A 49,435-nucleotide genomic window follows, 5' to 3' on the forward strand; every position below is an offset into this window, starting at 1 on the left:
GGAAGACCTATACCCGGTTATTCGTTGTCAAAAGACGGACAACCTGTCAGTGACGAACAAATCAAAGAATGGCTATCCGAGCTGATTGCCGATGAAGAATCTGCTTATGGATATCGAAAGCTTACCGTCTGCCTACGGCGAGACCACCAACTGGTCATCAACAAGAAAAAGGTTTACCGCTTGCTGAAAGAAGAAGAACTCCTGCAACCACAACGACAAAAGAAAAGGAAACATCCTCGAAAGTTGGCAAACAACCGAGAGATTACCGCTCCGAATCAATTGTGGGAGATGGACGTAAAATACGGATTTATCGTAGGAGAACAGCGTTTCTTTTTCCTGATGAGTCTCATTGATGTCTATGATCGAGCGATCGTGGACTACCATTTCGGACTGACCTGCGAAGGAAAACATGCTGCTCAGATTCTCCAACGTGCTTTGTGGAAACGGCAGCAATTCAATTGTGATGATCGCCCTGTTATCCGTACGGATAACGGTCCACAGTTTATTAGCCATGCCTTTGAAGAAGCCTGTCAGCATTTCCAAACGGTGCATGAGCGAATTCCTCCAAAGACACCCAATAAAAACGCTCACATTGAGTCATTTCACAGTGTTTTGGAGAAAGAATGTTTGCAGCGGAATGAATTTCAGAGCTATCAAGAAGCCTATGAAATCGTGACAAACTATCTGCTCTTTTATAATCAGCGACGGATTCATGGAAGCTTGTACGATTTATCACCTGTAGAATTTGGTAAAGCCTTTGCCTTGCAACTCATTACACCATTTGTTGTGAAAGTGTAGTATGGCAAAGGATTGCAGAATGATCCCTACTTCAACCTAGCTGACAAGCAGGAAGGAAAACGTCTGGGGTCAAGTGATCTCCTTGACGCTAGGCGTTTTCCTTCCTAGACTCCTAGGTGGTTGAAGGAGGGAAGAAGCATATGAAAATGCGAAAATAAGGGAGAAAGACTCAATTTTTAAGGGGTTAAACCGATTGATCCATCGGTCTAAAGCCGAGGCGGTGAGGTCATATTCCTCCACAATCGCCGCTCTGGGTTTCCCATTTTCATAGAGCTGCACCATTTGTTTTTTGAATTCGGATGCAAACGTACGTCGTTGTTGTTTGGGCTTTGTAGAGATCCGCTCCTTAGTTTAATAGGTTTATTCTACAAGCCCTTATTTTTTCTGTCCAACTTAGTGTAACCGATCCAAGAAGCAACTTTATTTTGTAAAGGCATGCCATATACTCACAAATATCCAGTATATACACTATAGTTTAATCGTTTTACGACATAAACAAGAAAGATCAGCCTTTAGGCTGACCTTTCTTGTTTAAAAAATGAATTCACAGGCATTTTCTATTCGATTAGCACAGAACTTGTTCCATAACCTTCATTCATTTAATCAGTAATTTTTTTAAGCTCAAAAATAGTTGCCTCTGATAACAAGATAAGCCTATCGTTATTAACAACCAAAAAACTTAAGCCTGCAGGTATTCTAAGTTCTGTAGAAGGGTCACTTATACCTACTGCTTTTACTACATCATTTTCATTTAAGTCTGGGATATCTATTTTATATAATCTATAAAAAGAGAGAGAGTTATAGCATGTCGCTGTAATCTCATATAATGGATTTTTTAGTTCATATTGATATTTCTTATAGTTTTTAAGTCCTTTTGATGAAAAAAAGTCTTTTTTGATTATAATTTCATCTCCAATAAATTTTTGCCCTGTTGGATATTCAGAAGCATCATTCCATGAATTTGCAAATCCTAAAAGCTTCTCAACTTTCCACGTTCCATAGAAATATTTTTCAGTTTCACTATCCAAATTTATACGTTCTACAGTACAATATTCAGTGGTATTTTTTGGAATAATAGACTCATCCGTTTCAGGTTTAGGCTCACTAGAAGTATTTGGATTTGATGTCATTTCAACATTTCCACAAGCCGATGCTAGCATCGACATTATCATGATACAAACCAATAATATTTTTTTCATATTTCACACTCCTGTTTATTTTTTGATTGTGTCACAATCTCTTCAGACATCATATGGCTCTTTACTGCGTATCATTTTTTTGCGGTGATAGCAGGATTCAATATGTCAAAACACTGCCGTACGCACTTCATTTGCGTATTTTGAAAAGCTTACCATTAAGCCATTATTGTTGGCTTTGCCCAAAAGCTCTCCATTGGAGCGTTATCCCAACAGTTCCCTTTCTGGCCCATGGAACACCGATAGCGAAACATCCTTTGATAATCGTTTGAGCACTATCGGCTCACGACGTTTATTATATTCACCTGTTATGACGTTTTGGCATACAAAAAAGTTCTGGGGATTTTTTCCTGAATATTTTCGGGTTCTCAAGCTCCGTCTCTGCTATTCCTTCGCATTAATTCGCTTCTGCTTACGCAAGCATACAAAAAAGGCCCTCGCATTAGCGAAGGCTATGTGTTTCAACCAGATTTTTTAGCATTTTTAATATGTTTGCAGAGCAATTGCTGACTTCCGGCTATAAATGCCAATAGACTCCCCGACACAACGAGCAAAAGCAAAGCTACAACCATACCATTAAGTTCTTTAGTTGATGTAAATATTTTCTCTTGCAGCGGTTAACCGCTTGCTGGGATACGTAAAAATACAACAACCACTACAAGTTTTTTGGAGAAAAAAGCAAACGCATGTTCTGTTTTACCAGACTTTGGCGATGCAAACTTCTCTTTTTTGTCCTTTAGCAGAAAGTTTTGTGTGCTAGAATTCGCTCATTCAATGCTCGTGCTACGTATTACGGCCAATATAAAAAAGCCTTTACATAGGGGCGAAGGCTTAGGGCAAGGATTTACATTTGAGGTGGAACCCGGCTGTCTTTTGCTGTGACAAGCCGGGCTTTTACCTGTGCATCTGTTAAGAAAAGCTCTACTGCTAGACAAGCGGCTGGTTGTCTGTCTCTGCCAAGCGATGGCGGACGGCGTAGGAGGCGAGCTGTACCCTGTTTTCCAGTTGCAGCTTGTCCAAAATATTGCGGATGTGGTTTTTGACCGTATTTTCCCGGATCGACAAGGCTTTGGCGATCTGCAGGTTCGTCTTCCCGTGCGCCACGTATTTCGCGATTTCCTGCTCTCGGTTGGTCAGCAGAGAGGGGGGAGGCTCGTCGCTCGTGGACGTGTCCATGAAAGGATAGAGCATTTTTCCGGCAAGCTTGCGCGAGTGGCGGGATTCACCGGAGATCAGCTCCTGCAAATACGATATCCAGTCCTCGTGGTTGGTGTTTTTCAGCAAGTAGCCTTGGGCGCCGTATTGGATTGCCGTAAACAGGTCGACAATGTCGTCGGAGACACTCAGCATGACGATTTTGATAAACGGGTATTGCGCTTTGATGATTCGGGACGCTTCTAGTCCGTTGCACTGCGGCATGGAAATATCCATCAGGACGAGATCAGGCTGATGCAAGCGGCAAAGCTGGATTGCATGCTGGCCATCTCTTGCTTCGTCCACCAGTTCGAATATGCGATGCTCCGCGAGCACGCTTTTAATCGCCTCGCGCGCGTGCGGATGATCGTCTGCGATCAACACCCGAAAAGGCATCATGGGCGATCCTTCTTTCTGTGCGTTTTTGCGCCAATGGCGGATGTTGCGGAAGGGGCACAGCCTTCTGCAAAGAATTGTAGAGGTGGCGACAACGATTGAGAATGACTCAACCTGACTATTCTGTTGCCTTTTTTTGAAGGATGTGTGAAAAGTGTCAACGATTTGGCGAGGAACGAGGGGGCGCGTGCTGCTAGCGTTGCTTGTCTTCTGCCTGCTCGCAATGGCGGCTCGCTTCGTCTACTTGCAGGCGGGCCTGCGCTGCCTTTTTCCGGCAGCTCGGCAAGCGAGGTCAAGACGCTCCTGAACGGCTACGACGGCAAGCTCATCAAGCTGGCGACTGTGGAGGGCGTCGACTGGTACGGCGCACCCTCCGGGCAAGGCGCGGGGGCAGAAGCGATGAAGCGGGAAGTGGCGGCGGCTGGCTGGCGCTTTGTTCAGCAGGAAGGCTCGGGGTACTTTTTTGTGCGGGGCGCGGAGAAGATCGTTATCACGTCAGAGATGTGGACGGGGCGGTACGTGTTGTTTCGGATTCCGGCCAACACGCTGTAAGTCGTGAGGAAGCTGGCTCTCATTATCAAGAGCCGGCTTCTTTTTGTTTGTTCATTTCTTCCAAGGAAATGGCGTTGCAGCTTTTCAAAAAGTCGAGGATGACGCGCGTTTCCTGCTCGGTGTAACGGTCGAGCAGCGCAATCGTCTTGTGCAGGATCGAATCGAACAAAGGCGAGATGTTGTCCGGGCCATGATCGGTTGGCTTGACGACCACTTTTCTGCGGTCTTTCGGGTCTTTGGCCCGCACCACATAGCCTGCCTGCTCCAGACGGTCGATGACGTTGGTGACCGCGCCTGTCGTCAGTCCGGTCAATTCGGCAAGCTGTCCGGCTGTGACCGGACCAGACCTGTACAAAAAGTCCAGGCATTTGTGATCGGTGGCATTCAGGCCCAATTTTTCCGAGATCATTTGATGGAACATGACAGCGCGGGAGCTGTTTGTGCGAATTTCCTGGAGCAGCTCTTGCTGGATGGGGGTAAGGCTGAGTGCAGGGTGCTGGCGATCATCGCTTGACATAACTGGACCTCCGGTGTACGCTTCGAATATATCTTAATCAATTAAGATATATAATCAGTTAAGATAACTGGTTGATTAAGCTTTTTTCTGGACACAAGTATAACACAAAAAGCAAAGCGATTTTCCCCATCCTATAACGGAAAGGATTTGAGCAAAAATGAATCAGCGGGAAAAAGACGTGCACGACCTTCGCGAGGTGTTTGTTGCGCTGGTTGATGCCTGGAATCGGGGAGATGCCGCGGCGTACGGGGATTGTTTTACCGAAGATGCGGACTACGTGACGTTCATGGGGCAGCATCTGAAGGGAAGGGCGCAAATCGCCGAGGTGCATGGGTGGCTGTTTCACGGGCCGTTGAAAGGTTCGAAATTGGAGTCGAGCGCTCTTGCTGAATGCAAGCCGCGGTTTCTTGCAGAAAACGTAGCTGTGGTGCACGCAACGGGCGAGGCCAGACTGGCGAATCCCGAACAGGACCCAAACGACAGAGACTCGATCAATACGAATGTGGTCGTCAAGCAACGTGGCGTGTGGAAAATTACGGCGTTTCACAATTGCCGGATTCAGGAGCTTCCGACAGGCCGGAGGTAGTGCGCTCCGCTTTCCACTGCGCATACTTTTCCGGCAAACAAACTGCGCACGGACGATAGCCCGCTGCCAGAGCCGTTTTTTCATCGGCAAAAAACACCCGCTGGGCCACATACCCGCCTTTGGCTATAGCCCGCAGAGCGGAGGGGCAATCGAGGCGTCCGTATATGTGGCGCCGCCGATATCCTCCCAGCGTACCGCGAGAGTAACTTTGGTTAGGGCGGCGGTCGGGCCCGAGAAGGGTGTAGGTTTTCAGGCCGTTCTGTTGGTGGCTTGCGCCGGGCTTTTCGCTGGCATGCATGCGGCTTCCTCCTGTTTTGGATTGTCATTTCGCCCTCAACAAAAGGAAGCCGCGCAGCCAGGTTGATGCTTTTTCGAGCAGGAGTATTTAGGAGAATTTCGGGATCGCGAACCAGGCGGTCAGGCGGTGGTTGAGCTGCTCTTCAGACAGCTCCGGGAACAGCCGTGCTTCCACTGCCATGTCGTACAGGCGCTCCATCGGCTCGCGGCTGTCCGCTTTTTTGGCTTTCGCGTCGTTTTTCAACAGCTCCCAGATGCCGACGACGTATTCGCGTCTGGTCACATCCTGTTTGCGGAAAAAGTAGTCCAGGCGCTCTACGTGGTCCATGAACTCGTCCCCGAACCGTTTTTCCACCTCGCCGCGCAGCAGCGCGATTTCTGCTTCGTACATCGGACGTTCTTTGCCTTTTTCTTTTCCGATCCACGGCGTTTCCAGCACGAGCGGCAAGTGGCGGATTTTCTCGTGGTTCACGATGTAGCTCATGGCGTCGAAGCCGATCAGTCCGGCACCGATGGGCGCGTGGCGGTCTTTTTGCGCTCCGCGGAAGTTTTTGCTGTCGTTTAGGTGGACGACGGTGAGGCGATCCAGCCCGATAATCCGGTCAAACTGCTCCAGGACGCCGTCAAAATCGTGGACGATATCATAGCCCGCATCGTGAATATGGCAAGTGTCCATGCAGACGGCGAGCTTGCTGTTGTCTTCCACTTTTTCGATGATCGCGGCGATTTCCTCGAAGCTGCGCCCGATCTCCGTTCCTTTGCCCGCCATCGTTTCCAGCGCGATTTTTACGTCGGTGTCTTTGACCCCGGCGAGCACTTCGTTCAAGCCTTCTGCGATTCGCGCAATGCCGTACTCCGCGTCCTTGTCCGTATAGGCGCCCGGGTGGAGCACGATGTTTTTGACGCCGATGTAGTCTGTCCGGCGAATTTCTTCCTGCAGGAAGCGGACGGCCAGCTCGAAGGTGTCTTCCTTGTAGGACCCCAGGTTGATGATGTACGGGGCATGGACGACGATTTCCTCGACGCCATTTTTGGCCATGACTTCCTTGCCCTCGGTGATGTATTGGTCTTCAATCGGTTTGCGCCGCGTGTTTTGCGGTGCTCCCGTGTAGATCATGAACGTGCTAGAGCCGTAGGAAGCGGCTTCCTCGGCGGCATTGAGCAGTCCTTTTCCGGAGAATGAGACGTGCGAGCCTATTTTCAGCATTCAGGTGGAACCTCCTTTGGTTAGTAAAGAAAACGCCATAAATAAAAGGTAGCGTATGACTCCCAGCTCGTCCAATGGCGGGACAGCGCAACGATTTCGGCTTTGGTCGGCTTTCTGTCCGTACCTTGTACGTATTTGATGGCATTGTGCAAGCCGACATCGTCAATGGGAAAAGCAGACGGCATCCTCAGACAGCGCATGAGGACGTAGTTGGCTGTCCACGGACCGATCCCGCGAATGTTGACCAGTGTTTTCTCTGCGTTTTGATAATCTCCTCCGTCCCATAATAGCTCCTTCGACAGTTTCCCTTCAACGATGAGTTGTGCTGCGCCGATCAAGTACTCGCACTTTTTGGCAGTCATCCGCAGCACAGCGAGGTCTTGCACGGTCCGCTCTGCAATGGTTTTTGGAGCAGGAAACACCCAGTATGTTTTGCCTTCGCACACGACGGGCCGTCCGAAATTTTCCACGAGCCGCCGCTTTAATTTGTAGGCGTATGTCAGGTTGATCTGCTGTCCGAGAATCCCCAGCTCATCGCTTCAAACAGGTCGGGGATGCCCATGTTGCGCAGTCCGTAAAACGAATCGACTGCCCTTTCAGCAGGGCGTCTTTTTGCGCCATGTCGTAAAAGGGAGCCAGATTCGTCCCCAGATCGAACCAGTCGTAGACGTACTCCGCGACCCGCGCGCGCACGTCTGCTGTGGGAGTGACGTCGCCGAGAAAGCGAATGTGCAGGTGCGTATCTTCCTCTGCGCGAATTTCTACGACAGGCGTCTGGCCTGCGATCGGGATTGCTTTGTATAGGCGATCGTTTTCAATCTGATACAGGCACTCGTCTTTGGCGCGCGACAAATAATGCGGGTTTTGCGTAAAGGAAAAAGGTGTTGGCACGTGCAAGATGAATTCCTCTCTATTATCGACCCAAGCCCCGGCGGGTAGACCACGGCTCGGCAATTGTGCGGCTGTCTTTCTGCTTTTTTCCGTCATTAAAAAAGCCTCCCTTGTCAGTCTGGCGGCAACCTTCTTAGTTGTATAACAGGAAAGCTGGGCTGTCATTTCGTTATCTTGCTATTTTATTGGAATAGCCGTGCGGATGAGTCCGGCGGAGGATATACTGACGGTGGAGGTGGGCGAAATGGAGCTGGGTGTCACCGAAGAGAGATGGAAAGCGATCATCACCAACGATGCATCCTATGACGACCAGTTTTTTTACGCAGTGAAAACGACCGGAATTTTTTGTCGGCCATCGTGCAAGTCGAAGCCGCCAAGATGGGGCAATGTCCGGATTTTTCAGCAGGCGAGCGAGGCGATTCGCGAAGAGTTTCGTCCGTGCAAAAGGTGCAAGCCTACGGGACAGCGTTTGCCCGATCGGGAATGGGTCGCGCAAATCACCAACTATATCGACGCTCACTACAGCGAAAAGCTGACGTTGGCCCACCTGGCAGACATGTGTCACGGCAGTCCCTATCATTTGCATCGGACATTCAAGCGGATCAAGGAAATGACCCCTGTGGAATACATTCAGCAAAAACGGATCGACAAGGCGAAGGAACTGCTGGCGCACTCTGGCAAGCCGATTGCCGCGATTTCTGCGGAGGTAGGCGTGCCGAATACGCCGTATTTTATCACGCTGTTCAAAAAAACAACGGGACAGACGCCGAGCGAATACCGCCAAAACCAACTGCACGGGAACCAATAATCAGCGGTAGGCTGCGAACAAGATGTGATATCTTGGAGAGAGAAGATCGTGCTGGCACGATCAGGCTGTTCGCAGTCTACTCAGTATGGAGAAAAAGGGGACCTGCCAACATGGGCGATCAAAAAACGCTGCTGCAAGCTTTCAATCAAACGACCTATCAAGTCGCAGGGCACAGCAAGAGGGACATCCGTCAATTGCAGCGCATTTTTCAAGAGGTGGACGGCGATCTGGCTGCGGATGTGTACGGATCGGGAGAAGTCATCGACAACTTTCAAAACAAGATGGCGAAATATTTGGGCAAAGAATCGGCCGTCTTTTTCCCGAGCGGCACGATGGCCCAGCAAATCGCCATGCGCATCTGGTGCGACGCGAAAGGAATCCGCAAAGTGGCCTACCACCCGTTCTGCCATCTGGAGATTCACGAGGAGGACGGGCTGCGGAAGCTGCATCAGATCGAGCCTGTGCTGCTTGCCGACAAAGACCGGGTGATCTCGCTTGCGGACGTTCTGGGCATGAACGAAGAGATCGCCTGCCTGCTGCTGGAACTGCCCCAGCGCGAGATCGGCGGACAGTTGCCGCCGTATGAAGAGCTGGAAGCGATCTCCCACTACTGTCGGGAAAAAGGCATTCGCCTGCACATGGATGGGGCGAGGCTTTTGGAAACGTTGCCGTACTACCAGAAAACAGCCGCCGAGGTCTGCGCCTTGTTCGACAGTGTCTACATTTCCGTCTACAAAGGGATCGGCGGCATTGCCGGAGCGATTTTGGCAGGGGACGCCGCTTTCACGAAGGAAGCGATTGTCTGGAAAAGACGGCATGGCGGCGATTTAATCAGCCTGTATCCGTACATCATTCCGGCTGACGTCTGCTTCGAGGCGAGAAAGGACAAGTTCGCCGAGTATTACGAGCAGGCCAAGGAGCTTGCCGGATTGTACAACCAGTGCCACGGCATTTCCACGCGGCCGACTGTGCCGGTATCCAACATGTTTCACGTTCACATCAGCTTGCCCAAGGAGCGGTTGGAGCCTATCCTGCTCGCCGTGTGCGAGGAGACGGGAGTGGGGCTCTCGCATTATGTTCGGGAGGTAGACGAGGCTACCAGCTACTATGAGGTCAGCCTCGGCGACCGCTATGCGACGATCCCGAAGGAAAAGCTGCAAAACGTCTTTCAGGTGCTCGATCAGAAGGTGAGAGAGGCTTTGCAGGCGTAGCAGGGAGCGTTCATGAGCGAGCGAGGAATTTTTGGCAGTTGTACACGATGACAGGTAGGCAAGCGGCTTGAGTGGGGTACACTAGCGGAATAAACTTGAAAAAAAGCAGGAGGGCCACTATGCGAATCAGCTTGGCGAGTATTTTTGTAGACGATCAGAACAAGGCGCACAAGTTTTACACGGACGTCCTCGGGTTCGTGACCAAAATGGACATTCCAATGGGCGGGGTCAAATGGTTGACGGTGGTGTCTCCGGAAGACCCGGATGGTGTGCAACTCGTTTTGGAGCCAAACACGAATCCTGCGGCTTTGGCCTACCAAAAAGCCATTTTTGAGCAAAACATCCCGGCGACGGCGTTTGAAGTGAGCGACGTTCACAAGGAGTACGAGCGGCTGACCAAGCTCGGCGTCGTCTTTACGAAGGCGCCGACGGAAGCCGGAGACGTGACCTTGGCTGTATTGGACGATACGTGCGGCAATCTGATCCAAATTTATCAAATGTCATGAGCAGGGCAGAGCGCCGATAAGGAAAAGGAACGGCCATTTTCCAAAAACTGAAACATTTGCACGTTGCTCCCGTATGAAAAAAGAAAGGGTTTGCAGGGGAGGGGTAGCCGTGTTTCAGGAATTGAACGGCCAGGTTGCACAAGTCAAAGCCCAACTGCGCCAAAAGCTTCATGCGGAGCACAACGTGAAGCTTTTGCAGGAGCAGTACAAAGAAGCCGTGCAAAAACGCGAGTTGCTGCACAAGCAATTGCAGCGGGAGCAGCGCGACGTGGATAAATTGACCGGCATGTCCTTTGGCGCGTTTTTTTACAGCCTGATTGGAAAAAAAGAAGAGAAGCTGTCCAAGGAAACGGAAGAGCTTTTGCAAGCGAAAATGAAGTACGAGGAAGCGGCCGATACCGTAAAAGAGCTGGAAGAGGAGCTTGCAGAGGTAGAGCGCAGGCTGCAGCAGATGTCGGATCTGGAAGCGCGGCTCGTCGCTCTGCTCGTCGAGAAGGAGCGGCTGATTCGCAAGCAGCGGCCTGAGCTGGCGATGCAGCTACGTGTACATACCGAGCGGGAAGCCGAACTGGGAGCGCACGAAAAAGAGCTGCAAGAGGCGATCAGCGCGGGGAGTGCCGCGATTTTGCAGCTCCGCAAGGCGATCGACAAGCTCGACTCCGCCAGCTCCTGGGGGACGTGGGACATGTTCGGCGGCGGTGCGATTTCCACCGCGATGAAGCACAACCGGATCAACGAAGCCCGCGAGTCGATCCACCAGGCGCAAAAAAGCTTGCGGCGATTCGAGCGGGAGCTGCAAGACGTGCAGCGCCAGAGCCACATTCGCATCGAGATTGGCGAAATGCTGACCTTCGCAGACTTTTTCTTCGACAACATCATTACCGACTGGATCGTCCAGGATCGCATCTCGACGTCGCTGCGCCAGGCGAAGGAAAAGCGGTCGAAGGTGGAAAGTCTGTTGAACGACCTCCAGCGGGAACTGAAGGCGGTGGAAGCCGAGATAGCCGAGCTTCGGCAAAAATCGCTTGCTTTAATTGAAAATGCGTGAGGCAAAAAGCAAAAGCCTGATCGTCCCCAACCAGACTGGATGCGATCAGGCTTTTTGCTATTGCTGTCGCTATTCGCGGCTGCCCGCCTCCACCCCGAAGCGTGAAAACAACTGCCAGATCAGCTCGCGCCTGCTGGATACCCCCGTTTTCACGAAAATCGACTTCAAATGATCCTGCACCGTATAAGCGGAGATGTGCAACGCGCGGGCCAGCTCCTTGGTGGACGAGCCGCGGAGAACAAGACGGCGAGGTGGACAGCGCCGTCCATGCCGTGCATCGGGCTTGCCTGAATCGTGACATACGGGCCGTCCGGCATGCGGATGCACACTTTGGCCATGGAGGCTTTGGGGGGCAGGCTCGTTCAACTGCGCCAACGCCCGGAAGCAGACGGCGCGCACTGGCCGGGGCAAAATGTGGCGATCGATCGACTCCCACCTGCGCAACAGCGAAAGCCACCTGTCTGCGGTGGCGTTGGCCGAGTGGATAGCCAGCCGCTCAGACATCATGACGATTCCCGTCTCTTCCTCCATCCAGGAGGTGTCCTCGGCTGGCAGGGAGAGGGCTGTTTTTCGCAAATGGTAGGCGATCAGCGGTGCCAGCTCTGCCATCCACTCGCGCTCCTCCTCGCTAAAAACAGGACGCCCCTGAAAGCGAAACAGCGTCAAAAATCCCCAGCAAGCCCCATCGTACTTGAGCGCTGCTCGCAACTCGTCAGCAAAGCCTGCCGGGAGCAAGACGTTGCGGTAGCGCTCACTCTTCGCAAGCTCTCCGCCTGTCGCTTGATACAGCGTGGCGACAGGCTCTGCCGCCCTGCTCAGTTGTTCGTAACGGATGAAGTCTTCGCGTAAATATTCGTGCTTGAAAATGCCGTGGTGTATCGCTTCCACGCCGTCTTCCGTGATCGCGCCTGTCGACAGCAGCGTCTGCGGGTCGACCGCCGTGCAGCAAGCCCCGTCAAAAGGCAGGCACTCCCGCAGCAACTGCAGGAGTGCCGTCCGGTAATCCTGGGAGGAAGCGGGGTGGCGCCGAGCGAGCGCGAGCAGTTTTCGTTTGCTTGCTTCCCATTTTGCATTCATCTGCGCGTTCTCCTGTGTGGAGCGAGCGAAGGAAATCCCATATTTGTGGGATGGTACTCCCTTGGCTCATCTCTATAATTGAGAACAATTCTTAATGAATGCGGGCCAAAAGTCAACGCTCGTCTCCCGATTTCCCCGATCTATCCATTACGCAAGGAGTTGGAAAAGACTTCATGACGTTTATTTACCGTCAATTTGCCCGTGTCTTCGTCGGCGGGCTCGCTGCCATGGCGCTTTTGGCAGGCTGCGCAGCCGATACGTCCAATCAGCAAAAGGAAGCGGCGAGCGCATCCAGCGACAGCCCAGCCGCCGCGATCACGCTGCTGACACCGAAGGCTCCCTCCCTGATTCCGGCCGTCTATATGGAAAACACAGCGGCAGCAGGGACGTTCAAAGTAGCCACTTGGGACTCGCTGGAACAACTGCTGGCTGGCATCCAGAGCGACGAAGCGCCGCGGCGCAGATTCTTGCGCAGGCTCAGCGCAGGACGGCCGAGGCGGGACTTGCGGCGCGTGTCACGTTGCAGGAGGGAACGGTGGACGCGCTGCCTGAGCAGCCGGCCTACGCAGCGGCGACCTGCCTGCTCGTGCTTCATTTTGTCAAAGGACTTGCGGCAAAACGAGAGCTGCTGCCGCAAATCGCGGCTCGCTTGCGGCCAGGCGCCCCGTTTTGTCTCGCGACGATTGCGGGCGATCCGCAGTCGCAGTCGTTTCGCTTGCAGACGCAAGCCTGGCAGACACATATGCTCGACAACGGCATCGCCATGGCGGAGTGGGAACGTTTTGCGGCTTCGCCCGGCAACGAGTCCGATCCAATCCCGGAATCTCACGTGCAGGCGCTGATGGCGGAGGCTGGCTTCGAGCACGCTACCCGCTACTTCGGCTCCTATCTGGTCCACGCCTGGTTCGCTGTGAAAAGGTAGCGGGGAGAACGGCCCCCCTGCCCCGAAAGGACGCGCCAGTGACAAACATCGGCCTGGGCCGAGGGCGCGTACTTGCGTCAACAAAACCAACCCGATACGACCGCTTTGCCTGCCCGCAGGCGGTCACACCCATCTTGTGAAACACGGCGGGACGTTTTTCACAGCAAAAGGACGAGAGCTTATGGATAAAGACAAAATTGTCGTAGTGGGTGGCTACGGCTACGTGGGCGCGACAATATGCAAAGAGCTGGGGAACCTATACCCCGGCCGCGTGTATGCGGCAGGGCGCAGCCTGGAAAAAGCGGAAGCGTTTTGCCGGGAAACGGCGGGGAAAGTGCGTCCGCTCCGGTTCGACCTGCGCCAGCTATGACGTGACGCTGCATCACCGCCGGGTGTCCGTCCGAAGCATGACAGACGGCAAGCTCGCCGACTTCGGGGGCCGTCTGGGGAAAAAGCAAAAAGCAGGCGTACCGCTTTCCTTTTTCCGATCAACAGACATTGGCCCGGACGCTCGGTGTCCCATCGGTATCGACGCGGCTGTGCTTCGACCAGGAGTGGGTAGCGCGGCTTGCGGCAGGGCTGTGCCGATTGCTGCGCAAGCCGCGGGTGCATGAGGCAGCCGTAGCGGCGTTTGCGGGGCTGAAAATGGGCGATGACCGCTTCGCCGTCAAGGTCGAGGCACGGGGAAAAGCGGGAAAGCGCGCGGCCATCGCGGAGTGTCTTTTGCACGGGCACGATCAGTCGAAAATGACCGCCAAAGTGGCTGCCGCCGTCGCAAAAGCGTTGTATTCACAAGCTTTTCCGCATGGGGTGTACCATATTGAACAGTTGTTTAAACTGGAACAAATGAAGAATTGGCTCGAGCAGGAGGCTTCGCTCTGCGTCACTGTCAAGGAAAGCCGTTAGTCTGTGCAGGGTCGGGAGAACGATTCTTCCGGCCCGAGCTGTTGACAAGGAGTTATTCCCGTTTTATAATTATCTCAAATTAAAGATATTCACTGCACATACTCGCTTGCTTGTCGCCAGACTTCCTCGCGTGCAGTCAGTATCCAGCGCAATCGCAATCCAACGTTTTTGTTTCTCTAATATCTCAAATTTAAGATATTAAAAATCCAGAAAAAATGAAGCCATTCGCGACGATGAGGAGGAGTTTTTTATGAGCGAGTTTTCTGTATTGGTGAAAAAACGGCGGTCCGCCAATAAATTTGTCCCGTCCGTTCCGATCTCTACGGCTGACATCGAGGACATCATGTCGCTCGTCAAGTTTGCGCCATCTGCTTTCAATTTGCAGCACGCGCACTATGTCGTCGTCACAGACCCGGAGACGAAGGAGCGAGTATATGAAGCGGCGCAGAGACAATATAAGGTAAAAACAGCTTCGGCAGTCATCATCGTGTTGGGCGACCTGGAAGCCTACAAAAACGCAGGCCGCATCAACGAAGGGCTGCTGCACCTGGGCGTCATGGACCAGCGCGAATACGATCATACTGTTTCGTCTGTCCATTCCTTTTACGAAGCAGGGGGAGAGCCGTTCAAACGGGACGAAGCGATTCGCAACGCCAGCTTGTCCGCTATGCTGTTCATGCTCGCTGCCAAGGACAAAGGCTGGGATACTTGCCCGATGATCGGCTTCGATCCGGAGGCGGTCCGCGAGATATTGCAAATTCCTGACCGCTACGTCCCGGCGATGATGATTACGATCGGTAAAGAAGACACGTCCAGCCAACGTGTACGAGGATACCGCAAGCCAGTCGGAGAGTTCGTCAGCTACAACACTTTCCGGTCCGAATCAAAAACAGGAGGTACAAGCAAATGACACAGCAAACAGCAGGCATTCACCATATTACCGCTTTTGTGAAAAGCGCACAGGACAACGTCGACTTTTACGCAGGGATTCTCGGCCTGCGCCTGGTCAAAAAAACAATCAACTTCGACGCCCCGGAAGTGTACCATCTGTACTTCGGCAACGAGGTAGGCAGCCCGGGTACCGCGATCACCTTTTTCCCATGGGAGACAGCGCGCCGCGGCCGTGTAGGCGGCGGGCAGGTTGGCTATACGACGTTTCTGGTTCCGACAGGCTCCATGGCTTTCTGGGAAGAGCGCCTGAACAAGTTCGGCGTCGAGTACAAGCGTGTGGAACGCTTTCACGAAACGTACCTGCAATTTACCGACAGAGACGGCTTGCAGTTGGAGCTTGTCGAGCGCGAAGGCGGCCCCGCGAGCAAGTGGGCATTCGGAGGCGTCCCGGCTGACAAAGCGATCAAAGGGTTCGGGGGAGCGATCCTCTACAGTGTCGCGCCCGACCACACCATGGCAGTATTGGAAAAACTGATGGGCCTGACCAAAGTAGGCGAAGAAAACGGCCTCGTCCGCTTCCGGGCGCACGGCGACCTGGGCAATGTCATTGACGTCAATGCCGAGCCGATGCCAAGGGGAGCAGGGGGAGCGGGTACCGTCCACCATATCGCCTGGCGGGCCAAGGACGACCAGGATCATCGCCTGTGGCAGTCGCGCGTGGCGCAAGCGGGCCTTCAGCCGACAGACATCGTCGACCGCCAGTATTTCCATGCGATCTACTTCCGCGAGCCGGGCGAAATCTTGTTCGAGATTGCCACCGATCCGCCAGGCTTTGAGCGCGACGAACCGTTTGACGCATTGGGCGAAAAGCTGATGCTGCCAGAGTGGTACGAGCCGCATCGCGCCCAGATCGAGCAAGGCTTGACCCCGATCACTGTACGCGTACTGGAGGAGGATAAGTAATGAAGCACATTTTTCGCAAAGGAACGGACCTCGCCGCTCCCACCTTGCTGTTGCTGCACGGCACGGGCGGAGACGAAAACGATCTGGTGCCGCTGGCGCAGCTCATCCATCCGGGGGCTTCTGTGCTCAGTGTCCGAGGCAATGTTTTGGAAAACGGCATGCCGCGATTTTTTCGCCGTCTGGCCGAGGGTGTTTTCGACGAGGAAGATTTGGTCTACCGCACGGAGGAGTTGCACGAGTTTTTGGATCAGGCAGCGGTCCAATACCAGTTGGACAGGGAAAACATCGTGGCAGTCGGGTATTCCAACGGTGCCAACATCGCCGGGAGCCTGCTGTTTCACTATTCGAATCCGCTGCGCGGCGCGATTTTGTACCACCCGATGGTTCCGCGGCGCGGGATTCCTCTGCCTGACATGAGCGGACTTTCGGTGTTCATCGGGGCGGGAACGAACGATCCGATCTGCTCACCGCTGGAGTCCGAGGAACTCAAGCAGCTTTTGGCCTCGGCGGGTGCCGACGTGACGCTGCATTGGGAATCGAACGGCCACCAGTTGACCAGGATGGAAGTAGAGACTTCGGCCCAATGGTTTGCGAAACAGTTTAGCGAGTGACAAAAAAAGCAGCAGAGCCGCGACGTTCTGCTGCTTTTTTGCGTGTTCCTGCCAGCCGACGCCGCTTGGGCCGAGCAGCGGCATCATGATTTCCTTACATTCCGATCGGAGGAAACGATTAGAGGAAAAGGCACAGAAGGGAGCGGCCCGAGCTTGTCGCAAGCCGCATCTACGCCGTTTTGTCAACGCTTGTTCATCTGACGTTCATACAGTTCCGCTATCATGAGGGAACCGCAAGCCATGCGGGCATGCAGACGAGCTTTAACGCCAGCAGCAGCCAACAAAGCGGCCAAAACCTACCCGCCTATCAGGTGGCGATCACATCCCAAGAAATGGCGTAACAGGCTGAAACAAAGGAGATGCTACCTTGTATAATCAGATCAGCCCGCGATTTGGCTGGCAAGCTTCAGCCCGCTGGCGCAAGTCTTTGGATACGTGCCGGAACGTAAGGAGGGGAGCCAGATGAAAATAACGATTCTCGTAGCAGACGACGATGCGCACATTCGCGAACTACTGCGATTTTATTTGGAAAAAGAAGGGTATCGGGTGCTGGCTGCCGCAGATGGCAGTCAGGCGTCGGCATTGCTTGAGCAGGAGAAGGTGCAACTGGCGATTGTCGATGTGATGATGCCAGGCAAAAACGGCTGGGAGCTGTGCAAGGAGATTCGCGACTACTACGACCTTCCCGTCATCATGCTGACGGCAAAAGGCGAGGTGCGGGACAAGGAGAAAGGGTTTTTGGCCGGAACCGACGACTATTTGACCAAGCCGTTTGAGCCGACGGAATTGCTCTACCGGATCAAAGCCTTGCTGCGCCGCTACCAGATGGTCAGCAAACAGGTCATTGTCATGCACGATACCGTCATCGACCGGGTGAGCCACGTCGTGAAAATCAAGGACGAAGCTGTACATCTCCCGCTCAAGGAGTTCGAACTGCTCGCCCAACTCGCCAGCTTTCCCGACCGGACCTTTACGCGGGATCAACTGCTGGATTTGGTCTGGGGCGGAGACAACGAGAGCGACAGCCGCACGATTGACGTCCACATCAAGCGGCTGCGGGAAAAGTTTACGGACAAAACGGACGACTTTGTCATTTCGACCGTTCGTGGCCTCGGCTACAAGCTGGAGGTGCGCAACGGATGAAATCGCTCTACTTCCGGGTCGTCCTCCTGTTTGTCGCGATTGTCCTCATCAGCGGAACGCTCGGCTTTTTGCTCGCCAACGAGTACTACCAGCGCAACATGCGCGCCTACAACGAACAGAAAATTGCGCGGATCGGGCAGGAGATCGTTGCTTTGTACACGGACAAATCCGGCATGGATCTGCACGCGTTTATGACACATGTCGCCAACCTCAATTTTCAGTTGTACCTCGTGGACGAGCGCGGACAAGCGACATCGTTCGGCGCGCCTTTTCGCGACCACCAGCTCGCACGAGAGACGGTGCAAAAGGTGCTGGCCGGGGAAATGTACAGAGGGATCACGGAAGAACAGCACGGGTTGTTCGTGACCGGATTTTTCGAGAATACGCTGAAAAACAGCATCGGCTTGCCGCTGGAAGCGGAAGGGAAAACATACGCCTTGTTTGTGCGGCCCAGCATCGAGCAGCAATTTGGCGAAGTCCACGTAATGTTTGCCGTGCTCTTGGCTGCGATGTTTCTGCTCAGCCTGCTGTTCATCCTGGTGTTTACGCGTTATTTGGTGCGGCCGATTCAAAAGCTGAGCCACGCGACGAAAAAGCTGGCGGAAGGCGAGTACGAAATCCAGCTCGACATCGCCCGCAAAGACGAAATCGGCGAACTGGCTGCCAACTTCGCGCAAATGGCCGAGTCGCTGAAGCAGCTCGATGACATGCGCCAGGAGTTTGTGTCCAACGTCTCGCACGAAATCCAGTCTCCGCTCGCCTCCATTCAGGGCTTTTCGCAGGCGATCCGCAGCGGTGGCGTGACGGAGGTGCAGAGGGATGAGTACTTGACGATCATCGAGGAGGAGAGCCGCCGTCTCTCATCTTTGAGCAAACAGCTTTTGACGCTCGCTTCACTGGATAAAGAGACGGGCTTGTACGAGCCGACTGTCTATCGGCTGGACGAGCAGTTGCGACAGGTCGTTTTGCTGCTGGAGCGCCAATGGCAGCAAAAAAGCCTGGAGTTAGAGCTGGATTTGCCGGACACGCTCATCACGGCAGACAAGCAACTGCTGAATCAGGTGTGGATCAACCTGTTGTCCAACAGCATCAAGTTTACTCCGCCGCACGGCACGATTTCCTTGTCGATCCAGCAAGCGCCGTCTGATCTCGTCGTGACGATTCGCGATACGGGGATCGGCATTTCGGAGGAGGAGCGGCAGCATATTTTTGAGCGCTTTTACAAAGGGGACAAGTCCCGCAATCGGGAAGCGACAGGCAGCGGGCTTGGACTCGCGATCGTCCATAAAATCGTGCAGGCGGCAAAAGGCATCATCGACATCGACAGTGACATAGGAGCAGGCACGACAGTCAAGGTCAGCCTGCCCGCGCATGAACGCCCCCGGAAGTAAGACAGGCCGGGGGCGCTTTCGTTTGCTGCGGAGTCATAAATGCAGCGGCTATCCATTACGCTAGGAAAAGGATGTTGGCTTTCCGACGCAGAGGCAAATGCAAATTCGCGGAAAAGTGCCCGGACGGCGAACAGCGCAAAACCATACTTTTTTCCGACAAAGAGGGGCTGCGGGATGAATACTGGACTCTACGATTACTGGCTCGTCTTTCTGGCAGGCTTGTTCAGCGCTCCCCACTGCCTGGGGATGTGCGGCGGGATCATGTCGGCCATGACGCTTCAGTCCAAAGCGTCTCTGTTGCAAACGATTCTGGCTTACAATGCGGGCCGGATTGTGACGTATATGGCCGTAGGCGCATTCATGGGTTTCGCCGGGTCGTTTGTGAATGCGGCAGGCGTGGTCATCGGATTGCAGGGCATTGCCAATATCGCCGGAGGGCTGTTCATCATTCTCTGGGTCGTCAAAAAGTTCGCTTTGCCCTTGGACAAATACAGCCCGCTCCAGCTTTCGTCCGCGCAAAAGTTGTTGCACCTGCTCAAATCACGGCAAGGAATCGCGCCAGTGCTGGTCAGCGGGCTTTTGCTCGGCTTTTTGCCGTGCGGGCTGACCTATACGATGCATATGAAAGCAGCCGCGACCGGAAGCATGGCGCAAGGGATGGCGACTTTGGGCGTGTTTGGCCTTGGCACGTTGCCCGCGCTCGCGGCGATTGGCCTGTTTTCTTTTGTCCTGACCAAAACACTGCGTGTCAAGGTGCTCTTCGTCGGCAATGCGCTCGCGCTATGTATCGGAATCTTGTCTGTGTTGCGCGGCCTGGCGATCAACGGCTGGATTCCTACCGTCAACCCGTGGCTGTGGTAGGTGAGGCGGCGGGCTCATGGCTCGACGCGAAAAGGATAGGTGGTGCTCATGGCTTTGCCGTCAAGCTCAAATGTAATCGTAGCCAGCCAATCGCCCAGCATGGTCGGTATGATTTGCGCGACGTATTCACCTTCCTTTTCCTTCACGGCTTCGAAGACGATTGCCCCGTGGTCCATGTTCGGCATGGTCAGGGAGACGGATACGGTAGCAGTTTCCAGCTTGGCTGCATGCTCGGCCGGAACGGTTATGCGCAGCGTGTTTTCTTGCACATTTTTGGCCGGGGACGGATCGAGCGCTACTTGCAAAGGAATCGACAGCTCCTCAAGCATCGGCGTGTTCGCTTGCTGCGTGGCAGCGGTACTGGCGTGCCCGACATGGTCCTGGGGGGCACAGCCAATGAGGGTAAATGGAGCCAGCAGCAGGCACGACAGCCGAAGGGCGACAAATTTGCGCATCATGTTCACCACTTTCCCATAAGTTACAAGCTTCCCTATCGTATTCACGGCCGCTGCCGTTCATACTTCATCTTCTACGAAATTGTCCTGGCGCATAGGTTGGACATGAGGACATGTTCGGAAGCTGAAGGGGAGTTTTTTCATGACCATCCACCAAACGTATCAGGTTACAGGCATGACCTGCGCAGCGTGTGCCAACAGGATTGAGAAACGGCTGCGCAAGGTCCAGGGTGTGCAGGAGGTACACGTCAATCTGACGACCAACAAGGCGCGGGTAGCCTTTGACCCTTCGCAAACCAACGATCAGGAGATCATGACGAAAATCGAGCAGCTCGGTTTTTCCGCGAGCTTGAAGCAGGAAGAGACGCAAGGGGAAAAAAGGGCGCTGCTCTGGCGGTTTATTTTCTCGGCCATTCTGACGATGCCGCTGTTGTGGGCGATGGCGGCGCATTTTTCTGTGACGTCGTTTCTATGGGTGCCGCCTTTGTTTCTGGCGCCTTTGTTCCAGTTCGCGCTGACCCTGCCGATTCAGTTGTTCATCGGGCAATCGTTTTACATCGGGGCGTGGAACGCCTTGAAAAACCGCTCGGCCAACATGGACGTGCTGGTCGTGCTGAGCACCTCGACCGCTTTTTTGTACAGCCATTACTTGACCTTTACGACCATCGGGCAGGCGAATCACGGCCTGACTGTCTACTACGAGTCTTGCGCGGTAATCTTCACGTTTTTACTGCTGGGCAAATATTTGGAGGCGATGGCGAAGGACCGGACGAAACATGCCATCGGACAACTGCACGAACTGCAACCGGCGCTGGCGCATGTGGTGCGCGGCGAAGAGGTGTGTACGGTTCCTGTCGAGCAGCTTGCGGTGGGCGATATTTTTCTCGTCAAGCCAGGCGAGCGGGTACCGACGGACGGGATCGTGCTGGAAGGGCACGCGAGCGTCGACCAGTCGATGTTCACGGGGGAAAGCCTGCCTGTAGAAAAATGGAGCGGGCATTCCGTAATCGGGGCGACGCTGAACCAGAGCGGCTGGCTGAAGGTCAAGGCGACGAAGGTCGGGGAAGACACGGCGCTGACGCAGGTGATCCGTACGGTGGAGGAAGCGCAGTTGTCGAAGGCGCCGATCCAGCGGGTGGCGGATGAAATTACCGATGTGTTTGTGCCGATCATCATTGCGATTGCCGCTGTGACGTTTTTGGCCTGGTACTACGTCTTTGCGCCTCAAGACTTGGGCGGGGCGCTGGAAAAGGCGATTGCCGTCCTCATTATCGCTTGTCCGTGCGCACTCGGGCTGGCTACTCCCATGTCGATCCTAGTCGTATCCGGCAGAGCGGCGCAGATGGGCATTCTGTTCAAGCAGGGAAAGTATTTGGAGGCGTTGCAAAAGATCGACACGATTGTGTTTGACAAAACAGGCACGTTGAGCAGAGGGGCGCACGAGGTCGTCGGCGTCAACACGCGCGGATGGAGCGAGGCGGCGTTTTGGCGCCTGGTGGCCGGGGCGGAAATGACCTCTGAGCACCCGTTGGCGGCAACGATTGTGGCCCATGCGAAAAAACAGGGGCTGTCCATCCCGACAGCCACGTCCTTTTCCTCGCTGCCCGGCTATGGAATCGAGGCGATAGTGGAAGGGCATGCAGTGGTGGTCGGTTCCCCCAAGCTGCTGACCCGAAACAACGTGGACATCGGCACTGTGCTCGATCAGTTGGTGCGGCACGGAGCGGAAGGGAAAATGGTGCTGCTCGCAGCCATCGACGGGCGGCTGGCCGGGTATGTGGTGCTGTCGGACCAGTTGAAAAGAGACGCGAAAAAAGCGGTCGCCCAACTGCGAAAAATGGGCAAGGACATCATCATGATTACGGGAGACAACCCATATACGGCGAAAAGCGTGGCGAGACAGGCGGGAATCGAGCAAGTGTACGCGGGAGTGCTGCCTGCCCAAAAGGCGGAGTTGATCTTGCGCCTGCAAGAAAAAGGGAAAAAAATCGCCATGGTCGGCGACGGGGTCAACGACGCGCCTGCTCTGACCGCAGCGAGCGTCGGCATTGCGCTGGGAACGGGAGCGGACATTTCCAAGGATTCAGCCGATGTCGTCATCATGCACGGCGAGGTAAAAGGGGTGGTCCACGCTATCCGGCTCAGCCAAATGGCGATGAAAAACATCCGGCAAAACTTGTTTTGGGCTTTTTTTTACAATGCGATCGCAATTCCGGCGACAATGCTCGGCTTTTTGGCGCCGTGGCTGGCAGGAATCGCCATGGCGTTCAGCTCGCTGTCGGTCGTGCTGAATTCCTTGCGCTTGCGAAAAGGGCGCATGGAAAAATAAAAAAACCGAGCGATCACGTAGCTCGGACAGTCGATCTCTGTTCTTTGGCATGCTCTACTCCCGCTGAGATCAGATGGCGCACGTGGTCATCGTCCAGCGAATAAAAGACGAGCTTGCCTTCTTTGCGGTATTTGGCCAGGCCCATGTTGCGCAGAAGCCGCAAATGATGCGAGGTGTTGGCGATGGAGCTGCCGATGATGGCTGCGACGTCACAGACGCACAGCTCGTCTTCCATGGACAAAATATGAATGATTTTCGCCCGGGTGTCGTCGGCGAGCGCCTTGAAAATTTTCGCTACCCCTTCGGATTCTGTAGCGTACGGCTTCAAGCGACTGACTTTTTCTTCGTCATAGCATTGAATCTCACAGATGTCGTCCACCGTAAAAATCACCTCTTGCTTACTTCAATGTCCTACTATTATAGACATTCGCGCGAAAAGAGAAAAGGCATTTTGCAGTCCCGGCTGGCCAGAATGCGGACTCGGCATACAACTCCAGCGATCAGGCTCATTTTCCGCGGGCGATCGTCATAGCTCTTTGATAGGGGGTTTTTCCTGATTATTCCAGACAACCTCAAGGCTGCTGCCTGCCCGTGGCAGGGCGAGCGGCTAAGCGCCCCTTCTAGCACAGTGTCAAAAGAGATGAGGTGGAGGACTATGCCAAAGACGGGTCAACAGACGCGTTACAAGCTGGTAATTGTGGGAGGCGGGAGTGCAGGCATCACGGTCGCAGCGCAACTCCTGCGCAAATCGCGCGAACTCGCGGGGCAGATTGCCATTGTCGATGATGCGGCCAAGCACTACTATCAGCCGTTGTGGACGCTTGCAGGTGCCGGAGTTGTCAGCAGGGAGGTGACCGTACGCGACGAAGCGGCGGTCATTCCGAGAGGCGCGATATGGGTCAGAGAGGCCGTCACGCAATTTTTGCCAAAAGACAACGCCGTCATGATGGCGTCCGGAAACAAGCTGCACTACGACTATCTGGTTGTCGCAGCCGGAATCCAGATCGATTGGGACAAAGTAAAAGGTCTCAAGGAGAGCATCGGCAAAGCAGGCGTATGCAGCAACTACTCGTACGACTACGTCGCGAGCACATGGGAGAGCATCCGCCAGTTTCAGGGCGGGACGGCGATCTTCACCCAGCCGAACACCCCGGTGAAATGCGGCGGCGCTCCGCAAAAAATCATGTACCTGGCGGACGATTACTTTCGCCGGTCGGGTGTGCGCTCGCAATCCATCGTCCGGTTTGTTTCGGGGGCGTCGACCATTTTCGGCGTGCAAAAGTATGCCGATGCCTTGCAGAAGGTCGTCGACAGAAAACAGATTTATACAAGCTTCCAGCACAACCTCGTGGAGATTCGCGCGGACCAAAAGCAAGCGGTCTTCGAAAACGTGAATACCCGCGAGCTCGTGCCGATGGCCTACGATATGATTCACGTCGTGCCGCCGATGAGCGCCCCTGATTTTATCAAAAAAAGCCCGCTCGCCGCTGCTGACGGCTGGCTGGACGTGGATAAGCATACGCTGCAGCACACGCGTTTTGCCAACGTTTTCGGGCTCGGGGATTGCGCCAATCTGCCGACCTCCAAAACAGGCGCGGCCATCCGCAAGCAGGCTCCGGTCGTCGTGCAAAACCTGCTGTCGCAAATCAACGGCAAGCCGGACTATCGGCAATACAACGGCTATACTTCCTGCCCGCTCGTAACGGGCTACGGCAAATTGATTTTGGCGGAATTTGATTACGAGCAGATTCCACGGGAGACGTTCCCGTTCGATCAATCCCGTGAACGGCGTAGCATGTACTGGTTGAAAAAAGAGCTGCTTCCCGTCATGTATTGGCACGGCATGCTCAAAGGCAGGATGTAGGACAGACAAACGCGGATAAGAAAGAAGGAGGGCGACGGTATGCTGCTCAAATTTTTTTACGACGACAAATTGGCCCAGGCTTCCTATCTGGTCGGCTGCCAGGCGGCAGGCGAAGCGATTGTGATTGATCCGGCGCGCGACATCGAGCAGTATGTGCAGACGGCAAAAGCAAACGGCGTGCAGATTGTCGGCGTGACGGAAACCCATATCCATGCCGACTTCCTCTCCGGTGCGCGGGAACTCGCGGCCAGACTCGGAGCCGTCCTCTATTTGACAGACGAAGGAGGGCCGCAGTGGCGCTACGCATACGCCGCCGGGTACAGCCACCGCTTGCTCAAAGACGGGGATACATTCCAGATCGGCAAGCTGGCCTTCGAGGTGCTCCACACGCCAGGACATACGCCGGAGCATATTGCGCTGCTCTTGACGGACGGCGGCTCGCCAGCGAATGAACCGATTGGCATTTTTACCGGGGACTTCGTGTTTGTCGGTGACGTCGGCCGCCCGGACCTGCTGGAAAAAGCGGCGAACGTGAGCGGCTCCGCCGAAGAGCTGGCGCGCCAAATGTTTCACTCGCTGACGCGCTTCAAGCAGCTCCCCGACTATTTGCAAGTCTGGCCGGGGCACGGGGCCGGCAGTGCGTGCGGCAAGGCGATCGGGGCCGTCCAGTCGTCGACGGTCGGGTATGAGAAGCGCACGAATTGGGCGTTGCAGCATGAAAATGAACAGGAGTTCGTGCAAAGCTTGCTTGCGGGCCAGCCTGAGCCGCCGACTTATTTTGCGATGATGAAGCATTGGAACAAAGTAGGGCCGCGGCTGGTGCAGCAAATAGCCGCACCTGTGCATGCAGAAGCCTCCATCAGCGTAGTGGAAGCGTGGACGAAACGGGGCGTTGTCGTGGATACCCGTCCGCCAGGCTTGTTTGCCAAAAAACATGTGCCGGGAGTCATCAACCTGCCGTACGACAAATCTTTTCCCACGTGGGCGGGCTGGCTGCTGGACTATGAACGCCCCGTGTACCTGCTCGCCGACCAGCAGTCCGTTCCTGCTGTTTTGAAAGATTTGCAGTCGATTGGGCTGGATCAGGTAGCAGGTGTGATGGACCCTGCTGTCTACGAGCTTGCTTGCGATTCGCGGTTTGAATCCTACGCAGAAATCACGCCCGGGGAGGCGCGAGAGCAGGTGCAGGCAGGACAACTGTACGTGCTCGATGTCCGTTACCAAAAAGAGTGGGAGGCAGGCGCTATCCCGGGAGCGAAGCACATCATGCTAGGCTACTTGCCAGAGCGCATGCAGGAGCTGCCGCGCGATACTCCGATCCTGGTTCAGTGCAAAAGCGGGCGACGATCCGCGGTAGCCGTGAGTTTGCTGCGGGCCAACGGCTTTTCCCGTGTGCAAAATTTGCTCGGCGGCTTTGACGAATGGGCGAGACAAGGCTTTCCGATCGCAAGGTAGCGGGAGCCAGCGCCCCAGGACGATCAGCGTCTCGCGAGCAATTGCAGAGGATAGCAGTAGTGCCCCTCCCTGTTTTCGTGTAAGATGGACATGATTGCATTTGTACGTGATTGTGAAAACAGGGAGAGAAAGCGATGAGTTTCCAACAAAAATGCGCAAAGTGCCGTTCCAAGAAAATCGACTTTACCGAAACGATCAACCGACCTTTATATATTTCCATCTACGCGGCTGTACTGGTGGTGCTCGGGGTGATCGGCGTCTCCGTGAAAGGAACGCCTGTCATTTTCCTGTTTCTCGGTCTGATGGGCGCATTCGTGCTGTTTGCCGTTCGCATGCACCTGGAAAAGAAAAAAATTCTTAAATGCGTCTGCCTGGACTGTGGCGAGCGTTGGCAAACGGCTGCCAACGCTGCACAGAAGCAGACGAAGTAACGAAAAAAAGGCTCTAGCTCCGCCGCAGTGTCGTTTGCAAAGTTCCAAAAGTCGTGCTGTCCATGCTAGAAAAGAACTGTTTCAACAAACTGGCGATCGTTCCCGGTTCTATACGGTAGAGCGATCGACAGTTTGCGTTATGGCTGGAGACCACCACAGCGGATGGGAAGTAAGGATAATTCCGTTACTTCGGAAATTGTTGGATAACCAATTCCAGATCTTTTTTATATGATTCGATTTTTGCTTTATCATTGCTGAAAAGCCGATCATCATTTATTTTCGGCATAAGAGTGCTTAGTTTCTTTAGTTCATCTCGCTTATTTTGAATTTCCGTAAGATCATTCTGTTCAATTAGCGATTGTAATTTTTTCAGATAATCTCTTTTATACTGATATAATGTTAAAACTCCAGATTGCAATTGTTCATCGGCTATTATTTGTTTTGTTTCATCATTGGTTAGGATAATCGCTGGAAGGAAGGCGGGATTATCTATTAGATTACTATCAATCATTCCTGAAATATACGCTAGTTTTTCTTTGTCTTGTGCATTAGATAATTCTTCGGTAATTTTTTCAAATTGATAGAGTGAACATGAGTGTTGATGTTTAAATACATCCGTTAACGTAATTTGATATTGAACATGTACATGGTCTGGTGAAGCGGTGGTGCAAGAGGCTGTCATGAGAGACAAACTAGCAAGCAAAAGGAACATTGACATTCTTTTCATTTTTCTCTCCATCCTTTCATGATAAAAGAGCATCCGGCTGTCCGAATGCTCTTCTTAAATTTTTAAACTACCATTCCAAAACGTCATCTACCCAAACTTGCCAACTTTTCTCTGTCTTGGTTGGCGTAAGTTTAAATTGTAAGCCACCAGTTGGCCCCGTTTTTGCGTAACTAAAGTTTGCTTCGAAGCTGGTTCCCCATGTTCTAGTGTCAAAAGTGTGGACATATCTTGCACCAAAATCTAATGTTGAGTTTTTCTTTTTGGTTACATAGACTGCAGCATAAGAACCGAAGTCTAATTCAGTGTCATGTACATTAAACAAGTAAATTCCCTTTTTCCGTTCTGATCCATCCCGAGCAGTTACATACTTTGTATCTCCCACGTTACTGCTGTAATATTCCCCCACAGTAGGATCCCATTCAATAGAGAGTAAGTCATAAGTCGCAGGGTAAAACTCGTTATCTTTTGGATTCCAAGAAGCAATTAGACGATAGTAAGATTGACCAGCTCGTTTGGCGGTTGAAAGTTCGAGGTTGATGTCTCCAGCCTGCATTGCCGTAGGACCAATTTTACTGTTTTTCTTTGTTTCCAACTCTACTCCGAGCGGCTTTAGTTTATCCGACAATTCTTCGTCAGTTCCGTTATTTTGCATGACTAAGTTGTGGACAAAAGAATCAAACTCTTCGTCAGAAAGGTTGGCAATCGCCGACTTTAACGAATGCTGTTGCGATTTTGTTTGAGTGTCGCTTAATGAAAGAACCTTTTTTGCCAGCTCTTTACTGCTCAAACTCGAATAATCCACTTTTGCTGCATTCGCTGCTGGCACCACTAAGACAGAGGCTAGTAGAACTGTGCAAGTAATCGTAGAGAAAAGATTAATTTGGTGTTAGTCCGGGAAGGACCTTTCACAATATTAAAATTATCAGAAAGTGAATGAAAATGTTGTCGTATTTTGTAATCTATTAAAAAAGTAAAAATTTAACATATTTTAACGACTGCGATAATCCACAAAACACGTAACAGAAGTTTTGGCTGCATATGCCCCTGGAAACAGGCCTTGTATAAGACAAATGTAGAGATGAGAATATAGGTGGAAAGGGATCGAAACGCCACTTAATGCGCATGCGCGGCTGAAGTGTGATTAGGAGATTGTGAGTGTGTGATTTGTCTAAAGTGCTATGCCGGGAGGAGTTGATCCTCGTAATAATGGATAGCCTGCTGGATCATCATTTTTTCCGAATGCTGAAAGCTGTACTTGGCCCATATTGCGTTCTGCAGCGATCACTCATTGGACATTAGGGGATATCATCTGACGAGAGCCAATTTTATATTGTCAGGTCAGCCAGCGTTTTCTGGTTGGCCTTTTTTCATGGGGAACAAATAGGCGCAAAACTTTAAAAATCTTCACTTGAACCAGAAACTGGTATCCGATAATATAATAATTAAATATTTGTTTGAATGTTTGTTGGATGGACGCGGAAGCAGTTGGGGAAAATAGATGCCTGGGAAATAGGTGAGAGCATATGTCAAATCAACCAAAACAAGGCGGGTGCTGCAGCGGGCACCATTGCAGCTCGGAGCATACCCATGACAAAAAAATTCTCACGGTGCTGGAGCCAGCCGCCGCGATCGCTTCGGACGGCGCGGGCGTTTTGTCTGCGCAGGCGATTGTGTATCGCGTGCACGGCATGGACTGCAGCTCGTGCGCGAAGTCGTTGGAGCGGCACATGAAGTCGCTGCCTGCGGTAAAGGAAGTGAGCGTCAACTTTTCCACCGGAAAAATGCAGCTTGTCTCCGACGGACTGCAGGACGAAGCCGTCATCAAGGAAGTCGCCAAGGCAGGCTACAGCGCCAAACGGCTTGAGCGGCGAACAGCCCGCGAGGCGGTCCAAAACGATCGCGCAGGCACCGTCCTCACATCACTGTCCGGCGCGTTTCTGGCGCTTGGCTTTTTGGTTTCGCTGACCAGCGCCTCTCCGTGGGTCAGCACGATTTTGTACGCCCTGTCCATTATCAGCGGCGGCTACCGCCCGGCGCGCAGCGCTTTTTACGCGATCAAGAGCAAGTCGCTGGACATGAACGTCTTGATGTCCGTAGCGGCGCTTGGCGCAGCGCTGATCGGAGAGTGGCTGGAGGGAGCGACAGTTGTCTGGCTGTTTTCCATCGGCAATCTGCTACAGACCAAGTCCATTGAGAAGACGCGCGATTCGATCCGCAACCTGATGGATTTGGCTCCGCCTGAAGCGTGGGTGAAAAAAGGCGATGCGCTGACGAGAATGTCCGTAGAAGAGATTGGCGTAGGCGACGTGATCGTGGTCAAACCGGGGGAGAAAATCCCGCTCGACGGCGATATTTTGTCCGGACATTCCAGCGTGAATCAGGCCCCGATTACCGGGGAGTCCATCCCGGTCGACAAGCAGGCGGGCGACGCGGTGTTCGCAGGCAGCGTGAATGAAAGCGGCGCTCTGGAAATCAAGGTGACAAAGCTCGTCGAGGATACGGCGATTGCGCGCATCATTCATCTGGTGGAGGAGGCCCAGGAGAAAAAGGCTCCGACTCAGGCGTTCGTCGACAAGTTCGCCGCCATGTACACGCCAATCGTGCTTGTTCTCGCTTTGCTCGTGATCGTGTTCCCTCCCGTGCTCGGCATGGGCACGTGGGGAGAATGGTTTTACAAGGCGCTGGAGCTGCTTGTGGTCGCTTGCCCGTGCGCATTGGTCATCTCGACGCCCGTTGCCATCGTATCGGCGATCGGAAACGCAGCGCGAAACGGCGTGCTGATAAAAGGCGGGACATTTCTGGAGCGGGCCGGAGCGATTGAGGCGATTGCCTTTGACAAAACAGGCACGCTGACAGAGGGCAAGCCGCGCGTGACGCAGGTGGTGGCCGCAGGCGAGACGGAGGAAGCCATCCTCGCGATTGCCAGAACGATGGAGGAGCGCTCCAGCCATCCGATTGCCCAGGCGATTGTGGCATACGCCAAGGAAAAGCAGGTGGCGGCGCTCGCGGGCGAGGACTTCCAGGCGCTGGTGGGAAAAGGCGTTCAGGCGACGATTCATGGCGAAGTGTACTACGCCGGAAAGCCCGCGCTGTTTGCCGAGCTGGGCGTAGACATGAGCGCCTGGCAGGAGCAGATCGCGTCTTTGCAAGCGGAAGGCAACACGCTGATCGTGATCGGCACCCGCCAAAAGCTGCTTGGCATGATCGCAGTGGCCGATACGATCCGCGAGATTACCGTCGGCGCGATCAGCAAGCTGAAAGCGGCCGGGATCAGCGAGATCATCATGCTGACAGGCGACAATGCGGGAACGGCGAAAAAGGTAGCGGCCCAGACGGGCGTAGACCGTTATTTTGCCGAGCTGCTCCCGCAGGACAAGGTGGAAGCGGTGAAAAAGCTGCAACAGGAGGGCAAAGTCGTCGCAATGGTCGGGGACGGCATCAACGACGCGCCTGCGCTGGCAACTGCCGACCTGGGCATCGCGATGGGCGGAGCAGGGACGGATACCGCGATGGAAACAGCCGATATCGTCCTGATGGCCGACAACCTGGAAAAGCTGCCGCACACCGTCAGCATCAGCCGCAAAGCGCTGGTGATTATCAAACAAAACATCTGGTTTTCCATCGTGGTGAAGCTGGCCGCACTCGTGCTGATTTTTCCGGGCTGGCTGACCTTGTGGCTGGCAGTCTTAAGCGACACGGGCGCTGCTTTGCTGGTCATTTTAAACAGCATGCGCCTGCTCAGAATGAAGCCTTGACAGATGAAAAAGCAAAAGGGAGAAGAGCCAAGGCTCTCTCCCTTTTTGGTATGGCATGCGTGTACGCGTTTGCACGTTTTTGCACGAGTCTTACACCAGCACGCCGCCGCCGTAGCGTTCAAATTCTTTCTGGGTGCAGGCGACATAGTGGCCTGGCTCGATTTCCCGCAGCACTCTTTCCTCGTCCTGGTTTTGCAGGTACTCCTGATCGTCGAACACAATCCGTTTGCGGTTGCGCTCGTAATCCGGGTCTGGCAAAGGAATCGCAGAGAGCAGGGACTTGGTGTACGGGTGAATCGGATTTTCGTACAGGCGGTTGCTTTCCGCCAACTCGACGATGCGGCCGCGGTACATGACGCCGATGCGGTCGCTGATGTATTTCACCATCGACAGGTCATGGGCGATGAACAGATAGGTCAGCCCTTTTTCTTTTTGCAGACGTTTGAGCAGGTTGATGACCTGCGCCTGGATGGATACGTCCAGTGCGGAGATCGGCTCGTCGGCAATGATAAACTCGGGATCGACTGCGAGAGCGCGCGCGATACCGATGCGCTGGCGCTGCCCGCCGCTGAACTCATGCGGGTAACGGTTGGCGTGCTCGCGGTTGAGACCGACCGTTTCCAAAAGCTCATGTACTTTCGCAATGCGCTGCTCTTTAGTAGCGAGCTTGTGGATATCCAGACCTTCCGCGATAATATCGGATACAGTCAGACGAGGATTCAGGGACGAATACGGGTCCTGGAAAATCATCTGGATTTTGCGGTTCAGCCATTTTTTCTCTTCGCCTGATTTTTTGCCGTGGACGTTTTTGCCTTTGAACAGCACTTCGCCGTCAGTGGCGTCATACAGGCGCAGGATCGTCCGGCCCGTAGTGGATTTTCCACACCCGGATTCGCCTACGAGTCCGAAAATCTCGCCTTTGTAGATGTCAAAAGTAATGCCGTCGACAGCCTTCAAGACTTGTCCGCCGCCAAGGTCGAAATGCTGCTTCAAGTTTTTGACTTCCACGATCTTCTCGCGCTGGTCGTACGAGATCGTTGCTTTCGGACGCGGGCTTTCGACTTTCTTCGCCTCTGCAGAAGCAGTCTTGCGTCGCACAGCAGAAGCGGGCGGGTCGATCTGTGGAGCCATTTCGTGCAGCAGCCAGGTTGCCGCATAGTGCGTGTCGGAAATTTTGAACATCGGCGGCTCGTATTCCAGATCGACTTTCAGGGCGTACGGATTGCGCGCAGCAAACGCATCGCCGACAGGCGGCTTGAACATGTCTGGCGGGGAGCCAGGAATAGACATCAGCTCTTCGTCGTCCGTATCGAGGCTAGGCATCGAGCCGAGCAGGCCCCATGTGTACGGATGCTTGGGATCGTAGAAAATCTCGTCGACTTTTCCGATCTCGACGATTTTTCCCGCGTACATGACAGCTACGCGGTCAGCCATGTTGGCTACGACGCCGAGGTCGTGGGTAATGAAGATGATCGAGGTGCCCATTTTTTTCTGAATGTCTTTGAGCAGCTCCAAAATTTGCGCCTGAATGGAAACGTCGAGCGCGGTCGTCGGCTCGTCGGCAATGATAACTTTAGGATTGCAGGCGAGGGCGATCGCAATGACAATCCGTTGGCGCATCCCGCCGGAGAATTGGTGCGGGTATTGATCGACGCGTTCTTTTGCGAACGGAATCCCGACCAGCTCCAACAGCTCGACGGCGCGGGTGCGCGCTTCGGAACGGCTCAGCTTTTGGTGCTTGATGAAGCTCTCCATGATTTGGTTCCCGATCGTCATGGTCGGGTTGAGAGAGGTCATCGGATCCTGGAAAATCATCGAAATATCGCGGCCGCGAACGTCCTGCATTTCTTTTTCCGACAGGGTGACCAAATCTCTTCCTTCGAACAGGACTTGTCCTTTCGGAATACGTCCAGGAGGAGAAGGGATGAGTCGCATGAGAGCTTGCGAGGTAACCGATTTTCCGGAGCCGGACTCGCCCACGATGGCCAGAGTCTCTCCTTTGTGCAAGTCGAAGGAAACCCCCCGCACCGCTTTTACCTCACCTGCATACGTATCAAAAGACACGTGTAAGTCCTTTACTTCCAAAACTTTTTCCATAGAATCCTCCCTTTCTCTATATATGTTTTTGTGAGTAAACAACCCGCCATTTATGTGTAACAATCTCTCTAGTATGAATTTTTACGAAAATGAAAATCATTATCACCATTATACTATATTTGCTGAGTATTGTTAAAAAATTTTTTTCCATGAGCACGTCTATATCGGCAAAGCCCCAAATGTTGCTAGGCAGGCTTCATTAGGGGCTTTTTTATCGTTGCCTTTCGTGAGCCAAGTCATACAATACATCAACTGAGTTAGAACGCAGTCTGGAAAGGGGCGTATTTCGTGTGCAACTCGAGCCTTTACGCAAGCTGCTGCAAGAGCGATACCCAGAGCTACGTAACGAAACATTCCGGGTGGACGATACAGGCTGGAGCAATTTCGTCGTCATCGTGGGAGAAAAAATGATTTTTCGCTTCCCCAAGACCGAAGAAGCCAAAGCGATTATCAGCCGGGAGACGCAAATTTTGCCACAGCTTGAGTCGATGGTGCCTGTGGCGATTCCGCAGTTTGTCTATTCTTCTGCGCCGACCGACGACATCAAGTACGTAGGCTATCCGATGATTTTCGGCAAGCCGCTTTACCGCGAAGAGATGAACGGGCTGTCCGGGCAGGAGCAAGAGAAGGTAGCGGAGGCGATTGGCGGCTTTCTGAGCGGTCTGCATGCCTACCCGCTGGAAAAGTCGTTCGACAAGGCGATTGATCCGGGGTTGACCCGGCTCTTTTACGAGAACTTTCTGGCACGGATCGAGCGGAAGGCTTTTTCCTACATGCCTGTCGAGCTGCAACGGTGGACCCGGCAAACCTTTCAGTCGTTTTTGGCGAACCCGGACTACTTCCGGTTCAAGCCGGCCTTGCTGCACAACGACTTGAAGCCGGAGCATCTGCTCTACGACTTTGAAAAAAGGCAACTGAGCGGGATTATCGACTTCGGAGCGATGGGGGTAGGCGACCCTGCCTATGATTTTGTCGGCATATACCGGGCGTACGGCGCGGCTTTTACCCAAAAAGTGCTGAGCCATTACACCCGGGAGATTGACGCCACGTTTTTGGAGCGGATCACAACGTTTTACGTCAAGACCATCAGCTTCTGGACGCTCTTTTACGGCATTGACAGCCAAAATGAAAAGCTCATCCAGTACGGGCTTGGAAAGCTGCAGGCATTTGCCAAACCAAAAAGGACGTAAACCGTAATCGGGTGGAAACAGAAGGAAGGACGGCGAGGTGAGGAAATGCGCGTACTGTTTTTGGAAAGTCATCCGATGTGGATTCACGGGCTGCCAAACGGGTTTCGCGACTCTGGACACGATGTGATGATCTCGGGGCCGCTGACGGAGCAAAACATTCCCGAGATGCTGGGAGAGTTTCAGCCGGATTTGATCGTCATGATCGGCTGGGGGCCGGAGCAGACACCCGTCAAGCTGGACTGGATTTTTCGGCATGTCCGGCAAACAGAGGTGCCGCTCGTTTACTGGGCGACAGAAGACCCTACGTTTACAGAGAGCTTTACGATGCCGCTTATTCAAAGAGTGCAGCCCGATTTCGTCTTTACCATTTGCCCAAAGCGCCTGGATTATTACGCGGAGCGGGGGATCAAGGCGGCACACATGGATTTCGGATTTCACTCCAGCATCCATTGTCCCGTTCCGGCCGAGGAGGCGTATCGCACCTCCATCGCCGTTGTTGCCAACGCTTATCCGCATGTATTTGAGCAGTATAGCGGCCATTATCGGCTTGTTTCGCTGTTTACACTGATTCGCCCTCTGCTTCACGAGGGCATGCGCATCGACTTTTACGGGCGGGACTGGGATAAAATGAAGCCGTATTTGGGCATGGACATTCCATCAGAGTGGATTCACGGCTATTTGTCTTACCCGGATGCCCACAAAGTCTACAGCTCGGCAGACATCATGATCGGCCTGCAAAACTACGAGACGCAGTTCACACAGCGGACATATGAGATTTTAGGCTCGGGCGGGTTTCTCGTCACCCAGGATACAGAGGCCGTCCGCAGCATGTTCACGTCCGGAAAAGAACTGGTCGCGGCTGCTTCTGCCACAGATACGCTGCAAATCATCGAGCATTACTTGCAGCATCCAGAGAAGCGAAAAGAAATCCGCGAGCAGGGAAGACGGGCTGTGAGCCACGCCAACTATCAGCATCGCGCCGACTACATGGTGCAGGTGCTGCAAGAGCAAGGGCTTTTGCCGCAAACGCTCGCCACTGCGGCAGGGCAAGGCCAGTTGATCTCGTACGCGGACCTGATTCGCGAGCGGTACGAGGTGCACGATGTCCGCCCCGGCGATACGCTGTGGAAAATTGCCCAGGCTTACGGCGTGACCATCGAGCACATTATGAAGGAAAACGGGCTGACTTCCTATGATATATACGTCGATCAATATTTGAAAATCAGGGAGCGACAGCAGTAAAAGCAAACTGACGTGGTGGAGGGAGCACATGAGAATTTTGTTTTTGGAAAAGTGCCAGGCGCTCCTTCACGGTTTGCCGTACGGGTTTCACGACGCTGGCCATCAGGTGCTGATTTCCGGGCTGTTGACCGAGCGGCATCTGCCTGCGTTGTTGCAATCGTTTCGGCCGTCCCTCATCGTCATGACAGGCTGGGGGCCAGAGCTGACCTTGACGCAGCAAGCGTACTTGTGCGAGCAGATCAAGCAGGCGCCCTTGGTCTACTGGGCGGAGGAAGACCCGGCTTTTGTCCACATCTGGTCACTGCCTGTCGCGCTGCGCATGCAGGTTGATTTTGTCTTTACCGTCTCGCCGGAAACGGTTTTGGTCTATCGGGAGGCCGGAATCCGCGCTGCGCATATGGACTTCGGCTACGACGAGCAGTTGTATCAGCCTGGCGAGAGCGGGAACGGCCCACGCCTGCCTGTGGCAGTCGTATCTCCAGCTTGCCCGTACATGTATCGGCATCAGTTGGAGCACGATCTCGCGGGTTCTTTGCACACGCTCATCTGGCCGTTGCTGGCGCTGGGGATTCCCGTCCGTTTTTACGGCAAGGAATGGGGGCAGATGAAGCCTATTTTTGGCTTGAACATTCCGCGCGACTGGATTGTGGAGCAGCCAGGCCGGATGGAGGCACGGCAGGTCTATCGGCAAGCCGATATCGTCATCGAGGTGCAGTCTTTAGAAAAGCCAATCTCGGAGCGGATGCTGCAAGCAGCAGGAAGCGGCAGTTTGCTGCTCGCGCGCGACTCTATCGGGCTGAGGCGTATTTTTACTCCCGGCCATGATATGCTGGCATCGTCCTCGCCGATACAGACAGTGGATTTGCTCCGGCACTATCTGGAGAGGCCAGACGAGAGAAAAACGCTTCAGGCGCACGGACTGCGGACGGCTCGTTCTCATACTTACGGGCAACGCGCGCGATTTATGCTTCGCACGCTCGTGGAGGAAGGGATTTTGGCTTCCGATGCGGCCGATTGCGTGCCTGGTGCCGGGGAGCATGGCTGTCCGGGACAGCCGCTTTGCGTGAGCGACGCACGGCATACAGTCAAGCCGGGAGAAAGCCTGTGGCAAATTGCCTGTGCGCACGGCACGACGATCGGAGCGCTTCAGCAGGCAAACCGGTTCGTTTCCGACGTGCTTCATGTCGGTCAAATTTTGCGCATTCCGCATAGAACGGCAGAGGACGGGGAGCAACTTCCGAAAATAAAGAAGTGGCTGGATAAGGCAGCCCGCCTGTTTCAGCTCGATTCGCTGCTGCTTTACGGGATCGCCTATGCGGAGTCTGATTTTGGCCAAAATGCAGGCATGAGCAGGGCGGGGGCGCTCGGGATCATGCAGCTCAAGGAGAGGACCGCCCGCGGACTCGGCGTGGATCGAACGGATCCGTGGCAAAACATTTTGGGCGGCGCCATGTACATCAAGGAGATGCTGTATGAATTTGACGGCGATCTGCCGATGGCGTTGGCTGCGTACAACTGGGGGCTGAACCACGTCTGGCACGCCGTTCGCCAGGGGGGCAAGCAGTGGCTGACGCTCGCCCCGGAAGAAACCCAGCATTACGTCATCAAAATCATGAAGTACATGAGCGAGGCAGGCAGACGGTGAGCAACCCGCTAGAAGCCTGATATCGCGACGGAAAAGCTCGGCCTTTTTGGAGGTGGAGCTTTTTTCATTTCGGGCGCTGCTAATAATTGAAGATAGGAAGCTCGGCCCTATTTTGATATACTTTTAGCACGATATTGAGAATTATTATCAAAATGAATAATTAAAGAAACGATTCGTTTTTACATAAAAGCAGTCCGTTGTGAACTATTCCGTAAGGCAAAAGGTGTGACAATGATGAGCGATAGGCAAGCCTTGTTTCAGGAGTTTACAGAGCTTGTGATGGCGGATGTCATTTTCAAGCTTCGCGATATTGCCTGGGTAAAAGGGGACGAGCATGAGCGTCTCCGCCAGCAGTTTACGAACGCGCACATCTTGCTGGTCGTCACCGGGGGGCGAGGACGCCTGCGTTTGGAAAACGTGGAGCATCAACTGCGTCAGGATGCCATCTACGTCTGCCCGCCGATGAGCACCTTCGGCATCGACCCGGACTCCGTAGACGACCTGCGGATGTACGTGTTGCGCTTCGATGTTTTTATGGAGTCCAGAAAGCGGAAAAGACATTTGCGCGCTTTGCGGGAGGAACACGAGTTTCCTTTGGTGGGCGAGGTTTCCGTCCGATCCGCCGGGCAGCTTGTCATGCATTGCGATTCGATCGCGGAGCAGTGGCAGCAGGATGGGGGAATCGACCGTTATCGCAGCCAGATTTTGTTTCAGGAGCTGTGGTACCACATCGCGAAGTCCGTCGATTTTACTGCCCAGGACTCTGCTACGGCGCTGGAGCGGGCCCGCGCCTACATGGAAGAGCATTACTCGCAAAACATTACGATCGAGCAGTTGGCGCGCATCGCGGAAGTAAGCCCGAAATATTTTGTGGACTTGTATAAAAAAACGTACGGCGTGTCCGCGATGGACTACGTCACCGAGCTGCGCATCAGCCGGGCGAAGCAACTGATGGCGCAATCTCACGCAAAGCTGCGGGAAATCGCGCACCAGGTAGGCTACAGCGACGAGTTTTACTTCAGCCGCAAGTTCAAAAAGGAAGTGGGCGTTTCTCCTACTGTTTATATGAAAAGCCGCAATCGCAAAATCGCCGCCTACAGGGCGCCGCTCATCGGCCAGATGCTCGCGTTGAAGATGATTCCGTACGCGGCGCCGCTCCACCTGAAATGGACGGCCTATTACCATCAGAACTACCGCTACGACATTCCCGTCCATCTGAGCGCCTTTCGCCAAAATGAAAATTGGAAGGCGAACATCGAGATGCTGCAGGAAGCCAGACCAGACGTCATCCTGTCCTTGGACAAGGCCAACGCGCAGGAGCGAGAGCAGCTTGGCCGGATCGCGCCGACGCTGTTTGTGCCGTTTGAAGCGCTGGGGTGGCGGGAGCAGTTGCAGATGATTGGCGATTTTTTGGGCGAATCGGCAGAAGCGGAGCATTGGCTCGCCGCGTATGACGAAAAGCTGGGCAGAGCGCGGGATGGACTGCGGCAAAAGCTGGGCGACGAGAAGTTCCTCATTTTGCGCGTGTTCAAACACGAGCTGGCAGTGCACTGCAACCGCAGCATGAACGACGTTTTTTACAACGGCCTGCAAATGAATCCCGCCTACGTCACGCAAGCGAAGGTGTACGACCAGCCTGTGACGCTGCAGGAAGTAGCAGCGCTTGACCCGGACAGGATTTTGCTGCTCGTGTGCCAGGAAGCAGAGACGCTGGAGCATTTCCGGCTGCTGAAGCTGTCGGTGCATTGGCAAGACTTGAAGGCCGTCCGCAACAATCGGACGCATCTGATTACGTCAGACCCGTGGCGGGAATATTCGGCGATGGCCCATGAACGGATTATCAATCAATGCGTGAAGCTGCTTTCAGGAGATCGTCCATGTTGATTCTGGATATCGTCCATGGTCGAGGATACGCAGATGCTTTATAATCACGAATGATAATCGTTATCAATCACAAATATTACACAAATATGTGAGAGGGGCTTTTCAAAGGATGAAAAAGATATATCTTGGTTTTAGCGTCGCCATGCTGGCAATGGCACTGACTGCGTGCGGCGGACAGCAAGCAGCGAACTCCAACGCTGCAAACAACAACGCAGCACCTGCTGCAACTACCGCAACGGCAGAAAAACCTGCGGCAGAGGCAACCCAAGCGGAAACGCGCACGCTCAAATATCTCGATAAAGAATACACCGTTCCAAGCAAAACCGAGCGCATCGTCATCACAGGCAGCATGGAGTCCATGGAAGACGCGCTCGTGCTCGGCGTAAAACCGGTAGGGGCAATTTCCGTCGGCGGCAAATTCCCGGAGATGTTTGCACCAGTAACCGGGGAAGCGCAATCCATCGGGGAGAAAACCCAACCAAACCTGGAAACCATCCTGTCCCTGAAGCCAGACGTCATTCTGGGCAGCAGCAAATTCCCGCCAGAAATGATGGAGAAATTGGGCAAAATCAAAACGACTTTCCCGGTTTCCCACATCTCTACCAACTGGGAAGCAAACCTGCTCTTGCTGGGTGAGCTGACTGGCAAACAAGCGGAAGCGCAAAAAGTGATCGAGGACTATAAAAAAGATGTAGAAGCAGCCAAAGTACAACTGGGCGACAGCTTGAAAGACAAAAAAGTCGTCGTGATCCGTGTACGTGGCGGCAGCATCAACATCTATCCGGAAAAAGTGTTCTTCAACCCGTCCCTGTATGCTGACCTGGGCCTGACGGCTCCGGCGGAAGTAAAAGCCGCGAAGGCACAAGAAGTCGTGTCTCTGGAAAAATTCAGCGAAATCAACCCGGATTACATCTTCGTCCAATTCTCTACTGACGAGAACAAAGACAACCCGAAAGCTCTGGAAGATTTGCAAAACAACCCGATCTGGAAGAGCATCAACGCTGTGAAAAACGGCAAAGTATTCGTAAACGTAGTCGATCCGCTCGCACAAGGCGGAACAGCTTGGAGTAAAGTAAACTTCCTGAAGGCCGCTGTTGAAAAATTGTCTGCCAAGTAGGAGTAGGCGAGGTTAATCGCATGCAATCGAAAAAAGCAGTACCTATCCTCATACTTGCGGTTTCGCCCATAGCGATTGTGCTCGTGATCGTGCTCTCCGTTTTGTACGGGGCCAAGCAGATCGACGCGTACACCATCTATCAGGCTCTCTTCCAGTTTGACGAAGGGAATGTGGACCACCAGATCATCATGCACTCCCGCCTGCCGCGAGTGTTGGGCGCACTCATGATCGGAGCGTTTTTGGCAATATCGGGGGCACTCATGCAGGGGATGACGAGGAACTACCTCGCGTCCCCCTCTATTATGGGGGTCTCTGACGGATCGGCTTTCGCCATTACGCTTTGCATGGTGCTGTTGCCTGCTGCATCGAACACGACGATGATCTTTATGTCGCTCGCCGGATCGGCAGCAGCGGTAATGATGGTACTCGCTTTGTCCAGGTTGCTGCCAAACGGTTTTTCGCCTGTTGCGTTGGCTGTGATCGGGACGATCACGGGAACATTTTTGAGCAGTGTCTCGGCGGCAATCGCTTCGTACTTTCAAGTCTCGCAAAACGTCAGCTTCTGGTACAACGCCCGGCTTCACCAATTGGAGCCAGGGTTGATCTCGCTTTCGATTCCGTTTGCAGTCGTCGGCATTGTCATGGCCTTGCTTTTGTCCAAGTCCATCACGATTTTGTCGCTGGGCGAGGAAATCTCGCTCAGTCTGGGACAAAAGACGATGCTGGTCAAAGTGCTGGCTACGGCGGCCGTCGTCATTCTCACGGGCATTTCGGTCGCACTGGCCGGAAAAATCGGCTTTGTCGGCCTGGTTATTCCGCACATCACCCGTTTTTTGGTCGGGCTCGATTATCGCTGGATCGTTCCGTGCGCAGGCGTCTTGGGCGCCGTTTTCCTCGGGCTGGCGGACGTGCTCAGCCGCTTCCTGAACAGCCCGTTCGAGACGCCGATCGGAGTGGTGACTGCGTTTATTGGCGTACCGTTCTTCCTCTATCTGATTTACAAGAGAGGGGGAGGCAAGCATGCCTGAGAAAAAAAGCAGGTTTCGTCTGCTGCTGACAGTGAACATTCTCCTGATTGTTGCGGCGATTTACATCAGCCTGACAAATGGGGTGTTCGACATGTCGGTGATGGATGTGGTTCGCACTTTGCTGCGCATCGAACCGTCCGCCGATCACGATCTCGTCATTTTCGATTTTCGCTTGCCGCGCATCGTCATTGCGGCTTTGGTAGGCTTTGGCCTGGGCATTGCCGGGGCCGTCATTCAAGGCATTACCCGCAATGGCCTGGCAGACCCCGGGATTTTGGGGATCAACGCCGGGGCAGGTGCGGCGATTGTAGCGTTCATGTTTTTCTTCCAAGGAAAGTTTACGGAGGCAAGCTGGTTTTCGATCATGGCGATGCCGCTTTTCGGTCTGACCGGGGGCTTGCTCGCCGCAGCGCTGATCTACATGTTCGCCTGGCGCAAAGGAACGCTTGACCCGCAACGGCTGATCCTGGTCGGAATCGCCATCGGCTCAGGTTTGGGCGCTGTGTCGCTGTATCTGTCGCTGAAAATGAATCCGAACGATTTCGAAATGGCAACGGTGTGGCTGACAGGAAGTATCTGGAATGCGAACTGGACCCACATTACGGGCATGCTTCCGTGGCTCATCCTGTTGTCCCCGGTCCTCTTGCGCAAGGCGCACGTACTCGATTTGATGCAGCTTAGCGAGGAATCGGTGAAAAGTCTCGGGGTGTCGGTAGAAAAAGAGCGCAACCGGTTGCTGCTGTCCAGCATCGGGATCGTCAGCGCGTGCGTCTCTGTGTCCGGCAGCATCGGCTTTGTCGGCTTGATGGCGCCACACATCGCCAAGCGCTTGACGGGGATTGCGCACAGACACGTCCTGCCGCTGTCCGGTATGATCGGGATGTTGATGGTGGTGGCCGCAGACTTTATCGCCAAGACCGTGTTTACCCCTGTCGAGCTGCCGGTGGGGATCGTCATCTCGATTATCGGCGTGCCGTATTTCTTCTATCTGCTCAGCAGAGCGAGAAGGTAGCATACATGTAAAAAAGCCATTTTCATAAAGCGAAAAAGAGAGCGCCACTTATACGAGGGGCGCTCGATTCACCGCTTTGAAGATCGCGAGGTAGACCCGGCGCTGGTTGCCGAACTGTTGGACACAGCCGTTTGGGCGCCGAATTACCACATGACCCAGCCGTGGCGCTTTATCGTGACGTACGGCGAAGGGCGCAGAAGAATCGCCGAAGCGGTGCGGATCATGAAGGAAAAACGTGAGCTGGACCCTGTGAAAAAGAAAGAAGTAGGCGAGAAGTTTTACAACAAAATCATGGCGATTCCGATGCTGATGACTGTCATCATGACGGAAAGCCCGAACCTGATCGAGCGTCAGGATGATTTTGCCTCGACGAGTATCGTCATCCACAACTTCAGCTTGCTTGCCTGGGAAAAAGGCATCGGGCTGACCTGGGAGACGTATCCGTGGATTCACGAGCCGGAATTTCGCGAAGCGATGGGCATTGCTCCTGGCGAAAGAGTGCTGGGGAACCTGCACATCGGCTACCCGGCGGCGATTCCCAATCCGCAGCCGCGCGTTCCGGCAGCGGAGCGAATTACATTTGTAGACAAAGCATAGGACAAGATTTCCAGATTTTTTCTTGTCACGTTATAACTTTTTGTGGTACTCTTGGATCATTCTACAAGGAAGGGTGACCATCAAGCCAATGATCTACTAACTCCTATTTCCACAAAAGCAATCGGATAATGACGATGCGTTTTTGGGATGGGAGTAGTACGTGCATATTGGCGAATAGATGGTAGAGCCGTTGTCTTTCTTGCAGAAGGTTTCTATGTCTTTTTGGTGTCAGTATGTAATGCCTCCTGTCCAGATCGCAAAATGGATAAGGAGGCTTTTTTATGTCTAATATGCTGCAGAACCGCTATGTCAGGGCCATTTTGTTGTCGGGCCTGTTTTTGCAAATCGGGATTTGGGTGCGCAACTTTGCCATCCTGCTTTACGTGATGGACCATACCGGAGGCGACCCGTTCGCCGTGTCCATGATTTCGGTAGCGGAGTACGCGCCGATTTTCCTCTTCTCGTTTCTCGCCGGGACGTTTGCTGATCGCTGGCGGCCGAGACGGACGATGGTCTGGTGCGATCTGCTCAGCGCCTTGTCGGTGGTCGCGGTGCTCATCACGTTTATGCTCGGAACGTGGAAGGCGATTTTCTTCGCTACGCTGATCTCGGCTGTGCTCTCCCAGTTTTCCCAGCCGTCAGGGATGAAGCTGTTCAAGCTGCATGTGCCTGCTGAGCAGTTGCAAGCCGGGATGTCCGCCTATCAGACGATCTTTGCCATTTTCATGGTGCTCGGCCCGATTGTCGGCACATTCGTGTTCCAGCAATGGGGAATGGAAGCATCTATGGTCATTACGGCCATCGCATTTCTGGCTTCTGCTGGCGTGCTGTACCTGCTGCCGCCTGACCGCGTGGAGACAGAGGAGAAGAAAGACTCGGCTCTGCTTGCGGAAATGGCGAGCGGAATCCGCTACGTGCTCTCCAACCGGGTGCTGTCGCTGCTTGGCGCCTGTTTCATGGCAGCAGGGCTCGGCATTGGGATGGTGCAGCCGTTGGCGATTTTCCTGGTGACAGAACAGCTCCATCTGCCGAAAGAAAGCCTGCAATGGCTATTGATGGTGCAAGGTGTGGGCATGATTGTAGGAGGGGCGCTGACGATGGCGCTGGCAAAAAACGTTCCGCCGCAAAGGCTGCTCGTCATGGGCATGCTAGGGAACGCAGTTGCCCTGGGCATTTGCGGGGTGTCTACGCATCTGTGGCTGACGCTTTTGGCCCAACTGGTTGCTGGATTGCTTTTGCCGTGCATCCAGATCGGGATCAATACGATGCTGCTCAAATATACGGAAAGCTCCTTCATCGGGCGGGTTAACGGGATTTTGACCCCGCTGTTTACAGGTTCTATGGTCATCATGATGAGTATAGCCGGGGTGTTGAAGCTGCACCTTCCGCTCGTCGCGATCTATACGATTTCGGCAGCGCTGTTCATTATCGGCTTGAGCTTTATTTTGCCGCTGTATCGCATGAAAGAAGGAAAGGCCGGAGCTGATGCAGAACAGATTGGATCATATTGAGGCTGCATGAGGTTGGCAGCGTGTGCTGCGGTGGCGGCAAATGCTCTGGCCTTGTCCCAGGCGCGAGCGAGGCTTGAGCCAGAGCATTGGAAAAAAGAGCGGGGGTGCGGTCAGGTGGCGCATGAGCGGATTTCATCTAAGGAAGGTCTGGCTATGGAAGCGGCCGTGAGAAAGCTGGCGGTCCGTCTGCCGGAGGTAACGGAACAGGTGGATGGTTTTGGGCACACGTCGTTTCGGGTAAGCGACAAGCCGTTTGTCATTATGGGCGAGGGCGGTGCTGACGGGCCAGCCTTGTCCTTCAAGGTGCTCAAGACGACGCAGGAAATTTTGCTTGCGCAGGAGCACTTTTACAAGACGCCTTACATCGGCCATCATGGCTGGGTGTCCATCCGCGCCCAACATATCGCGGACTACGACATGCTCGCCGACTATTTGCTGGAAGGCTATCTGTGCGCAGCCCCCAAGCGTCTGGTCAAGCAGGTGCAGGCGAACGCGCAGGCACAGTAGAGCGGGCTTGTGGGTGCTTTTCGCGGGAAAAGGCAGGCTTCCCCTGATGTCTCCTGCTATAATTCATAAGTAACGAGCTGTGAACGACCGTTCGGCACAGCGATATTCCAGGCAAAGGGGGAGCCGTGTTGGATTGGAATCTCCAGCAAATCAGCAAGCTGCTCGAGGTCGTCTTCGAGAATGCCCATGAGCCGATGATCGTGACGGACAGGGACGGCAAAATCCTTTTGATGAATCGGAGCTATCGGGAATTTTTGAATGTGCAGGACGTCATCGGCAAGCCAGTGACGGACGTCATCGAAAATACGCGCATGCATATCGTCGGCCAGGCGGGCGTAGCGGAAATTGCGGATATCCAGCAAATCAAAGGGCAGAAGATGATCGCCCACCGCATCCCGATCATGGACGAGGGCAAGGTCATTGCCGTGCTCGGGACGGTGCTGTTTCAGGATGTGCAAGAGCTGACTGCCCTGGCCGCAATGGTCGATCAGTTGAAGGACGAGCTGACTTACTATAAAAAAGAACTGCGGCGCAGGATGGGGGCGACCTATCATTTTGACCAGATCGTCGGGTACAATCAAAAGCTGCAGGAGCTGAAAAAATTCGCCCAAAAGGTGGCGACGAGCGATTCGACGGTGCTGATTACCGGAGAGAGCGGCACGGGCAAGGAGCTGTTTGCCCATGCGATTCATGCGCAGAGCAAGCGGAAGATGGGGCCGTTCATCCGCGTGAACTGTGCGGCGATTCCTGATTCATTGCTGGAGTCCGAGCTGTTTGGCTATGAAGAGGGAGCGTTTACCGGAGCAGTGCGCCGCGGGAAAAAAGGAAAGTTCGAGCTGGCCAATCACGGAACGATCCTCCTGGACGAGATCGGAGACATGCCGCTGCCGCTGCAAGCCAAGCTGCTGCGGGTGCTGCAGGAAAAAGAAGTGGAGCGGGTCGGGGCCGTGCGGACGACGCCGATTGATGTGCGGGTCATCGCCTCTACCAACCTGGATTTGCCGCAGCGCATCAAGGAAGGCAAGTTCCGCGCCGACCTGTACTACCGCTTAAACGTAGTCACCCTGTCGATTCCTCCGCTGCGAGAGCGGCTGGAGGATTTGCCGGAGCTTGTTTCCAACCTGCTCAAACAACTGAGCGAGTCCACGGGCGTCACGGTCAAGGTGATCGACGAAGACGTGTGGACGGTGCTGCGCGGCTATTCCTGGCCGGGAAATGTACGGGAGCTGCGCAACGTGCTGGAGCGGGCGCTGCATCTGGTGGAGGACGATGTGCTGAAAAAGGAGCACATTTGGCTGCCGGCTTCTGACGAGGTGGTGCCAGTTGCTGCTATTTCTCCGTCCGGCAGGGAGTTGCGGCCGCTCAAGCAGTTGGTGGAAGAGACGGAGCGGGAAGCGATTTTGCTGGCGATGCAGCAGGCCGGAGGCAACAAGCTGGAGGCGGCAAAGCTTTTGCAGATCAGCAAGTCCAGCTTTTATGAAAAGTGGGAGAAGTATCAGCAGAAGAAATAAAGGCAGTGCTTTTAGAAGCTGGGACATGTCGGACAAGCCGCGGTCCCGGCTTTTTTTGATCGAGAGAGGCGCTGTCGCTGTGGAGGCCGGAGGGGCTGGAGGGGCAGGCGACGTTCACGCGAGAAAGCTGGACGGAGCCAGGTGGTGTGCTAACTGTCGTCCCTTGTCGCATTTTGCTAGATTCCGCGTTTCCGGAAAGGGAAAAGAGAGAAGGCGGACAGTGGCAGAAGGTTTTGACTTTTCGGGCAGATGGATTTCGCGGTGATTTTTGCTAGATTCCATAAATGCGGACGCGTTTTTCCGGAAATCCGGAAGTTTTTGCAAGCGCTATCATTTTGCTGTTGCTGTCCGTTTGGCGCAAAGCCGCGTCTGATCGCGATTTGTCGGAATTTGGCCCACGTTGGCACGATCCATGCAATTCAAGAGAGGATGTAAGCGATTTCTTTTGGTGGGTACACACACTATGCTCTCCAGGCGGAGGGCCATTCGAAAGGAGAATTGTATGATTATTGAAGTGTTGTCCATCGTGATCGCGCTTGGTCTGTTGATGTTTTTCGCGTACCGGGGCTACCCTGTTATCGTCTTTGCCCCGATTTTTACGCTGCTGGCAGTCGTGATGTCGGGAATTGCGCTGCTGCCCAGCTACACGGAAACATTCATGACCAACGCAGCCAACTATGTGAAATCATTTTTTCCTATCTTCCTGCTTGGTGCGATTTTCGGAAAAGTGATGGAGCTGAGCGGTGCCGCTTCGTCGATCGCGCATACGATCGTGAAAGCGCTTGGCTCCAACCGGGCGATTTTGGCAGTCGTTCTGGCATGTTCGATTTTGACGTATGGCGGGGTGTCGCTGTTCGTCGTCGCTTTTGCCGTTTATCCGTTTGCCGCAGCGATCTTCCGTGAAGCAAACATTCCTAAGCGCCTCATTCCGGGAACGATTGCGCTCGGGGCATTCACCTACACGATGGATGCTTTGCCGGGAACGCCGCAAATTCAAAACATCATTCCTACGACGTATTTCGGTACGGACGCCTATGCGGCTCCGGTTGTGGGGATTATCGGCGCCATCATCGTTTTTGTCGGCGGGATGGCGTGGCTGGAACGCAGACGCAAACAGGCGGCTGCCGCCGGAGAAGGCTATGGCGAAGGACATTCGAACGAGCCGGAGTTGGTGAAAACCGAAACGTACATGAACATCTGGGTAGCGATTCTTCCGCTGGCGCTCGTGCTCGTCGGCAACTACCTGTTCAGCCGTGGCATCTGGACGGTCGAAAACTGGTATGACGCTACGATGCTCAAAGATTCGTTCAAAATTGAAAAAGTGAAAAACGTCGTGTCGTCTTGGGCACTGATTATTTCTCTTAGCCTGGGGATCATTGCAGCGATGCTCATTAACGTGAAGCAGGTCAAAACGAAGCTGGCAAGCGGTTTGACCGCAGCAGCCATGGGTGCTTTGCTGGCGATCTTCAATACAGCGTCCGAAGTTGGCTTTGGAAACGTCGTGAAAACATTGCCTGGCTTCAAGCTGATTCAAGACTGGATTTTGGGTGCGAGCGACCATCCGCTCGTCTCGGAGGCTGTAGCGGTAAACGTGCTGGCAGGTGTGACCGGATCGGCCTCTGGCGGGATGTCGATTGCACTGGAGGTCATGGGCAAGCAATACCTGGAGATGGCCAACGCTGCCGGGATCAGTCCAGAGCTGTTGCACCGGATTGCTTCCATGGCTTCCGGCGGGATGGATACGCTGCCGCACAACGGAGCGGTCATCACGCTGCTCGCCATCACCGGCTTGACGCATCGCCAGTCGTACAAGGACATTTTTGCCATCACCATTTTGAAAACAGCCGCCGTATTTATACTGGCCTTCGCTGTTTCCATTTTCTAGGTTCGCAACGTAACATCCCGCATGGACGGGGATAGACAGCATGCCGGAGAGGAGACAAACCATATGGAGAAACTATTGAACAATCAAGTGGCATTGGTAACAGGAGCAGCGAGCGGGATCGGGCTTGAGATTGCCCGGACGTTTGCGGCAGAGGGCGCCAAAGTCATGCTGCTGGACTTGAACCGGGACGCTGCGGATGCAGCTTCTGCCCGCTTGCAAGAGGAAGGCTATGAGGCGATGAGCTTGAGTGCCGATGTCACGAACGAGGAGCAGATACAAAAAAGCATCCAGCAAGCCGTGGAAACTTTCGGCAAGCTCGATATTTTGGTGAACAACGCAGGCCTTCAGTTTGTCTCGCCGATTGAAGAGTTTCCTACGGCCAAGTTCGAGCAGATGATCGCCATCATGCTGACAGCGCCGTTTATCGCGATCAAGCACGCCTTTCCCGTGATGAAACAACAGGGCTACGGGAGGATCATCAACATGGCTTCCATCAACGGCTTGATCGGCTTTGCGGGGAAAGCTGCGTACAACAGCGCCAAGCATGGAGTAATCGGCTTGACCAAGGTGGCGGCGTTGGAGGGGGCTGCAGACGGCATTACCGTCAATGCGATCTGCCCAGGGTATGTCGATACGCCTCTGGTTCAAAACCAACTGGCTGATCTGGCCAAAACGAGACAGGTGCCGCTGGAAAAGGTCATGGAAGAAGTGATCTATCCATTAGTTCCGCAAAAGCGGCTGTTACAGGTGCAGGAAATCGCCGACTACGCTGCGTTTTTGGCGAGCAAGAAAGCGCAGGGCATCACCGGCCAGGCCGTCGTAATTGATGGCGGATATACGGCGCAATAAGCTTCATACAAGGAAAGCAGGGGCCTCTTGTTTATGGAGGCCCTGTTTCATTGTCCAAAGTTTTTTTGATAAACTAGCAAAAAGCTCTTGTATTCTATTTTTAGATGTGATAGATTATTCCTTGTCGCCAAGAACGACGACAAAACACGAGAAAAGATAACAACTTTCGATAAAAAAGTTCTTGACTCGTAAACAACGAACGTGATAAGATGTAAAACGTTCGACAAAAAATGCTCTTTGAAAACTGAACAGCGAAAGCGTTGATGAGTCTATCATTAATGATTTGCCAGCTTTAAACCAGTAACAAACTTTATTGGAGAGTTTGATCCTGGCTCAGGACGAACGCTGGCGGCGTGCCTAATACATGCAAGT

46 protein-coding genes, 1 rRNA gene and 1 pseudogene are annotated in these 49,435 nt (G+C 53.8%); 35 read left to right on the forward strand and 13 right to left on the reverse strand.

The window, feature by feature from the left end; all coding sequences use genetic code 11:
• The coding region (locus AC3WJN_RS18115) for an IS3 family transposase (RefSeq protein WP_492329309.1) at positions 1–798 on the forward strand (798 nt) is incomplete at its 5' end.
• A gap of 69 nt (positions 799–867) precedes the next feature.
• Here AC3WJN_RS18115 and AC3WJN_RS18120 read toward each other — a convergent pair.
• The 3 genes from AC3WJN_RS18120 to AC3WJN_RS18130 all read right to left on the reverse strand — a co-directional run bounded on the left by AC3WJN_RS18120 (position 868) and on the right by AC3WJN_RS18130 (position 3,587).
• Positions 868–1,080 (reverse strand): helix-turn-helix domain-containing protein, encoded by a 213-nt coding sequence (locus AC3WJN_RS18120; RefSeq protein WP_433947764.1) that lies wholly within the window; start codon positions 1,078–1,080, stop codon positions 868–870.
• Positions 1,081–1,397: 317 nt separating this feature from the next.
• Entirely contained in the window at positions 1,398–1,997 is a 600-nt protein-coding gene (locus AC3WJN_RS18125; protein WP_007781380.1) for a hypothetical protein, read from the reverse strand.
• 924 nt (positions 1,998–2,921) lie between these two features.
• Complete coding sequence (locus tag AC3WJN_RS18130; RefSeq protein WP_433947711.1) at positions 2,922–3,587, reverse strand: response regulator; 666 nt, start codon at positions 3,585–3,587, stop codon at positions 2,922–2,924.
• A gap of 144 nt (positions 3,588–3,731) precedes the next feature.
• On the opposite strand from AC3WJN_RS18130, the gene AC3WJN_RS18135 reads away from it, so the two are divergent.
• Complete coding sequence (locus AC3WJN_RS18135) at positions 3,732–4,136, forward strand: hypothetical protein (RefSeq protein ID WP_433947710.1); 405 nt, start codon at positions 3,732–3,734, stop codon at positions 4,134–4,136.
• Positions 4,137–4,161: 25 nt separating this feature from the next.
• Here AC3WJN_RS18135 and AC3WJN_RS18140 read toward each other — a convergent pair whose 3' ends face one another.
• A complete protein-coding gene (locus AC3WJN_RS18140) occupies positions 4,162–4,653 on the reverse strand; it encodes a MarR family winged helix-turn-helix transcriptional regulator (protein WP_005832633.1) in 492 nt (163 codons plus the stop codon).
• A 157-nt stretch (positions 4,654–4,810) separates the two neighbouring features.
• Between AC3WJN_RS18140 and AC3WJN_RS18145 the strand changes: the two genes are divergently transcribed.
• Positions 4,811–5,239 (forward strand): SgcJ/EcaC family oxidoreductase, encoded by a 429-nt coding sequence (locus tag AC3WJN_RS18145; RefSeq protein WP_005832635.1) that lies wholly within the window; start codon positions 4,811–4,813, stop codon positions 5,237–5,239.
• On the opposite strand, the gene AC3WJN_RS18150 is transcribed toward AC3WJN_RS18145, so the two are convergent.
• The 3 genes and pseudogenes from AC3WJN_RS18150 to AC3WJN_RS18160 all read right to left on the reverse strand — a co-directional run bounded on the left by AC3WJN_RS18150 (position 5,187) and on the right by AC3WJN_RS18160 (position 7,730).
• On the reverse strand, positions 5,187–5,537 hold the full coding sequence (locus tag AC3WJN_RS18150; protein WP_007779436.1) for an Ada metal-binding domain-containing protein: 351 nt from the start codon (positions 5,535–5,537) through the stop codon (positions 5,187–5,189). The genes AC3WJN_RS18145 and AC3WJN_RS18150 overlap by 53 nt on opposite strands.
• Before the next feature lie 87 nt (positions 5,538–5,624).
• Positions 5,625–6,743 (reverse strand): deoxyribonuclease IV, encoded by a 1,119-nt coding sequence (locus AC3WJN_RS18155; protein WP_005832638.1) that lies wholly within the window; start codon positions 6,741–6,743, stop codon positions 5,625–5,627.
• Positions 6,744–6,763: 20 nt separating this feature from the next.
• Positions 6,764–7,730, reverse strand: a pseudogene (locus AC3WJN_RS18160) (DNA-3-methyladenine glycosylase family protein).
• 148 nt (positions 7,731–7,878) lie between these two features.
• Here AC3WJN_RS18160 and AC3WJN_RS18165 point away from each other — a divergent pair.
• From AC3WJN_RS18165 to AC3WJN_RS18180, 4 genes are all read left to right on the forward strand, one after another.
• Positions 7,879–8,442, forward strand: coding sequence for a bifunctional transcriptional activator/DNA repair enzyme AdaA (locus tag AC3WJN_RS18165; RefSeq protein WP_005832641.1), 564 nt, complete (start codon positions 7,879–7,881; stop codon positions 8,440–8,442).
• Between the two features lie 110 nt (positions 8,443–8,552).
• Positions 8,553–9,653 (forward strand): threonine aldolase family protein, encoded by a 1,101-nt coding sequence (locus AC3WJN_RS18170; protein ID WP_007779427.1) that lies wholly within the window; start codon positions 8,553–8,555, stop codon positions 9,651–9,653.
• Between the two features lie 119 nt (positions 9,654–9,772).
• Positions 9,773–10,159 (forward strand): VOC family protein, encoded by a 387-nt coding sequence (locus AC3WJN_RS18175; protein ID WP_005832645.1) that lies wholly within the window; start codon positions 9,773–9,775, stop codon positions 10,157–10,159.
• 109 nt (positions 10,160–10,268) lie between these two features.
• A complete protein-coding gene (locus AC3WJN_RS18180; protein ID WP_007779423.1) occupies positions 10,269–11,207 on the forward strand; it encodes a coiled-coil domain-containing protein in 939 nt (312 codons plus the stop codon).
• Positions 11,208–11,276: 69 nt separating this feature from the next.
• Here AC3WJN_RS18180 and AC3WJN_RS18185 read toward each other — a convergent pair whose 3' ends face one another.
• The gene (locus AC3WJN_RS18185; RefSeq protein ID WP_007779420.1) at positions 11,277–12,284 is read right to left on the reverse strand and encodes a helix-turn-helix transcriptional regulator; all 1,008 of its coding nucleotides are present in this window, start codon (positions 12,282–12,284) and stop codon (positions 11,277–11,279) included.
• A 535-nt stretch (positions 12,285–12,819) separates the two neighbouring features.
• On the opposite strand from AC3WJN_RS18185, the gene AC3WJN_RS18190 reads away from it, so the two are divergent.
• The 9 genes from AC3WJN_RS18190 (at position 12,820) to AC3WJN_RS18230 (ending at position 19,972) form a co-directional block, all read left to right on the forward strand.
• Complete coding sequence (locus AC3WJN_RS18190; protein ID WP_007779415.1) at positions 12,820–13,206, forward strand: hypothetical protein; 387 nt, start codon at positions 12,820–12,822, stop codon at positions 13,204–13,206.
• Between the two features lie 181 nt (positions 13,207–13,387).
• A complete protein-coding gene (locus AC3WJN_RS18195) occupies positions 13,388–13,576 on the forward strand; it encodes a hypothetical protein (protein WP_007779412.1) in 189 nt (62 codons plus the stop codon).
• 128 nt (positions 13,577–13,704) lie between these two features.
• Positions 13,705–14,112: a hypothetical protein gene (locus AC3WJN_RS18200; RefSeq protein ID WP_369750387.1), complete on the forward strand. Its 408-nt coding sequence runs from the start codon at positions 13,705–13,707 to the stop codon at positions 14,110–14,112.
• A gap of 250 nt (positions 14,113–14,362) precedes the next feature.
• Positions 14,363–15,022 carry a nitroreductase family protein gene (locus tag AC3WJN_RS18205; RefSeq protein ID WP_005832654.1) on the forward strand — a complete coding sequence of 220 codons (660 nt, stop codon included), beginning with the start codon at positions 14,363–14,365 and terminating at the stop codon, positions 15,020–15,022.
• Positions 15,019–15,966 (forward strand): ring-cleaving dioxygenase, encoded by a 948-nt coding sequence (locus tag AC3WJN_RS18210; RefSeq protein ID WP_005832656.1) that lies wholly within the window; start codon positions 15,019–15,021, stop codon positions 15,964–15,966. Before AC3WJN_RS18205 ends, AC3WJN_RS18210 begins: the two co-directional genes overlap by 4 nt.
• Entirely contained in the window at positions 15,966–16,577 is a 612-nt protein-coding gene (locus AC3WJN_RS18215) for an alpha/beta hydrolase (protein WP_005832657.1), read from the forward strand. The genes AC3WJN_RS18210 and AC3WJN_RS18215 overlap by 1 nt, the downstream gene beginning before the upstream one ends.
• Positions 16,578–17,039: 462 nt before the next feature.
• Entirely contained in the window at positions 17,040–17,720 is a 681-nt protein-coding gene (locus AC3WJN_RS18220) for a response regulator transcription factor (RefSeq protein ID WP_005832659.1), read from the forward strand.
• Entirely contained in the window at positions 17,717–19,111 is a 1,395-nt protein-coding gene (locus tag AC3WJN_RS18225) for a sensor histidine kinase (protein ID WP_005832661.1), read from the forward strand. The genes AC3WJN_RS18220 and AC3WJN_RS18225 overlap by 4 nt, the downstream gene beginning before the upstream one ends.
• Positions 19,112–19,285: 174 nt before the next feature.
• Complete coding sequence (locus AC3WJN_RS18230; RefSeq protein WP_007779401.1) at positions 19,286–19,972, forward strand: sulfite exporter TauE/SafE family protein; 687 nt, start codon at positions 19,286–19,288, stop codon at positions 19,970–19,972.
• A gap of 14 nt (positions 19,973–19,986) precedes the next feature.
• Here the strand turns inward: AC3WJN_RS18230 and AC3WJN_RS18235 are convergent, their stop codons facing one another.
• On the reverse strand, positions 19,987–20,430 hold the full coding sequence (locus AC3WJN_RS18235; RefSeq protein ID WP_007779397.1) for a FixH family protein: 444 nt from the start codon (positions 20,428–20,430) through the stop codon (positions 19,987–19,989).
• Between the two features lie 139 nt (positions 20,431–20,569).
• Here AC3WJN_RS18235 and AC3WJN_RS18240 point away from each other — a divergent pair, with 139 nt between their 5' ends.
• Entirely contained in the window at positions 20,570–22,756 is a 2,187-nt protein-coding gene (locus tag AC3WJN_RS18240; RefSeq protein WP_007779394.1) for a heavy metal translocating P-type ATPase, read from the forward strand.
• A 13-nt stretch (positions 22,757–22,769) separates the two neighbouring features.
• On the opposite strand, the gene AC3WJN_RS18245 is transcribed toward AC3WJN_RS18240, so the two are convergent.
• A complete protein-coding gene (locus AC3WJN_RS18245) occupies positions 22,770–23,135 on the reverse strand; it encodes an ArsR/SmtB family transcription factor (RefSeq protein WP_007779391.1) in 366 nt (121 codons plus the stop codon).
• A 276-nt stretch (positions 23,136–23,411) separates the two neighbouring features.
• Between AC3WJN_RS18245 and AC3WJN_RS18250 the strand changes: the two genes are divergently transcribed.
• The 3 genes from AC3WJN_RS18250 to AC3WJN_RS18260 all read left to right on the forward strand — a co-directional run bounded on the left by AC3WJN_RS18250 (position 23,412) and on the right by AC3WJN_RS18260 (position 26,506).
• Entirely contained in the window at positions 23,412–24,620 is a 1,209-nt protein-coding gene (locus AC3WJN_RS18250; RefSeq protein ID WP_007779388.1) for an NAD(P)/FAD-dependent oxidoreductase, read from the forward strand.
• Positions 24,621–24,659: 39 nt separating this feature from the next.
• Positions 24,660–26,075 carry an MBL fold metallo-hydrolase gene (locus AC3WJN_RS18255; protein WP_007779385.1) on the forward strand — a complete coding sequence of 472 codons (1,416 nt, stop codon included), beginning with the start codon at positions 24,660–24,662 and terminating at the stop codon, positions 26,073–26,075.
• 134 nt (positions 26,076–26,209) lie between these two features.
• Positions 26,210–26,506 carry a hypothetical protein gene (locus AC3WJN_RS18260; RefSeq protein WP_005832674.1) on the forward strand — a complete coding sequence of 99 codons (297 nt, stop codon included), beginning with the start codon at positions 26,210–26,212 and terminating at the stop codon, positions 26,504–26,506.
• A 184-nt stretch (positions 26,507–26,690) separates the two neighbouring features.
• On the opposite strand, the gene AC3WJN_RS18265 is transcribed toward AC3WJN_RS18260, so the two are convergent.
• Positions 26,691–27,233, reverse strand: coding sequence for a hypothetical protein (locus AC3WJN_RS18265; protein WP_005832676.1), 543 nt, complete (start codon positions 27,231–27,233; stop codon positions 26,691–26,693).
• A 67-nt stretch (positions 27,234–27,300) separates the two neighbouring features.
• Positions 27,301–28,020, reverse strand: coding sequence for a hypothetical protein (locus AC3WJN_RS18270; RefSeq protein ID WP_005832679.1), 720 nt, complete (start codon positions 28,018–28,020; stop codon positions 27,301–27,303).
• A 736-nt stretch (positions 28,021–28,756) separates the two neighbouring features.
• On the opposite strand from AC3WJN_RS18270, the gene AC3WJN_RS18275 reads away from it, so the two are divergent.
• Positions 28,757–30,988: a heavy metal translocating P-type ATPase gene (locus tag AC3WJN_RS18275; protein ID WP_007779379.1), complete on the forward strand. Its 2,232-nt coding sequence runs from the start codon at positions 28,757–28,759 to the stop codon at positions 30,986–30,988.
• 90 nt (positions 30,989–31,078) lie between these two features.
• Here the strand turns inward: AC3WJN_RS18275 and AC3WJN_RS18280 are convergent, their stop codons facing one another.
• On the reverse strand, positions 31,079–33,085 hold the full coding sequence (locus AC3WJN_RS18280) for an ABC transporter ATP-binding protein (protein WP_007779376.1): 2,007 nt from the start codon (positions 33,083–33,085) through the stop codon (positions 31,079–31,081).
• 290 nt (positions 33,086–33,375) lie between these two features.
• Here AC3WJN_RS18280 and AC3WJN_RS18285 point away from each other — a divergent pair, with 290 nt between their 5' ends.
• From AC3WJN_RS18285 to AC3WJN_RS18350, 14 genes are all read left to right on the forward strand, one after another.
• Positions 33,376–34,275 carry a phosphotransferase family protein gene (locus AC3WJN_RS18285; protein ID WP_005832687.1) on the forward strand — a complete coding sequence of 300 codons (900 nt, stop codon included), beginning with the start codon at positions 33,376–33,378 and terminating at the stop codon, positions 34,273–34,275.
• Positions 34,276–34,320: 45 nt separating this feature from the next.
• Positions 34,321–35,517, forward strand: a complete 1,197-nt coding sequence (locus tag AC3WJN_RS18290) for a DUF3880 domain-containing protein (RefSeq protein ID WP_005832688.1) — start codon at positions 34,321–34,323, stop codon at positions 35,515–35,517.
• 28 nt (positions 35,518–35,545) lie between these two features.
• Complete coding sequence (locus tag AC3WJN_RS18295) at positions 35,546–37,162, forward strand: DUF3880 domain-containing protein (RefSeq protein WP_327953936.1); 1,617 nt, start codon at positions 35,546–35,548, stop codon at positions 37,160–37,162.
• 234 nt (positions 37,163–37,396) lie between these two features.
• Positions 37,397–39,046: an AraC family transcriptional regulator gene (locus AC3WJN_RS18300; protein WP_035316879.1), complete on the forward strand. Its 1,650-nt coding sequence runs from the start codon at positions 37,397–37,399 to the stop codon at positions 39,044–39,046.
• A 109-nt stretch (positions 39,047–39,155) separates the two neighbouring features.
• Positions 39,156–40,163 (forward strand): iron-hydroxamate ABC transporter substrate-binding protein, encoded by a 1,008-nt coding sequence (locus AC3WJN_RS18305; protein WP_005832558.1) that lies wholly within the window; start codon positions 39,156–39,158, stop codon positions 40,161–40,163.
• 20 nt (positions 40,164–40,183) lie between these two features.
• Positions 40,184–41,191 carry a FecCD family ABC transporter permease gene (locus tag AC3WJN_RS18310; RefSeq protein ID WP_005832560.1) on the forward strand — a complete coding sequence of 336 codons (1,008 nt, stop codon included), beginning with the start codon at positions 40,184–40,186 and terminating at the stop codon, positions 41,189–41,191.
• A complete protein-coding gene (locus tag AC3WJN_RS18315) occupies positions 41,184–42,203 on the forward strand; it encodes a FecCD family ABC transporter permease (protein ID WP_007779360.1) in 1,020 nt (339 codons plus the stop codon). Before AC3WJN_RS18310 ends, AC3WJN_RS18315 begins: the two co-directional genes overlap by 8 nt.
• Before the next feature lie 66 nt (positions 42,204–42,269).
• Entirely contained in the window at positions 42,270–42,800 is a 531-nt protein-coding gene (locus AC3WJN_RS18320; protein ID WP_429788766.1) for a nitroreductase family protein, read from the forward strand.
• Between the two features lie 281 nt (positions 42,801–43,081).
• On the forward strand, positions 43,082–44,311 hold the full coding sequence (locus AC3WJN_RS18325) for an MFS transporter (protein WP_007779357.1): 1,230 nt from the start codon (positions 43,082–43,084) through the stop codon (positions 44,309–44,311).
• Between the two features lie 114 nt (positions 44,312–44,425).
• Complete coding sequence (locus AC3WJN_RS18330) at positions 44,426–44,818, forward strand: MmcQ/YjbR family DNA-binding protein (RefSeq protein ID WP_007779354.1); 393 nt, start codon at positions 44,426–44,428, stop codon at positions 44,816–44,818.
• Positions 44,819–44,946: 128 nt separating this feature from the next.
• Positions 44,947–46,329, forward strand: coding sequence for a sigma-54 interaction domain-containing protein (locus AC3WJN_RS18335; RefSeq protein WP_005832568.1), 1,383 nt, complete (start codon positions 44,947–44,949; stop codon positions 46,327–46,329).
• A 502-nt stretch (positions 46,330–46,831) separates the two neighbouring features.
• Positions 46,832–48,214, forward strand: coding sequence for a GntP family permease (locus tag AC3WJN_RS18340; protein WP_005832570.1), 1,383 nt, complete (start codon positions 46,832–46,834; stop codon positions 48,212–48,214).
• 63 nt (positions 48,215–48,277) lie between these two features.
• On the forward strand, positions 48,278–49,063 hold the full coding sequence (locus AC3WJN_RS18345; RefSeq protein WP_005832572.1) for a 3-hydroxybutyrate dehydrogenase: 786 nt from the start codon (positions 48,278–48,280) through the stop codon (positions 49,061–49,063).
• A gap of 310 nt (positions 49,064–49,373) precedes the next feature.
• Positions 49,374–49,435: ribosomal RNA gene (locus AC3WJN_RS18350) — 16S ribosomal RNA — on the forward strand; the annotation flags it as partial.

This window comes from Brevibacillus sp. FW306-2-1A-C05A, assembly GCF_058781555.1.

Coding starts and splice junctions, on each gene's coding strand:
- AC3WJN_RS18120 (WP_433947764.1), bottom strand. CDS start 1,080: ATGGTGCAGCTCTATGAAAATGGGAAACCCAGAGCGGCGATTGTGGAG.
- AC3WJN_RS18125 (WP_007781380.1), bottom strand. CDS start 1,997: ATGAAAAAAATATTATTGGTTTGTATCATGATAATGTCGATGCTAGCA.
- AC3WJN_RS18130 (WP_433947711.1), bottom strand. CDS start 3,587: ATGATGCCTTTTCGGGTGTTGATCGCAGACGATCATCCGCACGCGCGC.
- AC3WJN_RS18140 (WP_005832633.1), bottom strand. CDS start 4,653: ATGTCAAGCGATGATCGCCAGCACCCTGCACTCAGCCTTACCCCCATC.
- AC3WJN_RS18145 (WP_005832635.1), top strand. CDS start 4,811: ATGAATCAGCGGGAAAAAGACGTGCACGACCTTCGCGAGGTGTTTGTT.
- AC3WJN_RS18150 (WP_007779436.1), bottom strand. CDS start 5,537: ATGCATGCCAGCGAAAAGCCCGGCGCAAGCCACCAACAGAACGGCCTG.
- AC3WJN_RS18155 (WP_005832638.1), bottom strand. CDS start 6,743: ATGCTGAAAATAGGCTCGCACGTCTCATTCTCCGGAAAAGGACTGCTC.
- AC3WJN_RS18165 (WP_005832641.1), top strand. CDS start 7,879: ATGGAGCTGGGTGTCACCGAAGAGAGATGGAAAGCGATCATCACCAAC.
- AC3WJN_RS18170 (WP_007779427.1), top strand. CDS start 8,553: ATGGGCGATCAAAAAACGCTGCTGCAAGCTTTCAATCAAACGACCTAT.
- AC3WJN_RS18175 (WP_005832645.1), top strand. CDS start 9,773: ATGCGAATCAGCTTGGCGAGTATTTTTGTAGACGATCAGAACAAGGCG.
- AC3WJN_RS18185 (WP_007779420.1), bottom strand. CDS start 12,284: ATGAATGCAAAATGGGAAGCAAGCAAACGAAAACTGCTCGCGCTCGCT.
- AC3WJN_RS18195 (WP_007779412.1), top strand. CDS start 13,388: ATGGATAAAGACAAAATTGTCGTAGTGGGTGGCTACGGCTACGTGGGC.
- AC3WJN_RS18205 (WP_005832654.1), top strand. CDS start 14,363: ATGAGCGAGTTTTCTGTATTGGTGAAAAAACGGCGGTCCGCCAATAAA.
- AC3WJN_RS18210 (WP_005832656.1), top strand. CDS start 15,019: ATGACACAGCAAACAGCAGGCATTCACCATATTACCGCTTTTGTGAAA.
- AC3WJN_RS18215 (WP_005832657.1), top strand. CDS start 15,966: ATGAAGCACATTTTTCGCAAAGGAACGGACCTCGCCGCTCCCACCTTG.
- AC3WJN_RS18220 (WP_005832659.1), top strand. CDS start 17,040: ATGAAAATAACGATTCTCGTAGCAGACGACGATGCGCACATTCGCGAA.
- AC3WJN_RS18225 (WP_005832661.1), top strand. CDS start 17,717: ATGAAATCGCTCTACTTCCGGGTCGTCCTCCTGTTTGTCGCGATTGTC.
- AC3WJN_RS18230 (WP_007779401.1), top strand. CDS start 19,286: ATGAATACTGGACTCTACGATTACTGGCTCGTCTTTCTGGCAGGCTTG.
- AC3WJN_RS18235 (WP_007779397.1), bottom strand. CDS start 20,430: ATGATGCGCAAATTTGTCGCCCTTCGGCTGTCGTGCCTGCTGCTGGCT.
- AC3WJN_RS18240 (WP_007779394.1), top strand. CDS start 20,570: ATGACCATCCACCAAACGTATCAGGTTACAGGCATGACCTGCGCAGCG.
- AC3WJN_RS18250 (WP_007779388.1), top strand. CDS start 23,412: ATGCCAAAGACGGGTCAACAGACGCGTTACAAGCTGGTAATTGTGGGA.
- AC3WJN_RS18255 (WP_007779385.1), top strand. CDS start 24,660: ATGCTGCTCAAATTTTTTTACGACGACAAATTGGCCCAGGCTTCCTAT.
- AC3WJN_RS18260 (WP_005832674.1), top strand. CDS start 26,210: ATGAGTTTCCAACAAAAATGCGCAAAGTGCCGTTCCAAGAAAATCGAC.
- AC3WJN_RS18265 (WP_005832676.1), bottom strand. CDS start 27,233: ATGAAAAGAATGTCAATGTTCCTTTTGCTTGCTAGTTTGTCTCTCATG.
- AC3WJN_RS18275 (WP_007779379.1), top strand. CDS start 28,757: ATGTCAAATCAACCAAAACAAGGCGGGTGCTGCAGCGGGCACCATTGC.
- AC3WJN_RS18280 (WP_007779376.1), bottom strand. CDS start 33,085: ATGGAAAAAGTTTTGGAAGTAAAGGACTTACACGTGTCTTTTGATACG.
- AC3WJN_RS18290 (WP_005832688.1), top strand. CDS start 34,321: ATGCGCGTACTGTTTTTGGAAAGTCATCCGATGTGGATTCACGGGCTG.
- AC3WJN_RS18295 (WP_327953936.1), top strand. CDS start 35,546: ATGAGAATTTTGTTTTTGGAAAAGTGCCAGGCGCTCCTTCACGGTTTG.
- AC3WJN_RS18300 (WP_035316879.1), top strand. CDS start 37,397: ATGAGCGATAGGCAAGCCTTGTTTCAGGAGTTTACAGAGCTTGTGATG.
- AC3WJN_RS18305 (WP_005832558.1), top strand. CDS start 39,156: ATGAAAAAGATATATCTTGGTTTTAGCGTCGCCATGCTGGCAATGGCA.
- AC3WJN_RS18310 (WP_005832560.1), top strand. CDS start 40,184: ATGCAATCGAAAAAAGCAGTACCTATCCTCATACTTGCGGTTTCGCCC.
- AC3WJN_RS18315 (WP_007779360.1), top strand. CDS start 41,184: ATGCCTGAGAAAAAAAGCAGGTTTCGTCTGCTGCTGACAGTGAACATT.
- AC3WJN_RS18325 (WP_007779357.1), top strand. CDS start 43,082: ATGTCTAATATGCTGCAGAACCGCTATGTCAGGGCCATTTTGTTGTCG.
- AC3WJN_RS18340 (WP_005832570.1), top strand. CDS start 46,832: ATGATTATTGAAGTGTTGTCCATCGTGATCGCGCTTGGTCTGTTGATG.
- AC3WJN_RS18345 (WP_005832572.1), top strand. CDS start 48,278: ATGGAGAAACTATTGAACAATCAAGTGGCATTGGTAACAGGAGCAGCG.